Annotated in this window: 41 protein-coding genes and 1 tRNA gene; 29 read left to right on the top strand and 13 right to left on the bottom strand. The window is 41.6% G+C overall.

The window, feature by feature from the left end:
• The first annotated feature begins 104 nt into the window (after positions 1 to 104).
• From M3080_RS07980 to M3080_RS07935, 10 genes are all read left to right on the top strand, one after another.
• On the top strand, positions 105 to 515 hold the full coding sequence (locus M3080_RS07980) for an HNH endonuclease domain-containing protein (RefSeq protein ID WP_249092634.1): 411 nt from the start codon (positions 105 to 107) through the stop codon (positions 513 to 515).
• Positions 512 to 886, top strand: coding sequence for an HIT family protein (locus M3080_RS07975; protein WP_249092633.1), 375 nt, complete (start codon positions 512 to 514; stop codon positions 884 to 886). The genes M3080_RS07980 and M3080_RS07975 overlap by 4 nt, the downstream gene beginning before the upstream one ends.
• Before the next feature lie 263 nt (positions 887 to 1,149).
• Entirely contained in the window at positions 1,150 to 2,157 is a 1,008-nt protein-coding gene (locus M3080_RS07970) for a hypothetical protein (RefSeq protein WP_249092632.1), read from the top strand.
• A gap of 323 nt (positions 2,158 to 2,480) precedes the next feature.
• Positions 2,481 to 2,759 (top strand): helix-turn-helix transcriptional regulator, encoded by a 279-nt coding sequence (locus tag M3080_RS07965; protein WP_249092631.1) that lies wholly within the window; start codon positions 2,481 to 2,483, stop codon positions 2,757 to 2,759.
• The gene (locus M3080_RS07960; protein ID WP_249092630.1) at positions 2,756 to 4,480 is read left to right on the top strand and encodes a hypothetical protein; all 1,725 of its coding nucleotides are present in this window, start codon (positions 2,756 to 2,758) and stop codon (positions 4,478 to 4,480) included. The genes M3080_RS07965 and M3080_RS07960 overlap by 4 nt, the downstream gene beginning before the upstream one ends.
• The gene (locus M3080_RS07955) at positions 4,477 to 5,631 is read left to right on the top strand and encodes a hypothetical protein (protein WP_249092629.1); all 1,155 of its coding nucleotides are present in this window, start codon (positions 4,477 to 4,479) and stop codon (positions 5,629 to 5,631) included. Before M3080_RS07960 ends, M3080_RS07955 begins: the two co-directional genes overlap by 4 nt.
• The gene (locus M3080_RS07950) at positions 5,624 to 6,232 is read left to right on the top strand and encodes a hypothetical protein (protein ID WP_249092628.1); all 609 of its coding nucleotides are present in this window, start codon (positions 5,624 to 5,626) and stop codon (positions 6,230 to 6,232) included. The genes M3080_RS07955 and M3080_RS07950 overlap by 8 nt, the downstream gene beginning before the upstream one ends.
• 5 nt (positions 6,233 to 6,237) lie before the next feature.
• On the top strand, positions 6,238 to 7,950 hold the full coding sequence (gene mobH, locus M3080_RS07945; protein ID WP_283162574.1) for a MobH family relaxase: 1,713 nt from the start codon (positions 6,238 to 6,240) through the stop codon (positions 7,948 to 7,950).
• Complete coding sequence (gene traD / locus M3080_RS07940; RefSeq protein WP_249092626.1) at positions 7,934 to 9,856, top strand: conjugative transfer system coupling protein TraD; 1,923 nt, start codon at positions 7,934 to 7,936, stop codon at positions 9,854 to 9,856. Before mobH ends, traD begins: the two co-directional genes overlap by 17 nt.
• Positions 9,856 to 10,479: an IncC plasmid conjugative DNA transfer DtrJ family protein gene (locus M3080_RS07935; protein WP_249092625.1), complete on the top strand. Its 624-nt coding sequence runs from the start codon at positions 9,856 to 9,858 to the stop codon at positions 10,477 to 10,479. Before traD ends, M3080_RS07935 begins: the two co-directional genes overlap by 1 nt.
• 86 nt (positions 10,480 to 10,565) lie before the next feature.
• Here the strand turns inward: M3080_RS07935 and M3080_RS07930 are convergent, their stop codons facing one another.
• Positions 10,566 to 11,888: a hypothetical protein gene (locus M3080_RS07930; protein ID WP_249092624.1), complete on the bottom strand. Its 1,323-nt coding sequence runs from the start codon at positions 11,886 to 11,888 to the stop codon at positions 10,566 to 10,568.
• Between the two features lie 228 nt (positions 11,889 to 12,116).
• Between M3080_RS07930 and M3080_RS07925 the strand changes: the two genes are divergently transcribed.
• Both M3080_RS07925 and M3080_RS07920 read left to right on the top strand, forming a co-directional pair.
• Positions 12,117 to 12,608, top strand: coding sequence for a YgdI/YgdR family lipoprotein (locus tag M3080_RS07925; RefSeq protein WP_249092623.1), 492 nt, complete (start codon positions 12,117 to 12,119; stop codon positions 12,606 to 12,608).
• 2 nt (positions 12,609 to 12,610) lie between these two features.
• Entirely contained in the window at positions 12,611 to 12,958 is a 348-nt protein-coding gene (locus tag M3080_RS07920; protein ID WP_249092622.1) for a hypothetical protein, read from the top strand.
• A 4-nt stretch (positions 12,959 to 12,962) separates the two neighbouring features.
• Here M3080_RS07920 and M3080_RS07915 read toward each other — a convergent pair whose 3' ends face one another.
• Positions 12,963 to 13,601: a hypothetical protein gene (locus M3080_RS07915; protein WP_249092621.1), complete on the bottom strand. Its 639-nt coding sequence runs from the start codon at positions 13,599 to 13,601 to the stop codon at positions 12,963 to 12,965.
• Between the two features lie 336 nt (positions 13,602 to 13,937).
• On the opposite strand from M3080_RS07915, the gene M3080_RS07910 reads away from it, so the two are divergent.
• From M3080_RS07910 to mcrC, 10 genes are all read left to right on the top strand, one after another.
• On the top strand, positions 13,938 to 14,945 hold the full coding sequence (locus M3080_RS07910) for an AAA family ATPase (protein ID WP_249092620.1): 1,008 nt from the start codon (positions 13,938 to 13,940) through the stop codon (positions 14,943 to 14,945).
• Positions 14,946 to 15,049: 104 nt separating this feature from the next.
• Positions 15,050 to 15,961, top strand: a complete 912-nt coding sequence (locus tag M3080_RS07905) for a recombinase RecT (protein WP_249092619.1) — start codon at positions 15,050 to 15,052, stop codon at positions 15,959 to 15,961.
• A complete protein-coding gene (locus tag M3080_RS07900) occupies positions 15,948 to 16,961 on the top strand; it encodes a YqaJ viral recombinase family nuclease (protein WP_249092618.1) in 1,014 nt (337 codons plus the stop codon). Before M3080_RS07905 ends, M3080_RS07900 begins: the two co-directional genes overlap by 14 nt.
• 75 nt (positions 16,962 to 17,036) lie before the next feature.
• Positions 17,037 to 18,290 (top strand): DUF3150 domain-containing protein, encoded by a 1,254-nt coding sequence (locus M3080_RS07895; protein WP_249092617.1) that lies wholly within the window; start codon positions 17,037 to 17,039, stop codon positions 18,288 to 18,290.
• A gap of 100 nt (positions 18,291 to 18,390) precedes the next feature.
• A complete protein-coding gene (locus M3080_RS07890) occupies positions 18,391 to 19,998 on the top strand; it encodes a vWA domain-containing protein (RefSeq protein WP_249092616.1) in 1,608 nt (535 codons plus the stop codon).
• Positions 19,999 to 20,070: 72 nt separating this feature from the next.
• The gene (locus M3080_RS07885) at positions 20,071 to 21,393 is read left to right on the top strand and encodes a toprim domain-containing protein (protein ID WP_249092615.1); all 1,323 of its coding nucleotides are present in this window, start codon (positions 20,071 to 20,073) and stop codon (positions 21,391 to 21,393) included.
• Between the two features lie 88 nt (positions 21,394 to 21,481).
• On the top strand, positions 21,482 to 22,492 hold the full coding sequence (locus M3080_RS07880) for a hypothetical protein (RefSeq protein ID WP_249092614.1): 1,011 nt from the start codon (positions 21,482 to 21,484) through the stop codon (positions 22,490 to 22,492).
• A gap of 204 nt (positions 22,493 to 22,696) precedes the next feature.
• Positions 22,697 to 23,161 carry a hypothetical protein gene (locus M3080_RS07875; protein ID WP_249092613.1) on the top strand — a complete coding sequence of 155 codons (465 nt, stop codon included), beginning with the start codon at positions 22,697 to 22,699 and terminating at the stop codon, positions 23,159 to 23,161.
• A gap of 187 nt (positions 23,162 to 23,348) precedes the next feature.
• Positions 23,349 to 25,730: an AAA family ATPase gene (locus tag M3080_RS07870; protein WP_249092612.1), complete on the top strand. Its 2,382-nt coding sequence runs from the start codon at positions 23,349 to 23,351 to the stop codon at positions 25,728 to 25,730.
• The gene (gene mcrC / locus M3080_RS07865) at positions 25,727 to 26,788 is read left to right on the top strand and encodes a 5-methylcytosine-specific restriction endonuclease system specificity protein McrC (protein WP_249092611.1); all 1,062 of its coding nucleotides are present in this window, start codon (positions 25,727 to 25,729) and stop codon (positions 26,786 to 26,788) included. Before M3080_RS07870 ends, mcrC begins: the two co-directional genes overlap by 4 nt.
• Positions 26,789 to 27,016: 228 nt before the next feature.
• Here mcrC and M3080_RS07860 read toward each other — a convergent pair whose 3' ends face one another.
• The 11 genes from M3080_RS07860 to M3080_RS07810 all read right to left on the bottom strand — a co-directional run bounded on the left by M3080_RS07860 (position 27,017) and on the right by M3080_RS07810 (position 40,742).
• Positions 27,017 to 28,822, bottom strand: a complete 1,806-nt coding sequence (locus tag M3080_RS07860; protein WP_249092610.1) for a DUF4365 domain-containing protein — start codon at positions 28,820 to 28,822, stop codon at positions 27,017 to 27,019.
• Positions 28,823 to 28,947: 125 nt separating this feature from the next.
• Complete coding sequence (locus M3080_RS07855) at positions 28,948 to 30,186, bottom strand: GIY-YIG nuclease family protein (RefSeq protein ID WP_249092609.1); 1,239 nt, start codon at positions 30,184 to 30,186, stop codon at positions 28,948 to 28,950.
• Between the two features lie 12 nt (positions 30,187 to 30,198).
• Entirely contained in the window at positions 30,199 to 32,256 is a 2,058-nt protein-coding gene (locus tag M3080_RS07850; RefSeq protein WP_249092608.1) for a DEAD/DEAH box helicase, read from the bottom strand.
• 12 nt (positions 32,257 to 32,268) lie between these two features.
• Entirely contained in the window at positions 32,269 to 35,025 is a 2,757-nt protein-coding gene (locus M3080_RS07845; protein ID WP_249092607.1) for a DNA methyltransferase, read from the bottom strand.
• Between the two features lie 20 nt (positions 35,026 to 35,045).
• Complete coding sequence (locus M3080_RS07840; RefSeq protein ID WP_249092606.1) at positions 35,046 to 35,627, bottom strand: recombinase family protein; 582 nt, start codon at positions 35,625 to 35,627, stop codon at positions 35,046 to 35,048.
• A gap of 265 nt (positions 35,628 to 35,892) precedes the next feature.
• A complete protein-coding gene (locus M3080_RS07835) occupies positions 35,893 to 36,267 on the bottom strand; it encodes a hypothetical protein (RefSeq protein WP_249092605.1) in 375 nt (124 codons plus the stop codon).
• A complete protein-coding gene (locus M3080_RS07830) occupies positions 36,264 to 36,581 on the bottom strand; it encodes a hypothetical protein (protein ID WP_249092604.1) in 318 nt (105 codons plus the stop codon). The genes M3080_RS07835 and M3080_RS07830 overlap by 4 nt, the downstream gene beginning before the upstream one ends.
• Positions 36,582 to 36,638: 57 nt before the next feature.
• Positions 36,639 to 37,736 (bottom strand): hypothetical protein, encoded by a 1,098-nt coding sequence (locus M3080_RS07825; protein ID WP_249092603.1) that lies wholly within the window; start codon positions 37,734 to 37,736, stop codon positions 36,639 to 36,641.
• Positions 37,737 to 37,929: 193 nt separating this feature from the next.
• On the bottom strand, positions 37,930 to 39,228 hold the full coding sequence (locus M3080_RS07820; protein WP_249092602.1) for a tyrosine-type recombinase/integrase: 1,299 nt from the start codon (positions 39,226 to 39,228) through the stop codon (positions 37,930 to 37,932).
• A 230-nt stretch (positions 39,229 to 39,458) separates the two neighbouring features.
• Positions 39,459 to 39,535, bottom strand: a tRNA-Met gene (locus tag M3080_RS07815).
• Between the two features lie 46 nt (positions 39,536 to 39,581).
• On the bottom strand, positions 39,582 to 40,742 hold the full coding sequence (locus M3080_RS07810) for an MBL fold metallo-hydrolase (protein ID WP_249092601.1): 1,161 nt from the start codon (positions 40,740 to 40,742) through the stop codon (positions 39,582 to 39,584).
• 233 nt (positions 40,743 to 40,975) lie between these two features.
• Here M3080_RS07810 and bcsA point away from each other — a divergent pair, with 233 nt between their 5' ends.
• The 7 genes from bcsA to M3080_RS07775 all read left to right on the top strand — a co-directional run bounded on the left by bcsA (position 40,976) and on the right by M3080_RS07775 (position 52,542).
• On the top strand, positions 40,976 to 43,558 hold the full coding sequence (gene bcsA, locus M3080_RS07805; protein ID WP_249092600.1) for a UDP-forming cellulose synthase catalytic subunit: 2,583 nt from the start codon (positions 40,976 to 40,978) through the stop codon (positions 43,556 to 43,558).
• Positions 43,559 to 43,577: 19 nt separating this feature from the next.
• Complete coding sequence (locus M3080_RS07800; protein ID WP_249092599.1) at positions 43,578 to 45,797, top strand: cellulose biosynthesis cyclic di-GMP-binding regulatory protein BcsB; 2,220 nt, start codon at positions 43,578 to 43,580, stop codon at positions 45,795 to 45,797.
• On the top strand, positions 45,794 to 46,873 hold the full coding sequence (bcsZ, locus tag M3080_RS07795; protein WP_249092598.1) for a cellulose synthase complex periplasmic endoglucanase BcsZ: 1,080 nt from the start codon (positions 45,794 to 45,796) through the stop codon (positions 46,871 to 46,873). Before M3080_RS07800 ends, bcsZ begins: the two co-directional genes overlap by 4 nt.
• A gap of 13 nt (positions 46,874 to 46,886) precedes the next feature.
• On the top strand, positions 46,887 to 48,533 hold the full coding sequence (gene bcsG, locus M3080_RS07790; protein ID WP_249092597.1) for a cellulose biosynthesis protein BcsG: 1,647 nt from the start codon (positions 46,887 to 46,889) through the stop codon (positions 48,531 to 48,533).
• Positions 48,533 to 49,087, top strand: coding sequence for an NUDIX hydrolase (locus M3080_RS07785; protein ID WP_022473563.1), 555 nt, complete (start codon positions 48,533 to 48,535; stop codon positions 49,085 to 49,087). Before bcsG ends, M3080_RS07785 begins: the two co-directional genes overlap by 1 nt.
• 139 nt (positions 49,088 to 49,226) lie before the next feature.
• On the top strand, positions 49,227 to 50,300 hold the full coding sequence (locus M3080_RS07780; RefSeq protein WP_249092596.1) for a quinone-dependent dihydroorotate dehydrogenase: 1,074 nt from the start codon (positions 49,227 to 49,229) through the stop codon (positions 50,298 to 50,300).
• 145 nt (positions 50,301 to 50,445) lie between these two features.
• Positions 50,446 to 52,542, top strand: a complete 2,097-nt coding sequence (locus tag M3080_RS07775) for an AsmA family protein (protein WP_249092595.1) — start codon at positions 50,446 to 50,448, stop codon at positions 52,540 to 52,542.
• Positions 52,543 to 52,766 lie beyond the last annotated feature (224 nt).

The following is a 52,766-nucleotide window of genomic DNA, read 5'->3' as shown; positions in this document are numbered from 1 at the left end:
ATAGCCAATTGACATTGGCGTTCCTTATATCCCCGCCATTAATGACGGGGCTTTACGGAACTTGCGGCAAATTTTGGTCATATGTGATGCAGAAGCAATAAGGTGTGGAGAGTCTTTATACAGGAGAGATCCTTCATGAGATGAAAGATTGTGATCTTGATCATTTTCTTCCTTGGAGTTTTGTGGCTCATAACCAACTTTGGAATCTTATTCCTGTTGAAAAAAATATTAATCGTAGTAAAAACGATCGATTGCCTGAGTTGAGGCTATTGCCTAAGATGGCTGTAATTCAGAAACAAGCCATACACACATACGTTGATTTTGGTGGAAAGGTAAAGGCGCTTGAAGACTTTTGTGATTTGGGAATTGACACACAAACATTGCTTTCGTTAAATGATCAGGAGTTCTTAAATTTATACAACAATACCTTTGTTCCAATGTGGCAAATTGCTGTCAATATGGGTTTTGAAACTTGTCACCAAAAAGAACTAAATCTGAAGAAGGAAGTGCGATGAAAGATAGTCAATGTATTTTTTGCAACTTAGATAAAGAGCTTATTGCTGAGAATGAACTCGCTATTGCGTTTTACGATGGTTTCCCTGTGAATCCTGGACATGCGCTGATAATTCCCAAACGCCATGTTGCGAACTACTTTGATTTGAGTATGGATGAGTGCACAGCGATGCAGGCTCTATTAAAAGTGGTGCAAACCAAAGTTGAAGAACGTTTTCATCCGGATGGCTACAACATAGGTGTGAATGTTAATGCTGCTGCAGGACAATCTGTTTTTCATGTTCATATGCATCTGATTCCTCGTTTTTTGGGTGAAGTTGATAATCCAAAGGGCGGTGTGAGAGGAGTGATTCCCTCAAAGCAAAAGTACTGAATTCTTTAAAAAACTTAGTTATAAATTCTGAGTGCAATGATCTAAAAATTAAGCTTAAAAACAAAAAATCTCAGAAGCCTTTCGACTGCTGAGACATGGAATTGGTTGGGGGCTAGAGTTTAAGGAATCAATAAAATCAAGCTTTGCAGGCGATGTATTTTATTTTATCCATCATCTTATCCATCATAAATTTTTCGCTTGAATAAGATTCGTTAAAATCTTTATCACTAATTCGACTCATCGTAAATCAGTTGTGGTTAAGTATGAAAGTGTGCAAAAAGACCCTGCTGCTTGCCAGTATTGCCTTAGTCAGTCAAATTACGTTTGCCCATGGGTTGACTGAAGCGGATCTCGCCAATATTTCGCGCGCCTATGGTTATGTAACAGCCCAGGAAACAGTTCTGAAGCAGATAGATGCTAAATATCCGGCTCTGAAAAGTGAATTGTTTGATTTTGATTTGGCCTGGATATCCCGATTTCCCAATGCACAAGAATCACTGGTGACTCATTTCAAATGCTTTGGCGTAACAGAAGCGGATGTTATTAGAGAAATGAAGAGTAATGATAAAAACTCTTCTTTGTCAAAACAATTAAAGGTACAGTCCCAACCCGACGCCAAACAAAGACTGGATTACTTTAAATACCGTTTGAGTCATCCATCTAATTTTGATCGGGAAATATTTTCTACCCTTAACGACGTTTGTTTTAGTGAGCATCCAGAAAAAGAATTTTCACGAGACAAACAGACTTATTCAAGCTTAAATCATCCAAAGTCAAACGGACTTGATGTTCGTATCAGCATGCCTGCTTCATGGAAGAAATCAGAAGGTCGTCGACCACATATTGTTCAAAAGTGGACAAAAAATGATGAGTCACAGCATTTAACTACGATGCTGTTGGTAATTTCAGCTCCTGACGTTCAGCCATATTGGAACGATAAAGAATTAAAAGAAGAAATTAAAGATGGCAGGATATGGGATTTATTTGATGACTCAGGAGAATTTATACAGAAAAGAAAGCCAATTTTCAGTCGAATTGAAGGCATTCCATGTGTAATTTTAAATGCTGTAACCAAACATCAACGAGCTACTTATAGTGCGTACATGGATATGTCTTGTATGTACTTCATGTTTAAAGGAAATTTAGTGATTGTACAGTTCGCGGTTTCTGGTAAAGCAGAAAAGGAAGCGACGGCTCTTTCAGAAAAGTACATGGCATTGAGGAACTTGATTTTTAATTCGGTTTATTTACCGCAAAAATATGCTTATTGAACAAAGTCCTCTCGTTTTAAAACCGAATAGGACTATTTGCTGAAAAGCTTTCTATTGCTTTACTACGTGTTCGTGCCAATTTAAACAAAGCGGCAATAGGGCGCAGACAAATTTCTTTTTTCTAAAACAAAATCCTCTAAAACCCAAAAAAGCACAGTAATACCCATAAGCATTAAAGAGATTGGGTTGATTAAATAGCTTAATCCAAAAATATTTTTTCCAATTGGAAGAAAAATCATCCAATTGGAAAAACAAAGACTCCTCTTTTGAGATCATGAAAAGAACAAAGACGAATTAAGACTCTCGTCTTGGAATTTTTTCACATGATCAAAAGAGGCCAATTTATGTATTTTTTAAGATTGCCGACTGTTTTAAAGCATTTGGGAGTTAGCCGCAGTAGTCTCTACAAATATATTGCTGATGGTTTATTTACAAAACAAATAAAAATCGGTGGCTGCGCCGTGTGGCCAGAACATGAGGTGAAAAAGCTCTTTCGTTACTATCAGCAAGGTGAAAGTAAAGAGCAAATAAGAAAACAGGTCTCCCTACTGATGAGTTCTCGTAAGCCAAAGGCTTCGGTAAAAAAGGAGAACGCATCATGAGCAATCCTTATGAGTGGTTTTATCACAAACCAAAAATTTCTCCGGTTGTTTTAAAACTAAAAAACCTCAAGAAAATTCTTTCAGAAAAAGAGCATCAGGTGCATCTTATTTGCCCTATTTGTGGCAATGAGGATGGACGAACAACATACGAGAAGCCATCAGAATCGAATAATTGGTACGGAACTTTTCAATGTCCGAAGTGCCACAGTTCATTTGAAAAATTTTTAGCCGAACTGGGGATGAAGCGTTATCAGGCGCGTTACGCATTTCAGATTTGTATTAGTGAAGTACCGATTCATGAACTCGTGGAAGCAGCCGAGGATGTCATCTCGTCAACCAGGCGAGTTTTTTGCTGTGGGAAAACACTTTATTCGGTCGATATGAAGAGTGGAAGAATGGCCCCTCTTGAGGCTGCAGATGTGACCACCATCTTAAGTCGACAGTGTCAATGGATAAAGTACGACGCCCGTTCGAAATGCAATGTTCCGACAGATCCGCCTAAGAAAGTAGTTAGCACAATTTTAGAAAGTAGTTTTCATCCAGCTGTACCAGAGGTTTTGGCCATATGTTGTATGCCCTTTGTCCGGCAAGATGGTTCTCTGTGCATGATCCCTGGTTACGATTCAAAAACGAAAATCATTGCTTGCTTTGATCCAAAAGAATTTCAGCCATATGAATGGAGTACGAAATTAACAAAATCAGATGCCGAGCAGGCACTAAACGATTTGAAAAGACTTTTAGCCGAGTTTCCTTGCTACGAGCCTGTAGATGAATCTGCCAGTTTGGAAGGAATTTTAAAAGCTGTAAATAGAGCAGTGCTAGTGGCGGCACCAATGACCCTAGTTCAAGCCAATGCCCCTGGCTGTGGGAAAAGTACTCTATGTGGCCTTTATGCCAAATTAGTGACAAAAAATCCCGTAGCTGAAAAAACCTTGCCAACTACTGACGAAGAGATGGCCAAAACTCTTATTGCAACTCTAAGTTCATCGTCTGGCGTGATTACCTTTGACAACATCGTGGGAAACATACCTGCCTTTGCTTCACTCTGTACCTGCTTAAGTAGTTCATTCTTTGAACAAAGAAAGCTGGGAGGCTCCACGATTTTGCAAGTTTCTAGTCGAGTGTTGTTTTTGGCGAATGGCAATTTTGTACACCCTGAAGGTGATTTGTTACGAAGGGTACTTCCCTTGCAATTAGTTGCTAGAAATGCTCACCCTGAGCAGCGTTCATTTTCTAATGCCAATCTCCTGGATTTCGTTGCTGAGAACAGGGCCCGTTTAATAATGAATGCACTAAGAATTACAGCGGCATACCTTCAGTCCGGAGAAAGGATTTTATGTCCACCTCTGTCTGGGTACGAAGAATGGAGTTTAAGGTGTCGAAAACCTTTGATATGGCTTGGATTGCCGGATCCAGCAAAAAGAATATTTGAGCAACTCAATGAAGATGATCCTTTAACGGCTAATCGTTACGCTCTTTTGAAGTCATTGAGAGTTTGTTATGGCGATCAGATTTTTACTGTTAAAACAATCGTTACCGATAAGTTTGATTCAGTGCTGAATTGTTTAGGTGATCTTGGGTTTATCCAAAGAGGGGTTGTTAATAAAGGTTCTTTAGGTTGGGCTCTAAAAGACTTATCAACATTTCCAGTGAAAGATTTGAGGCTTGAAGCAGTCAAAAAGTCACATTATCGGGTATTCGAAGTGAGAGGTTGGGAATGAAAAATTCAGTGCTAACTTTGGATCAAATTAGGGAAAGTTTCACGAAGGCTTCCGATGTAGAAAAGAGATTATGGCAGTTGCTATGTAAAAGCGAACCCTACCGATCATACAAAAATGGACCGGTTGATGCCTTGATTCTGAAGATATTGAGAGAGAGGAGAGAGCTTAACTTTGAGCCTATTTTAATGGGAATTTGTCCTTTCTATATCAGAAAGGTGAATCCGCTTTCCGAATTGGCAAAGAATGCGGGAATTTTTTCGTTGTTAGGCGCGCTTTCTTGGAGTTCATCTTCAAAATCGATTGATTCTATCCCCTCAACCACAGATTCTGTTTGGTTGCAATTTTGTCGAGAATATTTAGATTTTTTGATTCTTGTATCGAAGCAATCTCCAGAAATCGCTTCCGTTTGTGCAGGAGTTGATCTTGAAACAGCCAGAAAGATCGAGAAGATAAATATCAATGAGCTAACAATAGAGATTTTTTTACGTCATTTTGAGGTGGAGTTCGGCTTTATTGGTTCTGATTACAGACAGTATGGGGACTGTAGAGATCCGGTGCAAATGGCCCTAATTGATTCCATTGATGCGATCGGATCTGGAGAGCGTAATTACAGGAAATTATTCTTGATGAAGGTATTTCAACCTAAAAAGGTTAAATATTCAGACAGAAAGATAGTTCTTAACAAAGAAGATGAATTTAACAGTTTTATTCCGCTCTGTCGTGAATCAAGAGTCAGCCCACCGGCCTTAAAGCGCTTTTTCAAATATTTGGGGTATGGAGAGCGAACAGCACTAAACCTGTCGCGCAGATTGCTTAGAAATGTCGAAAGAGCAAAAAAGCCTGGAGTTCTACCTATAAAAGAAAAACTGTGGTTATTAAATCGTGTCTGTCAGGCCGTAACAATTAGGTCTCTAGGTACTTCGTACTCTCCTAATGATCTAGTAAATGTGTTTTGTTTGGCCTGTTTAGTGGCTGTTAGAACTCTGAGTCCGAAAGACTACGAAGGTTTTGAGGGTTTTTGGTTTTCTTGGTTGGAGAAGAAAAATCAATCTTTTCTTATGACACTTGCCTCTGACAAACCTTTCACATATTGCGGAGAGAACAGTGAACTTTCCGCAAAGAATAATCTTTTGGGAGAGACACATGCCTGAACTAGACTGGGAAAAGTTAAGTGAACTTGAACAATCTGTTTCTCGTCGTCAAATTACGTTTGAAATTACGAAAGAGAAGCTCGAGAACGAAATAAAAAATTTAAATAAATCAATTGCAGCAATTCGTGAAGTGTTATTGGTTTCTGGGTTGGCTTGCACAGACGTATACCATGAAATGGCCCGGAAAAATTGTTTTTCTTCAGATGAAACTTGGTTGTTGCCACGAGTGAGAAAAGATTCCCGTTATGGGACTCCAAGTTTTTATTGGGAAAGAACGATTAGGTGTTTTAGACCTATGAATTCAAAGAAAAGGTCTAAACCAGTTCAGAGAAAGCGCACTTATGAAGCATTTGTCTGCTCTAAAAATGTTAAGAGCAAAGAAAAAATGAGGGTGATTCTTCTGTCTAAACATATTGCCATTAATAAGAGAACACTCACCGTCCCCCAAAATACCTTTGCTAAGGAGCCTGAATGGGCACGCATAGCGGCTTCATTGATAGAGCCAAAGTTGGTGTATTTACGCCGGATATCTAAAGAAGCAAGCAGTCTCAGTAAGAAGGTTTGTGCATTGTCGAAAATCGTTTCAAATAGGGGGTTTTAGTCAGTATGTTCTTTCGATTTTTGGGCAGCCTTAGACAAAAGAGAGCAAACAACATTAAGGTCACTGAAACCAATCAGTTGTTGTGTCGGAATATCCCCCAGCATTCAGATTTGTCATTGTCAAATGAAACTTATCCTCAGATATGTGGGATTCCTATTGCCCCTAGATCAGTGGATTTTTTTTGTAAGCGCTACGCAGATGAATTGCAGACATTGATACGTCAAATGCCGTTATCAGATGGTCAATTAGATGTGTTGTTAATGCCACTGATTAACCGGTTAATCTCTTACGTGAATGTGTTACCTGCTTCCGAATTCCATCACCACTCTGGCCCCGGAGGTCTTTTTCATCATTCTTTGGAATGTGCATCAAATTTGGTTTCTATGGCACAAAACCAGGTATTTGAGGGAAAAGCAAATCCAGAAAGTCGTTACCGCAGTCAACAAGCATGGATACTAGGCGCTGCTGTTTTAGGTTTGGGTCATGACATGGGGAAAATCTTTGACATGGACGTGATGTCTGGCTCTGAAAATTTATGGAATCCCTTAAAGGAGAGTTTGAATACATGGGTGAGTAGAGAAAAAATTAAGCAATTTTTTGTTATCTGGAAAAAGGATAGAGAGCACAAGAAGCATGAATTACGATCTTTGAGATTGATGTATTTAAAGCTGATTCCTCAGGCTTTTGAAAGGTATTTGGCAGAAACTAGAAAAATTGAAGTTTTTGACGCAATCGATCAGGCCATTCTATTTGGTACGGGACCATATGCAACATTGCTAAAAAAAGCAGAGGCGATATCCATCGAAGACGATTTCAAGAAAAGAAAAGCGTTAGGAGCACAGTTTACTCAGGGCTCCTCTCCTCTTCTTTTGCCATTAATCACAGCCATACAATCCTTATTGAATACAGGGCGCTGGACAGTTAATACCTCTCAGTCACCACTGTTCATGACGACTCAGGGCTTATTCTTATCCCTGAACTCTCAAACTGCTCAAGATATACATCACGCAGCTTGCCAGTTGCAAGCTTCATATGTTCCGGCCTCGATAGAGGGTTTGTGCCGAGTTTTTAATGAAGAGGGTTTGTTGGAGGTGAGTAATGGGAAAGATCTGTTTTGGACTATCCAGTTATCGAAACCATTGGGTCAATTTTGTTCACTAATCAAAATTAAAAGTTCATTTGCTGTTTTCATATTGGATTCAATTAAAGATATTAAACCTGTAGAAGTAAGTGCCTTTGGTTTTGACAAGAAAGATCCTAACGAAGATGAAACCAAACCACAAAATCTGAAAGACCGTCTTATCGCTCCTAAATCCAATTTTGATTTATCTGAGCTTAGAGCAACAAAGTCGCCAAGCAAGATTTCATTAGATACCGAAGAGGACATTGTTTTAATAAATAAACGCGAGTTCTGCGAAGTATTGGACACTCCTTTAGCAATTGATGAAGTAAAAAAGCTAATGAAAAGATGCGTGCTGACTATCCAATCACAATTAAAAGAAGGAGGCGGGTTTTTCATAGAGAACTTGAGTATTTCTGAAGGAGGATGCCGAACTTGCAGTTCATTGGAGGTAGAGCGTTTTTTAAGAAATCATCAAATTGGAGAAAAAGTACAAGAAATCATGTTTCGTCTATATCGAGACATTTCTTACGTTGAATTTGATCAAGCCCATCATCGCTTAGTTTTAAAGGCTGAAGAACATGAAAAATCAAAATGAATTAAGTTTGAATTTAGGCGCCAATTTTCAAGGTCTCCAGGCCATTTTGTGTTTTTTAGGATTTGCAGGGTATTGGATAAGCGCGCTGGTTTTAACACAAATTGCGGCTCCTTTATTAGTGATGGGGGCGGCATTGCTAACGATTGGTCTTTTTAAAACAAAAAGTGCTTTTCACAAGCTGCGATTTGAATCTAAATTGATTGGAAATTACCGACGCTGGTTCACTTTAGATGAGTTGGTTGCTTTAAAGAAGTATCAGGCATGGGGCAATTCTCGATTAATAGGCTGGGGTTTTATTTGGGATAAAGCACATTGCCAGAACGTGGCAGATTTCTTCAAGGATTCATGGAGAAAGAAGTACCGTCAAAGTCTTGCGAATGCAAAGAAAGTTTCTTTTATTCGGGATCATTTAAAAATGGTTATTACGAAACCTTCTGAAGTTTGGCAGGTATTTAAGGTAATAGATCAGCAAGTGGCCTCAGAACCGGGCTATCGTTGGATACATGCATTAGGAGACGAGAAAGTTCAATGTATTTCAGGTAAGGACTTAGAGGGCCACATGGCAGTGTTTGGAACGACAGGAGCAGGGAAGTCAAGGTTTCTAGAGTTGCAGATTGTACAAGCCATATTGGAAGGGAAAACTGTAATTGTTCTTGATCCTAAGGGGGATCAAGCATTAGTTCAATCCATGAAATCTGCCTGTGATAAAGCTAGAAGAGACAATGATTTCCTTTATTTCCATCTTGCTCATCCAGATAAGTCAATCAATATTAATTTGCTGGCTAATTATTCTCGTGAAGATGAAGTAGCTTCAAGAATTGTTGATACTTTGCCTGGTCAGGGAGGAGATGGCCAAGTCTTTATAGACATGGGTAGAGGAGCATTAAGAACTATTTGTGACGGAATAAAGATTCTGGGTAAAAAGCCAACATTTCTGCTCTTACACCATTATTTTGCAAACCGGCAGGAGTTAGCCCTGAAAGTTTTAGAAACGGTTTTGCCGCAAAGTGATAAGAAATTCCAAGAGAAATATTCTTTTTCAGAAACTAAAACAACTCTAAAAAGGCTAACGGATTTAATCAACCTCTATCGTTCTAAAGGCATTCCTTCGCCGGAGTTGGATGGAATTATTGCTTTAGCCGAAAGGGATGAAGAATCGTTTCAGAAAACGACCCAAAGCACATGGCTTTTATTGAGTACGTTGACGCGAGGAGATTTAGGTAAAAAATTATCGCCTATTGATGATGAATCTCAGGGAAATTTGATTTTCTATGACACAAGAAAAATTATTGATAAGCATTCTGTCTTGTACGTTGGATTAGATGCGCTAACAGATTCCGGCATGGCTAAAACAATAGGCTCAATGGTGTTGTCGGATCTGGCAGCTACAGCTGGTGCACGTTATGACTTTGAAACTTCATCTTCTTCAGTAGCGCTTTTTGTTGATGAAGCTGCAGAACTTAGTTGTGAACCTTTTACTCAAATGCTTAACAAATCTAGAGGAGCAAAATTTTCGATTTGTTTGGCATCACAAACAATTTCAGATTTTGTGGCCAAAGCTAAGGATAAGGCAGAGGCATCCAGAATTCTCGCCAATTTAAACAACTTTGTTGCCTTGAGATGTAACGATGTGGAGACGCAGAAGTTCCTAACGGAACGAATCCCCAAAACGAGAATTCAGATAACAACTAAGTCACATGGTGTTTCTACATCTTCCAAATTAGTGGCTCACGGTGCTTCTATCAGTGAACGAATAACAGAGGAAGAAACCGATTTGGTAGCAAGTTCTTTACTGGGGACATTACCGAATTGTGAATTTTTTGGGATTTTTGCCGGAGGGCATGTCATTAAAGGACGAGTGCCTATTTTGGTTAAAAACAAAGCGCAGTTTAGGGAGAATGCATAATGAAAAGAAATCAAAACTCGCCAACAGAAATTTCTGCGACCATCACCTTGATAACATCCCTTGGAGTGTCAATTTCGATACTTTGGGGACTCATCTTCGTGTCACCAGAATCTGCTTACCAAATAATGAAGAATGAATTGGATAGCATGCTTCTATACCCTAAGTGGCCAGCTGAATTAGCAGGACAGATTTATAGTTATTTAAATGTTGATAAGTGGGCTCAACTTTGGCTCGATAGCAGTAGCGTAAGTGGAGTAAGAAATCCAATAGAAACAATAATGATAAATTGGATGGCGCAAAGGTTTGAGGTATGGCGTTTTGTACTTTATGCCTTTTTGTCAAGGCTTAGTTATGCCTTCTACTGGCTAATTATCTTTTCTCCTGCAGCCCTGATTTCGTTGTGTTGCGGCTATTTTCAACGTGAGATGCAAAAAGGACAATTCTTTTTTACTTCTCCCTTCCGGATGGGATTATGTACGTTATCTTTTAAGTTTTGTCTTTGCACATTATTGATGGCGCTTTGTCTGCCACTTCCCGTGGATATGTGGATATTTGCGCTTTTAACCGGTCTAATGTCGCTTTCTAGTGGTTTGTTTGTTAAGCATTTACAAAAAGAACTCTAAAATTTTAGCCGGGACTGGAACTTTCTTTTGTCCTCACATAGGAGGTTAGAAAGTTCCAGATTGTTTGTGTGGAAATGATTTGACGATCAATTTTTAGGCTTAGGTGCCCAGGGATCCATCCCCATTATATCTTCAAAATATTCGACGGCTTTATCAAGATCGAATTCTTTCTCTTCTTTATCAGCCTCGCAAAATGGACTCAAGTTTGGGGTCATCATCAGTTTGTCGTTTGGGGCCATATGCTCTTTAATTCGATTTTCAATTTCACCAACACGACGCACTCGTTCACGAATTTCTTCCCGTGTCGCAATTCTCAAGGGACGGTGCTCTTCAGGGTGAAGTTTTCGATTCACTTCGAATTCTCTTTCAAAGAGCAAATGAATGTCTTGTTCTGATAACAATAGTCCTTCGATGAGGGCATATATGACCTTGATAATTTCGGCTTGTTCTTCAAGAGTTTTTTTATGCCAGTTTTTCCAAAAAGGCCTTAAAAGACTTTTCTTTTGACGGTTGAATCCATGGAAAGTTGTCCAGATGAAATCAGGAGGACAAGTGGGGATCCTCCACCTTGAATCTGGAGCTTCAAAAATATCTTTAGATGAAAGCAGTAATTTACGCCATATGTATTCACGATAGACTGCAGCCGGCCAATCTGAGCGTGTGTAGCTGAACGGTAAATGGAAATTAAGATTACTCAATGAAGGTTTGGCAGCGTAAAAGTATTGATCTAATTGTTTAAGGATATGTTTAAAAGAATAATCCTCTTGACACAACAGCCCTAATGCACGGGCAACTTCACGTGCTTTTTCAAGAAGAAACTCGTCACTATCATGAATACATACACAATAGGGTAATCTGGTTTCAGCACGCTTTAGTTCATAGTACCGTTGTTCAACGTTTTCATTCTCCCAATCATCCCAAAGATCATCAAGGTTATTTTCTCTGTTTTTTTCTATCTGAGAATTTCGTTCGTCTTCAGTGAGAATCGAAAAGTCCGGTTTGGATTGGGAAAGGTCAATTCTTTCAACTGGTCTTCCGTACTCGTCGATAAAACCCAAGGATTTAAGGAGATGTTGCTTCCAGCGATATTCCTGAGGAGAGCACGAACCATCAGGACATTCCTCAAATTCTCCTTCTTTCCTCCAAATTTCAAAAAAATTATGATGTCCACGAAAGGTTTTATTAAGTAGATCCAGATTCTCTTTAACATTCTCCGGATGGTAAATCTTCATGTTATAGCCCGTAAGAGTATCGAGAATTTTTTCATGGAAATTTTTTCTGTCTTCTTCAGTGAGCTCTTTCTCTGAAACTCGGACTTCAGCTCGTTTAATCTGAAAATAATGCTGCTCAAGGTTTTCGTAATCCCATTCAATCCACAAGTCGTCTAATACGTTTTTCGGTTTTTCCATGGTGAAATTCCTTGATTTTTAGTCAATACAAAATGACTAGTCTTTGAGAATCTGATCTATGAATTAGCAACGCTTTTATTTACAGAGAATTTTAATGGCATTGCCAAAAAGCATGTGCGTGCGGGCTATTTGGGGCCATTGTTGAGGGCGATAGTTTAAGAAATTACCGCTAAATCACAAGTAATTTAGAATACATAAAGTTATGTAACTAACTCTTCTCTTAATGCCATGAAAAAGTTCCTTCTCTCTGCAGCGCTAGCAACTTCTATTCTCTTGACTGGTTGTGCTTCTGTTGACTATATGCAGTACAGCAACTCTGACCAAGTTATGATTGGCCAGGGAGGGGCTTTTACCACAAGTGACGGAATAGAAATTTGGAAAAATGGTGCCCCTCAAAAGCCATTCAGAATTCTAGGAATTATTAACTCTTCCATCACTGAGGGAGTGGGAGCCCAGACTATGCTTGAAAGCGCTGTAGTCAGTAAAGCCAAGAAGGAGGGAGCTGATGCGGTCATTGTTATAGACGCGCAATATCAACCAGGAAGTGGAGCCTACTCTGGTCCGTCCTATTGGCAACCGTCAACTTCTAGTAATGCTGGTACAGCTTTTTGGGATGGAGCTAATTCAGGATCCGCAATGGCTTCAAGTTGGTTGTCCATGGCAAGTGCTTATGGCGAAATCAGTATTAAGTTTTACGCGATTAAGTACGTTACGGAGTAGTCATGATTAAGCGAATCAGTTTGTTGGTAGCAGTCCTTCTAGCAGGAATGGCGATGGCAGCTTCTGCTGGACATCTTCGCTCAGATGGTTTCGGAGGATATTACGATAGCGATGGAGGTCACTACCGTTCAGACGGTTTTGGAGGCTTCTATGATCCTGATGGTAATCATGTGCGCTCAGATGGTTTTGGCGGTTACTACGATCAACGTGGTAACCATACGAGAAGTGACGGCTTTGGTGGCTACTACCATCACGACGGCGGACACACGAGATCCGATGGGTTCGGTGGTTACTATACGCCTGAGAATCGTCACGTACGCCCAGATGGTTTTGGAGGTTATTTTTACTGATAACTCAGGGCGATTTAGTTACCTTCGAAAATGAATTAACTCGAATTTGGTTTATTGCTTTGCAGAATTGACGATAGCGATAGACCCATGATTTGATTGCTTCATCGCTATCATCTGGGGATAAGACGTTGTTGATCTCCAACTTTTCAGTCGCGGCAATTAATGTATCCAACATTTGGGTCAAATTGACCAATCTCATTGAAAAGCCGGTTCTGACAGGTACCTCAAATTCACGTTTGTGGTCGTAAATAATGTTTTGATTTTCTATAGGAACATCTTTTTCTAACAGTTGCTTCATTTCGTTAGCCGTTTGAGATAGTTCACTAGAAAACTTCTCGAAAAGTTCCCCTAGGACTTTCTCTGATTTTTTTGCATCTGCAATACGAAATTGATTTCGTGCGACTTTTGTTGCAACGTAAAGAGAATAGTCAACACGGATATAGTAGTGCTCAAAGACTTGTTGAACTTGGTTTGTATTGAGGATGATTTTTTTTATTAGTGCTGGCTTTGAGTAATCAGAACTATTTTTCCTAACATAGCTTTCGATATCAGGGATGGAGTCATGTGCCAAATCTTCGGAGTGTAGTCTTCCGTCTCGACGAATTGTCAAGCCTTTTGTATTCAAAGTTTCTTTTCCCGTCATTGTCCTGTCTCTCTTGTGTAGACATGACAAGCGTAGTAGTTTAACGAGAAACTCACAATCCCGAAATTAGCCAGATTTGGTTGATTTTGAGGATGACAAGCTCAGAGAGAACTGATATCTATAAAGAGAGAAATGCAGATTACTGCCGTGATTCTTTTAATCAACACGTAAAAATGATTGAACAGCCCTCTGTGATGACTGTGACACAGGCCGCACGCTGAGCGAGATACAAAAACAGCTTCTCTTTGGTGGTTGATTCTCGACTACCTAATCTTTTACCCGTCTTGGGGAGTTTCTTCCCGAGAGGGGCGAACTCCCTTTTTTATGGAGTTCGCAATGAATGAAAATGTTCTTCTTTCACCGGAATTTCAATATTTCGGTGCGGATGTGTTCACCAACGTTTATGACGGAGGTCGACACATAAAAATGCCTCAATCCATACGGATTTTGGGCTTTTCTAATGCCGAAGATCCCGCTATTCCTCAACGACATGAAACCTATATTTTTCGGCGTGAGGTTTTAAGGGATCTTTTAGGATTTCTCAGAAAGCCGAATAACGACGCTTTGTTTATTACTGGTCCAACTGGCAGTGGTAAAACGAGTTCCGTATGTGAGGTTTGTGCTCGTTTGAATTGGCCTGTTCAGCAACTGACGCTGAACAGCCGATTTGAATTTAGTCAATTAACCGGCCATTTCACTTTTTCTTCACAAAAACCAGGAGAAACGCCACAAATGAGGTTCCAATACGGACCTTTAGCAGTGGCGATGAAATTCGGTCATGTGCTCATACTCAATGAAATCGATTTGGCTGATGCAGGGGAACTTGCTGGACTAAACGATATTCTGGAGGGGCGGCCGTTGGTTTTAACTGAAAATGCAGCAGAAGTGATTACTCCACATCCGATGTTTAGAGTGATCGCAACAGCCAATTCTTCAGGAAATGGTGATGCAACCGGCCGATATGTCGGTGTTCAACTTCAGAATTTGGCTTTTTTGGATCGCTTTCGCTATTTGAGAGTGAATTATCAAGAACCAAAGATTGAAGAGGAGTTGTTGAGCTTGGTTGTGCCAACTATGAAGCCTGTTTTAGGTGCGATGGTTAAGCTTGCCAATGAAGTCAGACAACTTTTTGCAGAAGGCCGTTTATCGCTTACTCTTTCGACACGCACACTCGTGCGTTGGGCCCAAATAGCTAACGATTTTCGAAACTCTCCTAACTCTTTGGAGTATGGATTGGAACGAGCGTTATTGATTCGGGCTGAACCGGAAGAGTCAGAAGCTATTGTGAGTCTATGTAGAACTGTATTCGGTGATACATGGTCGCAAGAAAGCAGTTCGCGCTGAAATAGCGGACTACCAACTACCCGTCATAGGGACATTTATTTTCCCTATGAGGGGGAAATGTCTTTATGGCGGGTTTCTTTTTACCCTTTATGGAGACATTTATCATGGATAGTCGTAATTTTTCCAGCGCGAAAGCGCAGACAAATAGCCTTATTGCTAGGTTAGCTGATCGTTTCGGAGTCGATTCCACTAAATTACTAAAATGCCTCACGACTCAGGTTTTTAAACAATCTGATGGTGCGGCTCCCAGTAACGAGGAACTCATGGTTTTGCTGTTGGTCTGTGAGAACTTCGGACTAAACCCTTTTAATCGTGAAATCTTTGCCTTTAGGAGCAAAAGCGGAGATATTGTTCCAGTCGTTAGTTTGGATGGTTGGTGCAAGATCGTTCGATCCCAAAAGGATTTCAATGGGATGCGTTTTACATTTTCCTCATCATCAGTAAAAGTGTCGGGCTATCCCGGAGAATTACCTGAATATGTTGAATGTTCAATGCAGCTTAAAGGGGTGGATACGCCGGTAGTGATCCAAGAATTCATGCAGGAATGCTTCAATGAAAAGAGCCCTGTATGGAGAAAATGGCCTCGCAGAATGCTCCGTAGCCGAGCCTTTATTCAATGCGCCCGTTTGGCTTTTAGCCTAACAGGGTTGTATGACGAAGCTGAGGAAGTGGCAGAAGATTTCATTGATGTGGAAGCAATCGGTCAAACGAGCGCACGCATTGAATCTTCTGTTCCGGAAAAAATTTCTGTTAACCAGGAAAAGTTGGAAACCTTAGTTGTCAAACTCGTTACTTTTGCTCAAAACCAACCCAATGGATGGGAAAAAGCAAGGCAATGGATCAATGACAAATTGGATGGTGACAATAAAGCCTGGGCAGAAAACGAGCTTGTAAGGCGTTACCAGGTTTTAAAGACGTCATTACCTCAAAAAGCAGGTGATTTAACTGAAGCTCACGGTACTCAAGAAGTGCCTCAAGCCAATGCGAATGAGGAACCTCATTATGCGGACGCTTGAACTTGAGCAACGCTCTGAGGCTTGGAGGCAATGGCGTTTGCAAGGGATAACGGCTACGGAAAGTGGGGTGATTCTGGGACAGAATCCTTACATTACTCCTTGGCGACTTTGGTGCGAGAAAACTAGACGCGCGGAACCTGAAGATTTATCAGACAATCCTTTAGTTCAGTTCGGGATTCAACATGAAGAACATGTTCGGCAGCTTTTTGAGTTGAAACATTCTGAAGTGTTGTTTCCTACTTGCGCTGAATTTGATGAAGATCCGATTTTTCGAGCTTCTTTCGATGGATTGACATCAGCTTTGGAGCCGGTCGAAATCAAATGTCCGAGTGATGCGACGTTGCGGTCTGTGCGAAGCGAAGGTCTCAGCAGTGAGGCATGTGCCTTGTACAGTATTCAACTGCAGCATCAACTGATGGTTTCAGGGGCCGAACGCGGATGGCTGATCTTTTTTGATCCCGTAGCGGATGATATTTTGGAATTTCAATTGGTTAGGGACGAGTTATTAATTCAAGAACTCCGACAAAAAGGTCGAGAGTTCTGGGAAAAGTACCTTGTTGCTGACAAAGAGCCTCCAAAAGATCCTCAAAGGGATATCTTCGTACCCAAAACTGAAGATGAAATTTCTCGATGGTGCCATAACGCTGCTGATTATCGTTTGATTGATCAACAGATTGTTGAGCTGCAAAGGCAAATAGATGAGCTTAATGCAGCTAAAAAACATTATCGAGACAACCTCATTTCAATGATGGGATCGTTCAAATATGCTGATTTTGCGGGAATCGCTCTTACACAGCGTTGTTCTCGGGGCAGTGTGGACTATAAAAAGCTTCTTGCAACAAAAGGGATAGGAGAGAACGAGATAAACGCCTACCGGAATCAACCTTCAAAAAGTTGGCTGGTGCGTTTAACGGATTCACCAATGCCTTTAGGGTTCAATGATGCTGATATGAAAGCCTCTATTGATGCCGTTGATGTCGCAGAAGCCATGTGGTTTTAATTTTTGTCCCCAGAAGGGAGTTTGAATAGCTCCCGTAAGGGGTGATTTCAAACTCCTATTCTTATGGAGTTTGAAATGACAAACAAAAATGTGACTGACTTGTCTTTACTGGGAAAGATTGTGGTTGTTGTTCCTCGTTTTTCTCAATGGACTGGCACTCGAGCAATGCACGAGGGCGATTTCAGTGTTGGTTTGAATGGTAAGTTGCCTCCAAAAGAGGTGACTCGTTCATTGGGTTTGAAAGCCATCATTGATACTAGACATCTGCGGGTATTCGATCGGATTAAATATCGGGCGGAAGCTCTTCTGGAGGGCTACGGAGTTCGATATCTTTCCGGTTGGGCCATTCCTCAGGAAAAAAGTCAAGAGGTCTTCCAACGCTTGGATGAATTGATCGCTCAATATGAGGAAGAGAAACGTCAGTTTCTGACTCAATATGACTCGTTTGTTCAACAATGGGCTAATCAGCATCAGGAGTTTTCCCATGAAATTCTTGAAGGTAAGCTTGATGAAAATGCCGTTGCCGAGCGCATTAACGCGGGTTACGAAAGTTTTCGCATGCAACCGATTAGCTCTGAGAGAGCGCTGGCTTTGGTGCGAAATCTTTCCGGCGGTCTTTCTTCTGAACTGATTGCAAGCGTTTCAAAGATGGCGAGGATCTTTTTCAAGGAATCATTTCTTGGGAAGACGCGAGCCAACCGAAAAACGGTTAATGCTGTTTGGAAGATTCGAGAACGTTTGCAGGGGCTTTCTTTTCTCAACGCCAGACTTCAACCTTTGATTGCAAAGATTGACGAAGTGTTGGTTCAAATGCCAGATGAAGGTTACTTTTCCGGTGAACCTTTCTGGAAATTGGCCACACTTGTGAAAACGTTGGGCGATGAGGCTCTATTAGAGGAAATCGTCTGTGGTGAACAGGTTGTTTTTTCTGATTCGGAGAATCAATCCTCATCCGATTTAGAACAAAAGCTTCTTGATTTAGCGTCAGGAGAAAATCTTTTGCCAAAACAGGATGATCATTTTGATTTATCGGTTACGGAATTGCAATCTAGTCCTTCAGAAGATGCCCAGGAAGCCTTGAAATTCGGGGATTCGGAGCAACCCTCTCATACAGATTCTGTTTTGACTGATTTGGACGAGTTTTTACAACAAAATCAGGATGAACGGAACTTTGTCTTACCGTTAAGTCAAGAGCCAACGCTTAATCCTGCAGCCCAAGACTTAAAACAAGACGATAAATCACTAGTGGCTCAATCGGAAGGGATTCCCTCTTCACAAAAGAGAATTGAAATTCCTGAAATTGACATTGGTGACGGTCTTTATTTTTAATCTGCCACGTTTGTGGTTTGTTTTTCTACCTCCCGTCAAGGGCACCATTGAGCCCTTGTGGGGAGGTGGCGTTTTTGCGGGATCTCCAAAGGAGTGATTTATGCGAAAACATCGAAAAAAACTTCACGTTTTTGAGAAAAGCTTACCCATTGTGGCAGCTGCTTTAGGCCGACTATGTGGCGTGCACATCGAGTTTGGCTCAAAAGTCCCGGCAACGGACGGTAAAACAATCTTTATGCCTCTTCCTTCTGATATTGATGAAGAAGCGAAAGAGCGGATGTTGGGCGTCCTATGTCATGAATGTGGGCATATTCGATTCACGGACATGACCGTAGGGGCTCATGCCACAGTTCTTGAACATGCTATTGACAACGCCTTAGAGGACGTTCGAATAGAAGCCTCAATGAACGGGATATATCCAGGAGCAGAACGCTTTTTCAAAAAGGCTCACGAACCTTTGATACGGAAACTTTGTTCTCAAAAGCAATTTGAAATAAGGAGTTTATTGACTTTATTTATTTTGACTTGTGCTGAAGAACGAATTCTTCGTAGAGAGTGGCTGAAAGCGTTGAGTGAAAAACTGCACGAGCTAATGCAAAAACACTTTGGTCAGAAACTGACTAACTCGATTATGCAGTTGGCTCTGTCTGTTAGGGAAGCTCAAAGCACTGCAGGTGTGATTGCTATCCGTCAGAAGTTGATGTCTTTACTTGAGCAAGAAAAGGCTCAGGTAGAAACACAATTTCAAGAGAAGCAATGTCTTCAAGCAAAGGGGCAAGAACAAGATGAAACATCTGGTTCTGCACATCGAGAGCAAGAAACATCTCAGAATCTCAGTGAGCTATTTGCTGAAAATAATTCAGCGGTTTCGAACCCGTTAGACATTTCTCAGTCAATACGCAAGGTCCCTGAAAAGCAACCTCGTCTTCAATTGCTTGTTGATGTTTCCGGGCGGATTCGACCGATTGGTGGTCGAGAACGCCTTGGAGCGGAGCGGTTGAAACGGGCTAAGGTTGATTCAGTTGCCTTACGTTTGGCCTTGCAAGGTCTGGTGCTGGCTAAAAGAAGAAGTGGAATCGCCTACCAAGGTTGGGGGCGACGACTTTCTTTCAATCGTTTAGCCAGGTTAGCCGTAGGAAGTCAATCGGTCTTTGAAAAACACACCGAAAATCCGGCCCCTAATGCTGCTATTCACGTGCTTTTGGACATGAGCGGCAGCATGGGAAAAGAGGGCGGAGATTTGGCCATTCGGTCTGCTTTAGGTCTCTTAATTGGGCTTGAGGCTATTCGAGGGGTCAATCTGGCTATGACGGTTTTTCCTGGAGCGGCCTGTGGTCAAAGTGATTACGCGGTCTGTTCGGTTTTGCAACACGGTAAAACAGTCCGACAAATCAAACCTGCCGAAATAGGAGCCATTAACAGTAAAGGAGGAACTCCTATTGAAAAGGCTCTTGGTGCAGCAGGAATGGCTTTGGCCACATGCAAAGAAAACAAGAAAATCGTCTTGCTGATTACGGACGGCGCTATTTATGGCGGCACTTGTTTGGAGTTGGTTAATGATCTCCAAGAGAGCGGCGTTTCGGTGGCGGGAATACAAATCGGAGAAGCCAATGATCTAAAGAAGATTGTGGCAAATTCCGAACATATTTCTGATGTCCAAGAGCTCAAGGCTGCCTTGTTTGCGTTGGCGGCGAGATTTCTTTCTTAATTTTTGTTAGCCATCCCGAAGGGATTGTGTCCCTTCGGGGACGCAATCCTCGGAAATGGCAAGGAGATTTGAATGGCTTATCGAATCGACATTTCCGTTGTACGGCAAGTCGCCAAGGGTCAATGGGATAGGATTTTTTCCCGTTTGGCGCCTGCCTTGAAGCAGGCTCAGGAACATGCCGGCAAACATGTTCCTTGCCCAGTTCATGGTGGAAAGGATGCGTTTCGTTTATTTCCTGACTATTCAGTAAATGGCGCGTGTGTCTGCAACACCTGCGGATCTTTTCGTGATGGTTTTGCTACTTTGTCATGGATTAATGGTTGGACATTTTGGAAGTCACTGGAAGCTGTCGCTAGCGAATTAGGCTTGATAGCTAAAGGGGTTTCTCAACAAGTTCCCAAGCAATTAACAAGCGACATTTGGCGAGGAGTTATCCTTTATGTCGGTCGTCATGATATTGCGTCTGGGAGTTCTTCTGATTTTGTTTTGCGACTTTATGACGAGATCTCCACCTCTCAAGTGACTTTGAAAGGAGCAGATCTTGAAAAAGTCTGCAAGCAAAAGAGCGTGAAGATTTCTCAGCGCATTGAAATTCGTCGAGTGACGAATGAAAACTTTAGAAGATCCGATGAATACCCGTTTGGACGTTGTACTTGGCAAGTCTCAATCGTTAAGGATAAAAGGAATTGGCAAAAGGATAAGGCTGACGAACGATATCACCAATATATCGAACGCTTATGGCAGTCAGCCTGTCCGGTGAGGCTTCATTCTGCAACACAGGAACCCCTGATGCTTTATTTAAAACATCGTGGACTTGCGTTGATTGATGAAGAAAGATTGGTCAATATTCGATTTAATCGTTTTTGCCGAATTCTGGACTCTGAGCACACATTTCCTGGAATGATTGCCGCGGTTAGGGATATTGCGGGGCGTTTAGTCAATGTTCACAGCACATTGCTGACTGAGGATGGATTTAAGGCGGCTGTAGAAGTCCCTAAACGACTTTGTAAGCAGCCGAGTGATTCGACAATAAGCGGTTGTGCTATCCATTTTGGGGAGCCTAAAAAGGTTTTGGCTTTAGCAGAAGGAATTGAAACGGCCTTATCTGTTGTGGTTGGTACGGGGCTGCCCTGTTGGTCATGCATAAGTGCGAATGGGTTGATTTCGGTGCAAATACCGCCAGAAGTCGAACACGTTTACATCTATGCGGACAAGGATAGAAGCGGTGTCGGGCAAGAAGCTGCGGAAAAATTGCGACAGCGATTGCTTTCTGATGGCATTCATGCTGATATCGTTTCAGTTCCTTACGCCATTCCGACGAATACTAAAGGAATAGATTGGAATGACGTTTTAGTCAATTATGGACAGCTAGGATTCTCGAAATCTTTTGGCTAAATTTGGAGGCTCTGAGAGTATTCTTGGGGCCTATTTTTTTTGATCATGATAAAGTACAAAGCGCATATGTTGTATAGGTGCGAATTCGATGAAGGAACATTTTGTGTGTATTTCGACAATGGATCCATTGTTAGTTGAAAGGATTCCATCCTTCTTTTTCTTATCTTTGGCTAAAGGGTTGGAGAGCAGTCTGGCTACGCTAGTTGATAAAAAAACATCTAAAAAAATAACCAAACAAAATATGCACTGGAGAAGGTTGGTTGAACACTATTATCAATTTGCAAGAAGACGTATCTCTATGGAAAAGAGAGAGGTATTCGAATCACAATTTCTTAAAAACCAAGATCTTTACGGAACGCCTGAATACCGCTTGTTTATCAAAAAAATTGAAGAGGGCGAAGATTTAACTCCTTATCTATCCAAACAAATCAAACAAGCAATCCAAGATAAGCTTCTAGATCACTATGGTATCGTTCATTTTCATATTGGAAAGGAAGATTCTCAATCACAGTTTGTGAAAAGACAAGGAAAAATTTTATTTGCGTATATTCTGGACAAGACAGCCTATTTAATAGGATTTTTTCCTCATGGTAAGTGGTCCGATATAAAACCAGTAGAAATACTCTACGAAGAGTGGCCATTTTTATTTCAAAAAATACAGAATATTGAACCTGAAGAATTGACCGATCAGCAGAGAGAGGTCCTTTGGAGGAAAAATTACAATACCATTTTGAGCATTAATGGGGAAAGCTTGATGTTAGGTCGCCCTTTGGGTGTTTCTGTTAACGGGGCGTCCATGTTGGAAATTGGTCGTTCTATTTGGTGTTCCCGGCGAATAGAAGGCATCTATGCCTATGTTTATGAAAGTATTTTTAGTTCTTTGGCATTAAGGAACTTCAATAATCTTCAAATTGATGGTGAGTTGACCCCAGACGGAAAAGTTCTTTTGGTTTTAAAAAATAATCGAAATCAAGTTCTATTTGTTGTAGATCTTTGGACTTGTTTGGATGCCAATCGACCTAAAGAAATTAGTGTTGGAATTTGGAGAATCTACAATTCGCTATTTGTGTTTAGAAGATTCGCTTTCAATATCGGTTAGTTTTTTTATTTTCAAGGGTTCATTACGCATCAGGAATTAGATGATAAAATACGGGGCAGGTGTTAGCGAAGCGCCTGCTCACCAGTGTAAAAGCCATGCTATTCGCTGTTTTCTTATGCAACTCTTTTGTAGAAGTTGGGAACGCCCTGTGATTACTGGTGCGGAAGTTGTGGCGGCCCCGTTTTTTATGAAGGAAGTGTGCATATGTCAATGCATCCGATCGATTATTTTAAATTTCAATCAAAACGTCTTTTAAAGGACTTAAAGACCTATGTCCCTGACGATGAAGTAGGTTATCGCTATTCACCCAAATATTTTGATGTTGATGCGATGCTCTTGTCTGTCGATTATAGGGTAGGACCTAATCCAACGCTTATGAAAGCACAGCATCTTATGGCTCTGATAAATGACTTTGAGTCTTGGGATGAATTAATTCATGCAAGTCCAGACCGTTTAGAGATGGCAAAAAAGATGTTTGAAACACAAGATAAAACACCTTTAGACAGTTGGTATGAATGGCTTCATTTTGTTGTGAATCATTCAGAAGGGGGAGGTTTGATTGGAAACTATGAATTACAAAGGGCGTTGGTGGAACTTTGTATTGAGACAAACGATTTTCCCGATGCCGATATTGGTTTTAATTATTTTTTACGTAGAGAGGATGATTAGTATTATTTAATTAAAAGAGGCATCTTTAATGGCGCCTCTTTTTGTTACCCATAATAAGGCTGAGCATAGAAATTAAGATGGATTCCGATCGGCCTAATCTCCAGGGGTGTAGTTTAATATTCTGTTGTATTATCTGTTACATCTTCTTTGGTTTTGGTGCTATTCAGGTAAGTAGGGGAAGTTTCTAATGTTTAATACTGCAAAATTTAAAGAAGCGTGTGTACGTTACAAAAACGATTTCCAAACTCATTGGGAGAAAAATAAGCGGACATGGCAAGCTGTTCAGTATTTTCAAAATCATTGGGATTTAGAGGCATCTGATCTCCCTGCTATGTTGGATAACATTATTAACAATATGTGGTGGATATTTTCCACGAATAGAGCCTATAACCGACAAATATTGGTCGAAATGGCCAAAATGGATAACGATCAAACACGTAGCTTATTCAATGATTTATTTAATGAAAAAGAAGATCTGATAACACGTATTGAAGAGTTTGACAGAAAATACAACGCCCTGAAAAGTCGTTTAGGGTCACGATGGCATCAAGAATGGCAGTACTCCAGCACAATAAGCGCACTATTGACGCTTCGATATCCAAATAAATATTTCTTTTATAAATACGAAAATTGCAAAGCCGTACATTCGTTTTTTAATTTGACTTCATCACTTCCAGTAAAGAAAAGTAGAGGAATTGACGATGGTTTCAAATGTTATAAGGAAATTAAACAATATCTAACTAGTCAGACAGAACTGATTAATCTAGTGAGAGATTCTTTAGACTCGGATTGTTATTTAGACCCTAAATTGAACGTCTTAACTTCGGATTTTGTTGATTTTGTCGCCGAACAAATTAAGGAAGATAAAAAAGAAGAGTGGTTTCCAAATTTGGAGCAATATAATCCCAAATTAACTAAAGAAGATTGGCTTGCCTTACTAAAAGATCCTGAAGTTTTCACAAAACAGAGTCTCGAAGTTATCAAACGAATGTTAGATTACGGTGGTCAAGCCACATGTAAGCAACTCTCTCTTAAATATGGGAATGATCCGTTTTTTTATAACCGAGAATCATGGCAGCTTGCTCAGAGAGTGGCGAAGAAAACCAGCTGTCCAATCATTGAAGAAAATAATGAAAATTCAAAGTGGTGGCCAATTCTTTATCTAGGGAAATACGCAGATAAAAAAACAGAAGGGAATTACATTTGGAAGCTTCGCTCGGAATTGGCCGAAGCACTCAAAGAGGTTGACCTCTCAAAAGTGCAACTTTATACAGGTGATATCAAACATACGCGTCGCTATTGGTGGATGAATGCAAATCCCAAGATTTGGTCCTTTTCCCAAATTAACATTGGAGAAGAAATCAGTTACACCCTAGTGAATGAAAACGGTAATAAACGACGCATCTACCAGAATTTCCTTGATGCCCAAGCTGGAGATATTGTGATTGGCTACGAGTCTCAGCCTCACAAACAAATTGTTGCCTTGGCAGAAATTTCCCGTGCCAATGACGGCGAAAAACTATATTTTAGGAAGCTAGAAACTCTTACTAATCCCATTGACTATGCTGATTTTAAAGATGTTGACGAGCTTTCTAATATGGAATTTCTTGTCAACCCTAATGGCAGTCTCTTCAAAGTTTCTGAAGATGAATTTAATGTTCTCATGGATATCATTCGTGATGAAAACCCCAAATCTTCTGTTCAGAATAATGACACGTACAACAAGGAATCATTTTTAAACGAGGTTTTCATTCCTGAGGAACAATACGATACTTTAGTGGCTTTATTAAAACGAAAGAAAAATCTTATCTTGCAAGGTGCTCCCGGAGTGGGTAAGACTTTCATTGCCAAGCGTCTTGCTTACTCGATGATGGGAGAAAAAGACGAAAATCGAATCGCTTTTATCCAATTTCATCAAAACTATTCATATGAAGATTTCATCATGGGCTATAAGCCAGATGAACAGGGTTTTAAGCTGCAAAATGGTATTTTCTATAAATTTTGTCTTGCAGCATCAAACGATCCGAAGCGTGAGTACTTCTTCATTATTGATGAAATTAACCGTGGCAATTTAAGCAAGATTTTTGGTGAACTTTTGGTGTTGCTCGAAAGCGATTATAGAGGCAGTAAAGGGAAGGCCATTCTCGCTTACAATCAGCAGCCCTTTAGTATTCCCGATAACCTATACATCATTGGGATGATGAATACCGCCGACCGTAGCTTGGCAATGATTGACTATGCGTTGCGCCGCCGGTTCAGTTTCTCTGATATTCGACCGGGTTTTGATTCGGAAGGTTTTAAACGCTATCAATTATCATTGAATAACGGTAATTTCGATAACGTCATTGAAGTAGTTAAGCAACTCAATAATGAAATTGCAGCAGATGACTCACTCGGCGACGGCTATTGTATCGGTCATAGTTATTTCTATAGTAAAGACGCTTACACAGACGCTTGGTTGAAACAAATTATCAACTACGAAATTGTGCCGATGCTTCAAGAGTATTGGTTTGACGAGAAGGAAAAATGGGAAACCTGGAAAGCTAAGCTCAATGGTGCTATTAAATGACCGAAGACAAAGGCATTTTCATTAAAAATATTTACTACATGCTGAGCTATGCCTTTCAGGTACTCAAAAGTAGTAATGCCTATGAGAATATTGCTGGTGAAGACTTCGATAATATCGAAAACCTTTTCGCCGCCATCCTCTCTAAAGGAATTTCCCAACAAATTAAGCAGGGACTTTATCGTGTCTATACGGAAGAAAAAGATCAACTGCCCTTATTGCGGGGTAAGCTGAACCTTCAAGGTACTCTAAAGAATTGCGTTCAGCAAAAGCGAGTTCTTACCTGTGAGTTTGATTCTTTGTCGGAAGATAATCTGTTTAACCAAATTTTGAAAACAGCTTCCTTTCTACTGCTCAGTAGCAGCCGAGTTACCCCTGAGTACCGTCTTGCTTTGAGGAAAAATCTAGAGCGTCTTTATCGAGTGTCAGAGATTAATCCCAAACTTATTCGCTGGGATCAGTTGAAATATCAGAGAAATAACCAAAGTTATCGAATGCTCATGAATCTTTGTTATTTCGTACTGAATGGACAGATTACTACAACTGAAAAGGGCAAATTTAAACTACTGAGCTTTAGCGATGAACATATGAATCGTCTTTATGAACGGTTTATTCTGGAATATTTTAAAGCTGAATATCCTGAACTTAAGCCCGAAGCTCCTTACATTAATTGGTGCCTGGATGATTCTGGTAATAACTTAGGAATTGAGTTCTTGCCAACAATGAAGTCCGATATTGTGCTTCACTATGGTGACAGAACATTGATTATCGACGCCAAGTACTACAGTTCGGTTTTTAGAACTCACTATGAAAAGCAACAACTTCATTCCAGCAATCTGTACCAAATATTTACTTACGTAAAAAATTTAGATCCTCAAGCTACTGGGAAAGTATCAGGAATGCTTCTTTATGCAAAAACGGGAGAAGCTTTATCTCCAGACTTCTCCTATGTAATGCACAAAAATAATATCTGTGTTAAATCATTAAACCTAGGTACAGAATTCCGCCATATCAGACGTCAATTAAATGAAATTGCCGAATATATTAAAAATTTGTCCTAAAACCTTTAATAGGAAAAATTAGCGAAGTTTTTTACAATCATTCCAAACTAGCTCTTCTCCGTAAGTTATGTCGGTTCCAGATAATTTTTCATCATGAAATATCAAATGGTGTTGTGCTTGGCAAGTCTCAATTGCTAAGGATAAAAGGAATTGGCAAAAGGATAAGGCTGACGAACGATATTACCAATATATCGACCGCTTGTGGCAGTCAGCCTGTCCGGTTAGAACTCATGGGACCGCCATTTTGGTAGTGTTATTTCTGTTAAAGAAATGACTAATAGGCCAAGTCATAAATTCCTTTTTTTCTTTTTTTGATAAAGTTTTCCAGAGATCTTTTGCTTGATGTATTTCATCAAGCAATAAATAAGCGGCAACTTTAAATCTAGATTCTATTGAACTCGTTGTAATCTCGTTCAATCGTGCTTTTTCTTTGTCAGATAATTGACGTTGTCTGGCATAAGTTTGCATAAGATTGATATCCATAATCTCGTCGGATAATTGATTTTTGTTGAAGTTATGCTTAATCCATAGTGCTAACTCAGTAGCCGACTCCAAAAGGCACCTCTGTTCACTTTTGTCGTAAGCACTCAAAAGATTTAAGAGTGTCTGATTGGCAAGACCACATAAATGGGGATTTTGATTCTTAAATTGATCAAATGAAATAACTATGTCCCGAAGGTTTAAATTGTCTATCGTTGCAAGTTGATCAACGGACATTACTGAGAAGATCGATGTAGGATACTCTTTAGACTTTAATTTATACCGACCCTCAACTTTGTGTTGATCTGAAAAAATATTAAATAAATTAACTTGTTGAGGGTTGTCTTTGTTCTGTACTTGAAGAATAACAAGCAGCAGATTTCCCGTTTTTTCGACACAAATTTTAGTATTAGGATCTTTAACAGGTATGGTTTCTCCTAAAACTATACCTCTATGCAATATCTCAAGTTTTTCAACTTCTTTAGTTTCAAGTTGGCTTAAATCAAGATCTTTTTCTACATGAAGCTTTTCTAATAATTCAGAAAATCTTGTCAATTGATTGATTTCAGAGGTTAACAGCTTCTCATCGGTCATTTCATCGGGTATGTCAATAAAATCTTCAAAAGGGATTTTTAGAGACAAATCGTTATGCTCAAGAGAATTAATCAGTATTTGCTTGTCTTTTACACCGACAAGCCAGATTTTTAGTTGCCTAATTTTTTCTCTTAATAAAGTAGAAAATGTGAGACTAAGTTTGTTTTTTCTTAAATCAAATTTCATGAAATTCGAAATGACTGCTGAATCAGTATCTCGAGTTCTTATTATTGACACTGGATATTGAAACTCTGGCGTATTGATGAAACAAAGAACTGAGCTTTTGACCTCTGTAATTTTTAACTCATCCATAACTGGAATATCTAGATTTCCTTCTTTTACGTAAGCGAAAACCTCGTTGTTTAACAGCGATCTAACTGGATCTTTCCGAGCAAGAGTTGATACTTGAAATCTCAACTGTGAATGTGGTTCTAACTCACTGAGTTTACGCATCTGAGAAATATCAAAGCTGTATTGCTTGTTTTTATGGAGATGAAAATTTGAAAATATCTCAGTGATATCACTAACATCAGAGGGTAGCTTTTCAAAAGTTATAGACTTAGTTTTCTCCTTCTTTGAACAGGTAGCAAGTATCTTTTCGATCGTTAATTTAGTCAGAGTCTTGTAATAAACAGTAGCATCTTCCAAAGTTTCCGAAACTTGAACTACGAAATAAACGACTCCGCCGTCGGCTTTATAATTTTTCAGGTCTGATACATTTACTCGATAAGAGAATTTCTCTCTTTTTTTGCTATTGGTAATACCCTTCACTTGCACGGGAACTCTTCCACCAAGATTTTCTTTTTTATGATCATCTTTGCGATAAAAATAAACAAATCCGTCCCATGAGGGGCTTTTATCGTTTGTATTAATCTCACATTTCAGCAATGGAGCTAAGTCTAGAGCTCTTGTGACTGCTAATACTGCGTATGACTCAATTTTTGTGGAAGGTGCATTCATTTTTTAAGCAAGGTAGTTAACCGATTATTTTCATAAATGAGGTGCGTGTCCTCAAGGTGAACCAGAAGTGCCCTAGCACTGTTGGATATTCATCAAATTGTTTCTTGACACTTCATTGTTAAATCCTATCGAACACGCTTGATCCTACCTGTAGTATTGTCCATTCTGTAATTCATGATGTCTCCAGCTACAATGTGTTCGGCCACAGCAATCGCCGTATCCCGGTCAACCATGAACCACTCCGTAGGTTTGTAAGCGACGCCCTTGGAACTAATCAAGGTCATGTTTAAACGCTGTTTAGCTAAGAATGCATGTATCAAATGCTCCACCTTTTGAGGATTTAGGTTGTAGCAGTCTAAGGAGGCCAATATTTTTACCGGTGCCTCCAAATAAGTTGGATCATTCTCAGCATTCTTAATGCGCTCTTCTACCGCTTGACTGGAATATCCGATCTTGACCAATCGACCTTGAAGCTTCAGGTTGACGAGGGCTGGAGCTTTGGTTTCACTAGCCAAAATGTAAATACAGCCAGTTGCCTTGTCTTTATGGGAAAGCCCTTGCAATTTACGTGTCACTGCTTCAGCGTCAGGCACGATTCTTCGGCCATTTGGATCTTTATACAAGGCTCTGGCTAATGAACGTTTGAGGATGTTGGTTTCAATGCCATTTTCAAAAATAACTCGAAGACGAGGATTCTCTCGTGCCGAAGTCTCTTTAGTGTCTTCAATAATTGAATCCACAAAACAGATAAGACCACTCAGAATGAAGAAGTCACCAACCTCAACTTGCTTTTCACTCTTAAATCGGGTCACCTCTATTTTGCGATTGATAATGTCTCGTTGAGTGTCTTGGAACAACTTCTCAAAATTGTAGAAATCCTCACAGGGTTTCCTGGAAGCAATTTCATCTGGCCAAACACGATCTTCAGCCGATTGCTTGGAGACGTGCTGAATTTTCAGAATAGAAGGGTCAACATCGTCAAGCAAAGGATTGGAACTATTGAGGATGTCATCCAATGAACCTACGCTTGATGTAGCATCCGTCGTCTCTGTAACCTTTACCCTCTCAACATTAAGAAGGCCATAACAATCCAAATCCTTAACCTGTGCAGCATTAACCGGATTATTTCTATAAGACATTAATCTGGCTGCCAGCATTTTCTCTGATAGATTGGAGGCTTTTAATTCCGGAGCTCTGCCATTTTTAGTTCGGAAATCAACAATTTCTTGGAAGGCGCTGCGAACCTTTGACTGAGCAGGCGCAGTCTTTGGCTTAGCCGGCTGAACATCAGCCAACAAACCTAATGAATCAAATGCACCGCCATTTAAGATGTCGTCCAAACAAGTTGGTGCTTTACGTTCCATAACTCTGTCTTCCTATTGCTGTTGAGCAGCTAAACGTTCTGCTTTCTTCTTCTGGATAAATGCCAAAGCTTCAGCGAGACGTTTTTCGTAAGGATCGTTAGACATAATGGACGGACGAGCCCCAAACTCTTTAACAAACTCTTCAATGTTCGGCCACAAAAGAACAGCTTCTTCTTCCGTCATACCGGATCGATTGGAGACCACAATATCCTGAATGGTTTTCAGCATCGGAGCATTAACCGATTTAGACAAGATCTCATAGGCTCCTTGGAAAGGATTAATTTGGGCAATCAGGTCGATATCCAACTTCTCAATGTTGACGAACTTTTCTCCAACTTTTAAGAATTGAGAGGCACCTTTCTGAGGATCACGTTCTCGTTCATCTGATCTTTCAGTGTCTTCTGACCCTTCTTCCGTTGTTTCTTCGCCACCCTTTGGATCATGAATCACTACACCGGGAGGCAAATCCTTTCCATCAATAAGACCACCATTGGAGTGAATGACCATTTCTGTTTGGGCAGCAGAGGCTACGTGCTTTGCCTCTTCAGGCGTTAAGTCCGGATAAAGTCGAGTGACGATCTTAGGAATATCGACTTCTGTGAAAAGTTTCGGTTGTTGTTCTTCGACAATCATTGGACCAACAGTCTTCGTATCCTGAATAACTGCCGTGATGACGTCTTGCACGCCACCTTCCTGAAGAATCTTTGCCACTCGAGGAGACACGGGATTATCTGTATCTTCGATGATGACTGTTCCCGGTGGAATGACTTCCTCCACTCCGATTAGTGAGCGAGGCTTAAAGGTAATGTTGGGTGCTAAGACCTGCTCCATCAAAAGCGATACGGTAATGGCCTTCAGCATATTATTGACTGACGTTTTCACGTCTTCGTCTTCAGCATCTGGCTGAGCAATCAAATTCGTGAACTGTGCATGAGTCTTACCTACACAATCACGAGTTGCACGACCGATAATCTGGATGATTTCCGTCAAGGATGAACGATAGCCCACTGTTAACACGTGCTCGCACCACGGCCAGTCGAAACCTTCTTTGGCCATGCCCAAAGCGATGATGATGTCCATTTCGTCCTTCTCTTTGATGTTACGAAGGTATTGAAGGACATTGACTCGGATAGGAGAGTCATTCACAAGGTCAGCAACCTTAAGAAGCTTCCCAGTCTTAGTGCGCACAGTGTAAATGCCGGTATTTGGATCCTGGCTAACAACTTTCCCGATCACATCCATGATCCGTTCAACCTCATCAAGCTTGAGGCCGGTGGACTCCATGGCGTTAACATTCGGAATATGAACAATCGTCTTCTTGTCGAGATTCAAGACTTCTTTAATTGCGTCAAAATAACGTCCTTGGTAGAAGTGATAACCGATCCCTAAAGACTTAAGGTACTTGTAGCCATTTAACTGTTCGTAGTAGGTATAGGTGACCTGAGTAAATTTGGCTTCATCTTCCGGACGAAGAATAGGTACGGCATCACCTCGGAAATAGGAGCCGGTCATAGCCACAATGTGGGCGGCTGATCGATCCATCAAATCATCAATAATTCCGCCGAGAATATTGCCTTCTTCTGCAGAAGTGTGATGGAACTCATCGATGGCAATCAGAGTCTTATTGAATAACTTGGGATCGCCAATTTTTTCATAGGCAAAGCGGAACGTGGCATGGGTACAGATCAAATAATGTGCATCCTTGTCCTTCATAAAGGCTTTGACCTGATCAACTTTGCCGTCACTACCTGGGGTACAAAGGTTGTATTTTGGATCAACATGCCAATCGGCAAAGAAACCGAATTTCATCAATTCGGTGTCTTTAAAGGAACCGCCAATAGACATTTCTGGCACGGCAATGATGACCTTTTCTAAGCCTTGCTTCATTACCTTATCCAAGGCAATAAACATCAAAGCACGAGACTTACCTGAGGCCGGAGGCGCTTTGATCAGAAGGTACTGAGCATCTCGCTTGTCGTAAGCACGAGCCTGCATCTCACGCATACCCATCGCGTTTTGAGCTGTACTTTTACCAGTTTGTGCATATCTAACAGTCAGAATGTCGGGCATGTCATCGTGCTCCTAATCTTCAATTAAAGCGATGTCTTTACCATTAACAAGCGCTTCATAGCGTTTAAATAAGTGTTGGAGGCGATCTTCATCGCTTTCAAAACCTTTTTTACGGTACAAATGATCCACCGCAAGGTCTAATTCTTGATGAGCCTTTTTCAGATCTTCAGGCATCTTATCCGGATCATATAACTCTGCCAACGTCATTTCAGGATACATCTCACGAGCGATCAAGACATTTGTCGCTAAGTTTTCGATCTGTTCTTTTTGTTTTTGATTCACTTGGGGCCAAGGGAAAGTGTTGTAACATAGGTCTCTTGAATACCGGTATCGAGACTCTAAACGTCCGCAAACCGTTCGCATCCAGGTCATGTGCATACGGGATTCGAGGATGCCGAAGTCGAAAGGCGAAGAGCTTAATACAAGTTGGCAAAGGTCTGTGGTGATAACATCGCTAGTCATTATTTGACAAGGGATGTAGTCTCTTCTCTCAGACGTAACTCTAGGCACCGCAATGTAATCTTGATTATCTGGTTGCGTTATTTGACAAAACAGGTGACTTTTATCGGCGAATTTTCTTGTGGATGAAGCCTTACTTCCCAGTCTAACCTTACGAACTCTATCAATACGATCCTTAACTATTGGTATGTCAAGCACTGTTTGCGGAGCATTTTTAAGCCAGAGACAATATCGTTTCTTACTGTAAAGAAGCTCTGTCGCTCCGATTAATTGATGGATATAAGGTAAAACCTCGGGAACAGATTTAAATTTTTCTAGATCTTCCTCTTCAATAATTAAATGACCTCCATCTCTCGGCATATTCCCGTAGCACATTGGACGTTGGTTGCAAAGTTCTTTTTCAGAAGCTTTGACGAATATATCTGGATTTGCATTTAGTAGATAGGCGTTAATGCTGTCAACTTTTTTCATTGAAAAATCTGACTGAACTGTCTGATATGTAAAGAGTTTTTTTTCTGTTTTATTTTTTTTACTGAACCCCACGATGACACAGTACACACCCGCATTAAGTTTTGCTTCATTTTTCCACTGAAATGTTTGATGTGCAAAATTTATATGAATTCCATGAGAAAACAACTGTCCCCATAATGGAGCAACTTGCTCACCTTGACAAATTGAATTTGTGGAAACAAAAGCAGCTTCTGAACTTTGATGTTCCATAAACTGTGCAGCTTTAAAATACCACGCGCAAACATAATCAAGGAGCTTGTTGTTTTTTACGTTTCCGACGACTTCAATTAAATCGGCTTTTTGAGCCTCAGTCATCGATCGAGCTCCTGAAAACGGAGGATTAGATATCAAATAGACTGTTTTATCAGTTTGAACAAATTGATTCCAGTCCATTTTTAAGGCATTTTGACAAACAATGTGAGCTGAAGATCTTAGTGGAATTGATGGAATAACAGTTCCAAGCCGTTCGCCAAACCGCCTGTTCATGACGTGTTCCATTAACCACATAGAAACTCGTGCAATATCAACAGGAAATTCTTCAATTTCAATTCCATAAAACTGATCAATGCTAACTTTTGAATATTTTTCGGCCCAATCCGCCATAAATAAAGACTGGTCTTTTACTTTCTCAAAGCTAAGCATTGCCTCAACAGTCTGTAATTCCAGTTGCTTTAATTCTCTATAAGCAACAATCAAGAAATTACCACAGCCGGCAGCAGGGTCCAAACAAACGATAGAGGTTAGTTTATTCTGAAAATCTTGCAGTTTCTTGAGCTTAGATTTACCTTGCTTGAGTTCAAGAATGCCTTCTAGCTCCGCTTTAAGGTCATCTAAGAACAGCGGTCCAATAACCTTAAAGATGTTCTTTTCGCTGGTATAGTGAGCACCCAATTCATGGCGGAGTTCCGGATCCATGACAGACTGGAACATAGAGCCGAAGATAACCGGTGAAATATCTGCCCAAGTCAAACGGCCACAATCAAGTAAGATATTTCTTGCTTTAGCATTCATTTTTGGGATAGCACACTTTTCTTTGAAAAGCCCTCCGTTGACATAGGGAAAGGCTTGTAAAGTGGCCGGATAATCTTTTCTAAACTTGGAATTCTCAGGCAAATCCAAGATTGCAAACAAATCTGTAAAGAACTCCTGTAAATCTTTCCCATCCTTTTGAGTCATGGACTCTATGGCTGTTGTCATTTGCCCTTCAACGGGAAAGATCCCTGTATCTTCTGCAAAGAAACAGAAAAGCAGTCTGGTCAGAAATACGTTAAGTGTATGAAGATTAGACTCATCGTAATGATTTAATTGACGAATGATGTCATAGAGCCTTCCCATCTTTTCGCAGGCTTTCGTATCAGCTGGATGGGTTGAATAGGCCAGCGGCTTTTCGTATTTACCCGTCAAAGGCAGGAAGAAATCGTAGTTGCTTCTGAGGTCCTCAATATCAATTTCAATGCTGTCTTCTACTCGAGCATCAAAAGCCACCAAAGTTTTAAAGTTAGTGACAATAACGAAACGAACCTTCTGAGTTTTAATAACGGATTCCTTCAGCAACTTATCCAGTTCAGCTCTGGCATTTTGATTGTGTTTAATTGAGCGAAAGTAAATTTGCTTTGTTAAACCATAGTCGCCGTCTTGGATACCAATATTTCGACTGCGGTCATCTTTGACTAATTTTTGGATAGTTGGTTGAGAGAAACCAAAGATCTTCAAAAAATCGAAGAAGAATAAGTTTTGATTAAGGTTATTGGTTAAATTTTCTAGGCCTTTGATGATTTTTGCCTGGTTAAGTGCTGCCATTGGACAAACCTCAGAATGAATTATTTTGATGAAGTGGTTTTCAGGTACTTATACAAAGTCGTTCGACCGATTCCCAATTTACGTGCCGCAACAGACTTCGATACACCTTCATTAATTAGAAATTGGGCTTTTTTGATTTTTTCGGGATCAATTGGGACTCTACCCTTATAGGCATTTCTTAATTTGGCTTGTTCAATGCCTTCTCTCTGTCTTTCCAAAATTAATGAGCGTTCAAATTCAGCAACGGCTCCCATCATAGCCATTAGAAGTTTTGTCATTGCTGAACTCTCCCCCTTAGGAACCAAGGAGATATTTTCTTTTAGGAAATGAATTGAAACGCCTTTTTTCTGTAGTGATTCCGTAATTGAAAGCAAATCCTTTAGGTTTCTAGCCATGCGATCCATGCTGCAGACATAGAGCTCATCCCCATCACGGACATACTCAATCATTTGTTGAAATCCCGGACGATCCGTATTTTTCCCCGAAACTTTGTCAGAAAAAACTTTTTCAATTCCGATTTTTTTGAATTGAGCTAATTGACGATCCAGATGTTGGTCAGTACTACTGACTCGGGCATAGCCTACACGAGCGGATAAAGCCATTTTCGTTTGATTCTGTTCAAAAAGAATTGATAGTGAACAAAATTGTTCATTTAATCCACTATTTTACTCTAAACGAACAAATTGTGAGTCGAATTCAAGTGTTCGTTTGAAGTACAGCCTAATGAAACAGCTAGAGACTCTTACAAATATAGGTATCGTAGGTAAGGATATAGGAGTGCTAAACTCGTCGATAATAGTCGACTTTATCAACACCTCCTAATTTTCTGCGAACTCAGTTATTTAAGAAGTGGGTATCAATTGGCTTTTAAATAACTTGCTTTTTACCAATTAGGTAGTCTTCTTTATTTTCTAAAAAGGCTGACCATCGAGCAGATTCACGAAAACCTAATTTCCCTTCTTTTATCAGCTCTTCGGCTCTTGTTTCGTTGATGTGATAACAAGGCCAAGAGTAGTAGCTATAGATGAATGGGGTACCTTGACGGTCTGTTAGCTTTGCTTTGATAACAAATGTTGTACCTATTGGATAGTTCACTCTGTCAGAGACAGAGCATTCAACAAAACAAGGCGAACTAACCCCTTGTCCATCTAGAGCGATTTTTCTAATATGGTTGTGCGAGCCGCCTGTGCTGTAAACAGTTTTGACGGCGATTGCACAATTTTCTCGTTTTAAAACTTTCACTTTTTGTCTACCATAACCGGAATAGTTTTTTGAGAATTTTGGTTAGTTATGTAAGTAAATCGGTCAACTACGGTTGGGTTCTGCATAAAAATGATTTTTTCATCATACATAGCAGGATCTACAGAGTTGGGAATAAAAACAGTTATACCAAGACACGTGGTTCCGCTTCCTTCGTCACATCGAAAAGCCAAAGCGCCTTCGTCAATAACTTGGAATACTTTAAAGTACCTTGAACCATCAAATGCTATGAGGTCGGCCGTAGTGCAACCAGTCAAAGTCAAAGCGATTCCAAACAAAAGAGAAAGCAATTTCATAAGATTCCTCTCTAAATTGTGTTGTACTGAAAAATCTTTTATTTACATATTAAACGATTAATGTTTTGGGCTTATTGACCTTATTAAATTGTATTGATTAGGTTTTTCTTCTATTAGAGCTCTAACATGAGAAGAGAAATGGTCATCATAAACTTCATCCTCGAGGTTATATCCATTTTCTTTTTTGACAGAATCTCTTGCAATAGAAATAAGATTGTTAAGGTTACTTTTGCCCGATGTGCCCCATACAGAGGTTTCATATTTGACGTTAAGATTATTCATGAGCGTCTCTATGTCCTTCGTTAGTACACTTATTCCATATTCAGATTTGCCGGTTTTCTGTTTGTGCGCGTAATGCATTGCTTCTGAAAAATATATCGTTGTTACGTACAGAAATCGTTTCAAATTTTTTTCTTCATTTTTGTTTTTTTTACAGTTGGTAGAGATGTTGGTATTAATAAGTTCAAAAATTTTTTCATTGTGGTCTTCTACTGAGTCTTCTTTCAAAGTAGCCAGTTCTTTGGAGATTGCACTTCGCCAGGTTCTAATGTTGCCTTCCAATTTAAAAAGCTTAGGGGTCCTGATACTTCTTAACTTAAATAACAACAAGTAAAGAATTGGGAAACATAAAAGCGTTGAAAATGAAGAAAAGGCAAAGAGAGTGAGAAAATTGAAAGAGCTTAGTATTTGGCTACCGTTCAAGATGGCACTGATTATGTAAATCAAGCAATAAACACCAGTTGTGGCCAAAAATACATCACGCAGATCTTTAATAAGCCATTCTTTTTCATAAGGTAATAACTTATTAAGAAATTGTTTATACGCAGAGGTGTCTTCATCCAGCTGTAATCCAATACTTGCCTTGAGTAAGGTTGGAATAGTAAAAGTTGCGGTTTCCTTTGTTACCTTGTTTGTGTCAGATTTAAAGGATTCATTTAAGAGTTTCGCTTCTACCGGACGGAACCATTCATAACGTAAATGAATTGCTTTGAAAAGTTTTCTTTGTAACTCTTTTGCCAGAGATTCTAGGGCAATGCGATTGAACCCGTTAAGATGTAACCTGGACTCATGGAGCTTAAAAATTAAGACGATAAATTGATCGACGGTTAAGCGAATCTCTGTTGTATCGTGGCAACAATTATTTATATTTGACATGATCATTCCTCCATTGAAGGGGATTTTGGGTTTTATGGCCTTATTTGTGACCCTTAAGAAAAGTGTCACTAACAGATCCCTTTTCACTAGAGTATGAAGAGAAATACAGGGACCTGAAGAAGTTATAGCGAATAATTTTTTGCCATGACGCGTCAATTTTTGAAGAGAGGTTTCCCAAGGTTGAATGGCGCTTTTATTTTTTGTTTTCAACGGTTGAAACTTTTGACCAACAATATTCTCCCCATGCCTGCATAATTTTTTGACGCTCTTTAGTTAAAGGGGCTCTGTCATAGGCTCCGTTGTAAGCGTCGTTTTTGCTGTGTAATAAACATAATTCGACAGCTTCTTGATCAAACTTTCTGTTATTGCCGGTTTCGTCGTCTTTAGCCCAGGTTCTGAACGTAGCCCGAGCTGTTCCGTGAAGAGTAATAACACAGGGTTTGCCGAGTTTTTTTGTTTTTACGGGGTCAATCCAACCTATACCATCCAAAGCTTTGCGCTCATCATGAAGTCCTCTTAAAAACATGGTTAGAGCGTTATCAGACAAGCAGCCTCCCTGGCGACTGGGAAAAATGAAGGGGCTATCTGAGAATTTTTCGATGTTTCTCAGGAGTGAAAGCGCCCGAGAGGACAAGAATATAGTACGGTCCCTGTTAGGGGACTTAACCTTGTCATGTTCCTGGGGAATAAGCCAAATTTTCTTTTTGAAGTCGATTTCATCCCATTTGGCAAGACGTACTGCTTGTGAGCGAGCGCATGTCAGAATGGCGAACAGGCATGCGTAGGCTGACATTGAGTCATTGCGGCTTATTTCAACAAATAATCTTGGAATTTCAGAAACAGCGCAGGCTGCATGATTCTGGGTTGGTTTTAAGTTATTTTGGAAGGGCTCCATTAAGACCCCTAGAGATCCTTCCCAATCAGCCGGATTAACAGTTGATTTTCTCTTATGTAAAGCAATGGCCCATTGAAAAATTTTTCTTATGTAGGTTTTTGCCTTTTTTGCGGTTGCCGGGATTGACTGCCAAATAGGGGCTAAACATTCTCGAATTTGTTCAGCCGAAATTGATTCTATGTCAAGGTTCCCTAATGTGGGGAAAACGTGCTTTTCAAGGATAGCTCTTGTGGTTTTTTCTCCTCGAGAATTCTTTGCCCAATAATTTGATGCTAGTCTGTCTGCGATCCATTCCTCAGCCACATTTCTAAACGTCAATTTTTTAGGAATGGGTTTGATGAGTTGTTTTTCTTGTTGCCTTTTTAAAATAGGGCTTTCTCCCTGCATCACCAAAGCTAGTGCGGCGCGGGCTGCCTCTCTTGCTTGAGCGACGCTCATAGTAGGATAGTTGCCTAAAGAAAAATCATGGCGACCAAATTTATCTGTATATCTAAAAATGAAAAGAGACTGAGAGTGTGTCTTACGGATATATAGGCCCTTTACCCCTCCAATATTGAAGGTTCCCATGCCTAAATGTTTGACCTCTAATGCGGTCATTTCCCTTGGTTTGATCGGCATTGTGAAATTTTATGATGGATAAAAATGGATGTCTTATGATGGATAAAACGCCGTTTTTATTAATTATAACCCCGTTATCCATCATAGTATCCATCATAAAAACTGAGATGTATTCGGATAAATTGGGACGAATTAGGACAGGGAAAGGTTTTAAGTGCTTGATAAAAAAGAAAATCTCAGACATCCTAGGACGTACTGAGACATGGAATTGGTTGCGGGGGCTGGATTTGAACCAACGACCTTCGGGTTATGAGCCCGACGAGCTACCAGACTGCTCCACCCCGCGATCATCTAACGAAGGACTGCATTGTATTCCTTTCAGGATAAATATGTCAAGTTTTTGAGTGAAAATTTTCACTTTGTTCGTTTTTTTGTTTTTGCATTGCCACTGTCCACCATTGAGTTTGTGCAGGAATGCGTTTAGAAAGTTGAAGCGGTTGACCGATTTCAGGTGTGATTAAACGAACATTTGCCTGAGTTGCTTTTTGAGTCAGCCAAACAAAAGGTTCGTACCAAGGATGCATGGATAGTGAAAACTTTCCGATATGAGCCGGCAAAAAGTTTAGTGCTTTTAAATCTTGGGCCGCTTGCAAAGCTTCATCAGGATTCATATGAATATACCGCCAGCGATCGTTGTATTGTCCGCTATCAAGCAGTACCAAGTCAATCGGCGCAAACCGATTGCCGATTTCTTTAAAGTGCGGACTGTAGCCTGAGTCACCGCTAAAGAATATTTTGTAATTCTTTGACTGTAATAAATATGAAGCCCAAAAACTTTTATTTTGATTGAGATTGCGACCGGAATAATGACGCGCTTCCAGTGCATGTATAGCCAGATTATTCGATAGTTTTAAAGTTTCATTCCAATCAAGAGCATGAAGAGTTTCTTTTTTAAAGCCCCATCGTAAGAAGTGTGAGTCGGTGCCAAGCGGACAGACAATATGATGGATTTTCCCTTTGAGTGCCATAACCGTTGGGTAATCCAAATGATCCCAGTGGTCGTGAGAAATAACCAATAGATCGATGGTGGGAAAATCTGCCGGACGGTAAGGAGTGGTGCCTTCAAACGCTTTTGTGCTAAACGAAACAGGCGATGCGTAGGGACTCAAAACAGGATCAATCAGAATGCGTTTTCCGGCTAGTTGTATGTAAAAAGATGAGTGGCCTAACCAAATGATTGTGTCGATATCCAGACGCAATTGTTTTAAATCTACTTTCGCAGAGGGTAACGTCGTAGACGGAACCGGATCAATTTTGTCCGTCACCATGGAGCGTGCAAAAGCTTTAATAAAAGTACTGTTATCTGTCAAAACGGGTGTTGGCAGAGTATTGTGAAAAATGCCGTCATAAAAATGAGAGCAGTTTTTAAAACTCTCAAGCGAAGTGGGAAGTGCTCCAAATTTAGGTTGCCGCAAAAAACGATAAACACCTGTAAAGCCGGCTGCGACAGCTAAACCGATACCTGATAAAACGAAAGCCGTGCGACGCTTCATGGTTACTCTTTGCTTTAATGAAACTGTTTTAATCTTAGTGACAGGTCTGATGAAATTTTCTCCTGATTCAAGAATTTTTTTGCCTAATTTTGTTTGAGTTACAAATAAAGAAATAACAATTTGTTAAGGCTTTATTTAACGAGTTGTCTATAATTTTTCATTTCACATAAAGCAATTACCGATACGGTTTAAGTGGTGGCTTCCCAATAAACGGGGAGCCCTGAATATAAAACATGCCTTCGGCAACAATACTGAATTATCTCGTCAATAAAGCTCGTCTTTGGCGCGCAAATGGATCCACCAAAGTAAGCGTGGCTGTCAATATTTTTTGGCTGGCCCTTGCATGGTTGTTTCTTCCATTGGAATCAAAACCATTTACTGCCTATCGCGCAGCATTTCAAGAGTTTTATCCCCAGATTAATCCTCATGCACCAAAAACTTTGGATTGTGTGCGCTGGCTTTCCCAAACTTTGTTTCTAATTTGTTTCCGGACTTCGGTACGCAAAGGATGGCTTCGCTTATCTATCTCCTGGGCTGTTAATAAAATAGCGGCAGCTTTGACTCGCCTGGGTGATTGGGTGGGGCATTATGGTGCTTTAGCTTTGGATGGTAATCACAAAAGTTTTGAAACGATTGACAAAAAGGGTGAAGAGTTATCTCGTCCGATTAAGTTGACGCTTTTATGGATTTTAGGTGGCTTGGCTGCTGCACTGGCGGTTTTATGTATCACTCAGCCTTTTAATATTCAGGGACAGGTTGTATTTCTTTCGGTGATGCTTTTGTCGGCATTGGCCCTTCGAAAAATTAAAGCCCGACTAACGCTGATGCTTCTTTTTGTGATTTCAATGGTTGTGTCCGGGCGCTATCTTTGGTGGCGTTGTACCTCAACCTTGAACACTGATTCCGCCATGGGCATCTTTTTAAGTTGTCTATTGCTTGCCGCTGAACTTTACGCATTTGTGGTGATGGTTCTCGGCTACTTTCAGGTCTGTTGGGTGCTTGATCGCAAACCCTATCCGATGCCTAATGATCAAGCGCTTTGGCCACATGTTGATATTTTTATTCCGACATACAACGAATCGCTTGACGTGGTAAAGCCCACGGTTTTTGCTGCCTTAAATTTGCAGTGGCCTGCCGATAAACTCCATGTCTATATTCTCGATGACGGCAGCCGTCCGCTTTTTGAGGAGTTCGCCAAACAAGTCGGTGCCGGTTACATCAAGCGTGAAGAGCACAATCATGCCAAGGCGGGAAACATTAATCACGCCATGACTGTCACAAACGGAGAGTTTGTGACCATTTTTGACTGTGACCACGTGCCCTCTTCGGATTTTTTGGTCAAAACAATGGGGTGGTTGATCAAGGATCCTAATATTGCCCTTGTTCAAACACCGCATCATTTTTACTCTCCGGATCCATTTGAAAAGAACCTTCATTTGGATCGGACAATGCCGATTGAGAATTCGCTTTTCCACGATTTCATCCAGAAAGGTAACGATACGTGGAATGCAACGATGTTTTGCGGATCCAGCGCTGTGATGAGACGAAAGGCCTTGGAAGAAGTCGGCGGTATTGCTGTTGAAACGGTGACCGAAGATGCGCACACATCATTAAAACTTAATCGTAAGGGGTGGTCATCAGCCTTTATCGATTTGCCGCTTGCTTCCGGTCTGTCAACGGAAACATTGGCCGCGCACATTGGTCAGCGTATTCGTTGGGCAAGAGGTATGATCCAAATTTTCCGCCTGGATAATCCGTTTTTGGGTAAAGGTCTTTCGCTTCCCCAACGGCTGTGCTTTTTTAATGCCATGTTCCATTTCTTCCATGGCTTGCCCCGTTTGATCTTTTTAGTGGCGCCGCTTCCCTACATGTTTGCTAATGTCTATGTCATTTATGCGACCGCTGCGGCTATTTTTGCCTATGTGCTTCCGCACATGATTCACTCGGCTCTGACCAATCAGATTCTTCAGCGTGGGTATCGATATCCCTTCTTAAGCGGAGTCTATGAAACCGTATTGTCTTGGTACATTTTGCTGCCGACGACCGTGGCACTAATTTTCCCTCATAAAGGCAAATTCAATGTGACCGCCAAAGGGGGAACCATTGGTGAAAAATATTTGGATTGGCCCGTCTCAAGACCGTATCTGATTTTGATCGGTTTAAACATGATCGGTCTGCTCATCGGTTTTTATAAGGCATTTTTTGATCCCAATCCGGAATATTTAACGTTGGCTATTAATATGGGATGGATTGCCTACAACTTGATGATTTTGGGAGCCTCAATGGCAGTGGCTGTAGAAGAAGTCCAAAAACATCAATTCCCTCGGATTCATTGCAAGATTGATGTAAATATTTGTGATGAAGAGGATGCCAACTACAAAGCGACGATGACACAATACTCACAAAGTGAAGTGAGACTGAGTTTGTCAGGATGTGAGAAGGTGTGGAAGAAGGGTGAGTCCATTCGCCTTTTGATGATTTACAAAGAAAAGTATTACTGCTTTAAGACGACGGTTTTATCCGCGGAGCCGGGCAATGTCTTGGAATTAAGCCTGTGTTTTGATGATTACGAAACGGAAAAAGCCTTTAATCGGTGCACATTTTCTCGTGAGGGAATGTGGGTTCCTGAGAAAGTCAATGTGGATGATCGCATGTTGACCGGTTTCTTAAAGCTTGGATCTTTATCTTGGTACGGCTACAAATCGATGATCGAATTTTTGCCCGGCAAGTTACAAATTGTTCCTAAAGTGTTGAGCTGGTGCTTAACGTTTGCACCGAGAAAACCGGCTCGTGCGCTAAACTCAAATACGTTATAAAGTTGAAAGAGAGTTTAAAGTGAAATTGTCCAAACTGTCAGCCTTGGTGATGAGCACGGCATTGGTGGCGTTTGCCTCAGTCTCATCATTTGCCCAGGAGACTCCGAACGATGCTTCAAGTGTCGCACCTGTCTGGCGCACTGATGTGACGGGTTCTTTTACCCAACAAAGTTCATTATTAAAGTTAGTCCCCGGCGGACAAGCCAAAAATATTCGTCTTACGGGTATCAATAACACTCAGTATTTAGACTTTGGTGTGCGTGCCGATGAAATCGTATCCTCAGCAACCATGGATTTGGCTTTTACAGCTTCGCCTGCGCTGATTCCGGTTCGCTCTCAAATCAATGTCTACCTGAACAGTCAGTTGCAACAATCGGTTCCGGTGACGCCGGAAGCTTTAGGTAAGCTTTACCGCACAAAAGTTACCTTGGATCCGAAACAAATCAAATCGAATAATCAGATCACTCTTGAATTTGTCGGTCATTATCAGAACATTTGTGAAAGACCTTCAAGTGAAACGTTATGGCTAGATCTTGATGCCAAGAGCTTGTTGTCTTTAGTTAAGCAAAAAGTCAAGATCGCTAATGACCTAGCTCGTTGGCCGGCACCCTTTATTGACACATTTACTAACAACGCGTCGGTGATTCCTTTTGTGTTTGCCAAGGCGCCGGATAATGAGACGAAAAAAGCAGCCGCTATTTTGTCTTCCTTGGTGGGTAAATACACGCAATGGCGCGGAGCGGATTTTCCTGTTTACTACGATCGGCTTCCGACAAATGGACATTTTTTTGTTTTTGCTACTAATTCCAGCAGACCGAGTTTTTTAAGTGATTTGCCTCTGGCAGACGGTCCTCAAATTTATATGATGGACGCTCCTGAAAGCCGAAGCGACAAAATGCTGGTCATTTCAGGTCGTGACGAGTTGGATTTGGTTGTGGCGGTTAAAGCGCTCGCTTCAGGTGATCATGTTTTAATCGGTGACAAGCTTCCGATTAAGGACTTTAAGGAAGCACCGGATCGTCGGGCCTACGATGCGCCTAATTGGGTGCCGATTGACGAGACGATTGCATTCTCGCAGATCATGCAGTATCCCGGACAGTTAACATCAAGAGGGTACGCGCCGCCTGCCGTTCATATGCCAATGAGCATTGCTCCCGACTTGTATATGGTCGGTACGGGCGGATTGGATGTCAATCTGAAGTATCGTTATACGAAACCCGAAGGCGGGGATCAGGCCCAGTTGCGTATGCGGATCAACAATTATTTGGTTGATTCGGTAAATCTGTCCCAACAATCCAGTAGCGGTGAGCGTGAAATGCGCTTACCTTCCTTCAACGGACCTCTGGCGACCAGTCCCTCTGAAGCATTGGCCTTGGCGGCTCAAAATGATTTAAGTTTTGAGGTGGTGTATCGTCGAGAGCTTTCCGAAGGTTCGCCCGATAACTGTAAATCCGTTGTTTTGCTGCCTCATCAGATGGAAATTGATCCGGCCTCCACATTGACGCTCAATGGACTGTTCCACTACGCTGAGATGCCGAATTTGACGCTTTTCACACAAAGCGCTTACCCGTATTCGATTTTTGCAGACTTATCACGAACTGTCGCCGTGATTCCTAAGGAAGCTTCAGCTGAGAAGGTGACTACGCTGTTGAATACAACGGCTCGTATTGCCGCGGTAACCGGTGCCGTTGCCACAAAACTCTCTGTAGTTGATCAAGCCACTGAAGCCCAGCTTGACGGTAAAGATGTTCTTTTGATCGGTGAGATGCCGATTACGTTGCCGGACTTTAAGAAAGATAATGCCGAACAGCTTCAGCAGGCCATCGCCGATACCCTGCAGGGTGAAGAAGTTCTTCAACCCGAAGAAATTCTCTTTAGTCCGGATGGTGGCGTCGGAGCCATTGTTTCGCTTCAATCGCCCTTTGATTCGGATCGTACAGTGGTGGCCCTGTTGAGTGAAGGACAGGCCGGCAGCTACTTACTCAATGAGCAATTAAAGAGTCCATCGTCCATGGCAACGGTGAGTGGATCGGTCGTCATCATCAACGAGCAATCCATGTCCGATTTTAAAGTGGGAGACTCTTACACCATTGGTGACTTACCTTGGTATCACAAGATTTGGCAAACCATGAGTAATTATCCGTTGCTTCTGGTTTTATGCGCTTTGGTTTGTGCCGTCTTAGTAGGCACGGGCATTTTCTACTTTATGCGCCTGTGGGTGAGGGGACGTGCAAGATGAGAAAACTGATTTTAGCGTTGACTTTAGCGATGACAATGAGTTCATCGGTTTTAGCCGCTTGGCCGATGTGGGATCAATTTAAGACCGTTGGCATGGAAGGGGCTCGAGTGGTCGATTACAGCGATGCTCGGGCGGTTACGACATCCGAAGGTCAATCCTATGCCATGTTCTTTGCATTGGTGGACAACGACCGGGAAACCTTTGAAGAGATGTTGCAGTGGACAGAAAATAATTTGTCCGCCGGCGATATCACTAAAAATTTCGCAGCTTGGCTTTGGGGCAAAGACGGTTCACAATGGACGATTTTGGACACCAACAATGCGGTTGACTCGGATATGTGGATCGCCTACTGCTTATTGGAAGCCGGCCGCCTTTGGGATCGTCCGGACTACACAGAAAAAGCTCGGGCGATGTTGGAATTGTTAAAGACTCAGGTTCGTGACATCGATAATTTGGGCAAAGTTCTTTTACCCGGCCGTATTGGCTTTGAACACGATGGTCAGGTTAAGTTGAATCCAAGCTACTACCCGCTTTTCCTTTTAAAACGTTTCGCCCTGGAGGATCAATATTGGCAGGATGTTTTCGAAGGTTCTGCGCGTGTGTTGATCCGCAGTGCGCCAGCGGGCATTTCCCCGGATTGGGCAACTTTCTCCAGTCGTGGAGAACTTGTCCCCGTGGATTCTGTGGATAACACGATCGGTAGTTACAATTCCATTCGCGTTTATTTATGGGCGGGCATGATGTCGCCGAAGGATCCTGTCTACAGGGAATTGAAAGCTCATTTTGAGCCCATGATTAAAATTACGCGCGAACTCAATATGCCGCCGGAAAAAATTGATGTGAATACGCTTCAGATCAACCAGCCCGGATGGGACGGTTTTGGCGCTTGCCTTTTGGAATTGCTTGGTCAGGATAAATCGGCTGACTTGATTCGTACGGTATTGTCGAGCGCTCCTATCGAAAAGGAAAATTACTACAGAAATGTATTAACTCTTTTCGGTTTAGGTTTTGATCAAGGTTATTTTGCATTTGATGAGGATGGTCGGGTCTATTTCCCTAACCAACGCAAACAATAAAAACGGATAAACCATGGATAATGTTAACCAGGGCTCGGTCGGGAAATTCTTTTTTAAAGGACTCGGCCTATGGAACGTGTACTTCATACTGAAGTTTGCGCTCGCCCATTACGAATACCTGACACTCAACCTTTTATATAACGGCTTGCTTTTATTGTTCATCTTGTTGCCGTTTAGAAATCGGGTGTTGAGTCTGCTTCAAACCGGTGTCGCTATCGTGGCAGCCTTTGCTTTGGTTTATTCGGAAAGCTGGCTTCCCGGACCAGACAGCATCATCAGTAATGCACAAAACATTGCCGGCTTCTCGGCCGCTTATATTGCTCAGTTGGCCGTTGATTTTGTCAACATCAAGATGTTGGCCTGGGGTGCTGCCGTTGTCTTGCTGTACTGTTTGGTTAAAGATTGGGTAAGAATCTCAGTTTTCACCCTGGTTTATTTTTTGTGTTTGGTTTTTCAACCCTACTATGTGGCTTGGAGGACCCAGCCTGTTGCACCGGCGGCTGTTCAGGTTGCCGATAATAGTCAGGCCGCTGCACCTCAACAGGTCGCTCCTGCGGATCCATCCGCCATTACTTCGGAGACGATTGATCGCTGGTACACCGCCTTTTTGGACTATGAAAAAGATCGTCGGGCGGAGTTTCCCCAAGGGCTTTCAGCTAACGACACGCCGTTTGAAATTATTCTCATGAATATCTGCTCGCTTTCTAATGATGATTTGATTGCGTCAGATTTGATGAATCATCCGGTTTTGTCGGAATTCAACATCCGATTTGACCACTTTAATTCGGCAACATCGTACTCAGGCCCAGCTACATTGCGGTTGCTTAACGCCGTTTGCGGACAAGTCAATCATGACGCCCTTTATGATGGCCGCCGTCCAGAGTGCGAAATCATGAATCGTCTCGATCAATTGGGATACCGTCAGCACTTGTACCTGGACCACAAGGGACAATATGACAACTACCTGCAAACGCTTCGAGATAAGGCCGGTTTAATGGCTCCGCTTGAAAGTACGGCAAAATATCCCGTTCGCTACATGGCTTTTGACGATGAAGAAATTGCAGATGATTTAGCGGTGTTGCGTGATTGGCAACGCAAGACAGCTAAAGATAAAACGTCCGAAAGACACGTCACGCTTTTTAACTTTATCGCTTTGCATGACGGCAACCGTTTGCCCCGTCACAGCCGTTGGGAAGAATTTAAGCCCCGTGCGATTCGCTTCCTCGATGATCTGCAAACCTTTATGCATGAGCTGGAACGCTCTGGGCGTAAAGTGATGCTGATCGTTGTTCCAGAGCACGGTGCCGCTGTACGTGGTGATCGAATTCAAGCTCCGCGTTTGCGTGATATTCCAAGCATGCGAATCACAGAAGTGCCGCTTATGGTGAAGTTTTTTGGCATCAAGGATCTGCCGGCTGAACCTATTCATGTAACGGGACATACGAGTTACATGGCGATGAGTACTTTGATTGGCCGCGCTTTGGCATTGAACTATTTTGGTGCCGATGGTGGCAGCGTACCTCTGGAAGAATTGGTGCGGGATCTGCCGGAAACCAACCCGGTTTCGGAAAATGGTCAGTCCGTGGTTTTGACGTATCGTGATAATGATTACATTCGTCAAAAAGGTGGCGAATGGCGTCCATATCCGAAGGAACGATAATGAAACCATTAGACGCTCCTCGCTATAAGTTCTGCCCGATGTGCGGTCATCCTCTTGTGACTAAGCGTCCTTTAGATGATGTTCGAGTACGAGAGGTATGCGAGGCGTGCGGTTTTGTTCATTATGTAAACCCGACACCGGTGGTTGGAACACTGCCAGTTTTCGGTGGTCGTGTTTTACTGTGTCGGCGTGCCATTGAACCTCGTAAAGGAAAATGGACACTGCCGGCCGGCTTTATGGAAGCCCACGAGACACTGCAGCAAGGAGCCTTGAGAGAGACTTGGGAAGAGACGGGGGCGCATGCACGGGCCGGTATGCTTTTAACTGTGATTGATGTTCCCTACGCAAGTCAGGTGCACTTTTTCTTTTTGTCCGAATTAGATGCTCTTCCATTGGCTCCCGGGCCGGAAACCATGGAACAGCGTCTATTTTCAGAAAGTGAAATTCCTTGGGACGATATCAGTTTTACAACCGTCAAAACCACTCTTGAACATTATTTCAATGACAGGCGAAAAGGAGAGTTTCGCCTTCACATGTATCGATTGGACGAGTAGTCCTATAACGATCCTTTTCTGCTATCCATTCGCTATATCTGAAAAGCGATTTGCGCCTTAATCGGGTACAATAATCAATTCGATGATCAAGCCGAATTTCGGCTCTCCGAACTGATTTTTCGATAATAAGAGACTCAATATGCTTTACTCCATTGCTCGTAAGATTCTGTTTTCCATGGATCCTGAAACGGCTCACTCCGTGATTATGTCTAATTTGGACTGGGCGGTGAATTTGGGATTGACGAAACTGGTAACCCGTGATCCGGTGGAAGATCCGATTGAAGTGATGGGGTTACGTTTTCCCAATGTGGTCGGTTTAGCGGCCGGTATGGACAAAAATGGCGAGCGAGTGAGCGCCTTCGGTGGTCTGGGATTTGGTCACGTTGAAGTGGGCACGATTACACCGAAAGCTCAGCCCGGCAACCCGAAACCGCGTCTTTTCCGTGTGATTCCCGCTGAAGGGGTCATTAATCGTATGGGATTTAATAACCACGGTGTTGATGAAGTTTTGGAACATTTGCGCAGCGCTGCTGCTTTCAGAAGCCGTGGCGGTATTCTTGGGATCAATATCGGTAAAAATGCAGTCACACCGATTGAACGAGCTGTGGATGACTATTTGATTTGTTTGCGCAAGGTCTACAACCATGCCGATTACATCGCGATCAATATTTCCTCGCCCAATACGAAAAATCTGCGCAGTCTCCAAGCCGATGATGAACTCAATAAGTTGCTGACGGCGATCACAACTGAGCGCAAGCGCTTAGTCGATGAAAACGAAGGCAAGTATGTTCCTATCGCACTCAAGATTGCGCCGGATTTGGAAAACGAAGACATTTTGAGAATTTCTGATCAGTTGGTCAGCTTCGGTATTGATGCCATCATTGCTACCAACACAACAATTTCTCGTGATGCTATTCCCGGCATGCCCAACTGCAATGAAACGGGAGGTCTTTCCGGCAAGCCCTTGCGCGCTCGTTCTACCGAGGTTGTTCACCTTTTGTATCAACACTTGCAGGAAACGATGCCGATTATTGCCAGCGGCGGCGTGATGACGGGAGAAGATGCTGTCGAGAAGATGCAGGCTGGTGCTAAGTTGGTGCAATTGTTTACGGGCTTCATCTATAACGGTCCGGTGTTGGTCCCTGACTGTGTGGACGCTGTGGCTAAGTGGCGCAAAACGCAAACAGGTCCGGTTGCCTCCCTTCGCCCCTAATTGTTCACTCTTACTTTAACGCACAAAAGGAAGTTGCTTCGGTGGCTTCCTTTTTTGTTTGCAATTCTCAACAATTTGCCCATCCTGTCACAGAGAAGTTGTACTACACTGAACTTATCCGATGGTAGCTGACGGAGGAAGCGTCATGTTGCGAAAAATTGTGATAGGTGTTGTTGGTGTCGGCGTTGTTGTTACCGGTGCAATGTGGGCGGCTGCAACGTATTTTCTAGATAATGCAACTATTGCAGAGCAATTGAAAAAAGAGACGGCTCAACGGTTTAACCGCACACTCGTTTTTCAGGGAGAGCTGCAAACAAAGTTTTTCCCAAAAATTCAGATTGTTTTACCACCGACAACCCTGTCTTTTGAGGGAAGCGATAAGCCGCAGTTCACATTAAATGGGGCAGAGGTCGGTGTTGCCGTTTTACCCTTGCTTAAGGGGGACGTGCAATTTGATGCCGTGGTTATTGATGGTTTGAAGGGTCAAGTCAATGTATCTCGGTTTTTGAAGAAAATTCACGAACGCCCCACACAAGAGGCGGACTCTCAGACTGTGACTATTAATGAGTTAGAAAAGAATAATGCTAATCAAGACTCGTCATTTATCAAAAATCTTGAAGTAGCCAGTTTAGAAATCAGAAATGCGGCTCTGACGGCCTATGGATTGCAAAGTCAAAAGGTATACGCCGTTGATTCATTAAACCTCTCAACAGGTAAGCTTGGACTCAGCGGAACAACACCGGTTAAATTCAGTACCCGTTTTGCAGAGAAAACACAGGGATTAAGTGGTCAGGTTGCTTTTAATTCAACGGTGGCATACGACATAAAAACGATGTCAGTGAGTATGGAAAAGCCGTCCATTACTGTGTCGGCCAATCAAAAGGAACAATCAATATCGGCGGAAGTTAAAGCGAATCTTCTGAAATATGCTTCTAAAGATGTGCTTGCCCAAGGAGCCAATATCACCGCTAAAGTAAATGATGTCAGCGTGATGGGAATATTTAATTCCGCCGAAACAAAACAAATGCAGACGTGGAGCTTAGAGGGATTAAATGTAAACGTTTCCCAGGCAGACACAGTTAAAGCGAACATCAACGGTGATTTTGCCGGTGAAATTGAAGCCTTTAGTTTGCAGAGTAAAAAGCTGGGAGGAAATGTTCAGGCCAATCTTGGGCATGCGGTTTTACAGGTTCCCTTTAATGGTCAAGTTTCAATGACTCCTGGAGAGAAAGTTGATTTGAAGCTAAAAGGGAAACTTGATAACTCTCCTTGGGAAAGCGAAGTTGAATTAGTCGGATTCAATGTCCCGACAATCAACGGGTATTTCACACTGGATTCTTTTGTGGCAGACAAGTGGCTTAAGGTTTCTGGACAAGAGACGAAAAAAGTCTCCAGTAGTACGGTCTCGGTTATTTCGCAAGCTTATGCTGCATCAACATCAAACCTGGACGTACTGAATCGAGCAAACGGACGCTTTGGTATTCACGTCAATACGTTGAAGTATCAAGGGTTGACCGTGTCTAACTTTGATACGACCCTGAGTTTGTCAAAAGGGGTGTTGAGCTTTAATAACCTTTTGGCTAATGCTTGCTCAGGCACCTTTAGCGGTAAGGGTCAAATAAACACTGCGGAAAAATGGTCATTTGATCTCAATGCTAAAGGGGTTGATACACAAGCTTTAATGCAAGCTTTGGGTAGTGAAGCAAAGCTTTATGGCAAAGCAAATGCTACGGTGAAATTGGCTGGTCTAGGTTTGGAAAAGACCGCTCTTTTAAAGAGTGCCAATGGTCAGATATCGGTATCAGCCAACAACGCAGTTCTCAAAGGACTATCGCTAGAGAAAGTGGGTAATGCGGTGAAAGCCAAGAAGGTCACCGGTTTAATCATGAAAGATGAAGATCAGACTCGATTCAGTATTTTGAGTGCATCGGCCAACATATCGAATGGAGTTCTGAATATTCATTCGTTAGACGGAAAGACTTCAGTGGCTGAAGTCAAAGGCAATGTTACAGTGGGATTAATAGACGAATCATTGTCTGGACTCATAACGGCGAAGTTGGCCACAAGTGTTGATGGTCGCAGAATCAGCGTGCCTATTAAGCTGGGCGGAACAATTCAAGCTCCCAGTTATGGGATTGATTTAGAAGCTGCACTGAAAGCCGGGGTCAAGGATGTCATTAAGGAAGCCACCAAAGATCCTAAGAAAATCATTCAAGGATTAGAAAAGCTTTTTAGGCATTAACGATTCAGGCAAAATCTTGGGGGCTCAGGCCCCCAAATTTTTTTCGAGTGGTGGTCTTGACAAAGCCGATTTTGGGGTTAAAATACGCAATCCGTTGCTCAGCGAGCAGCGAAAGTCCAGATCTTGTGGAGTTAAAAATTTTTTCTACAAGGCTCTTGACGGTGGAAAATTCTTCGAGTAAGATTCCACTCCCTGTTTGAGCGAGAGCTCAAGCAAGTCAAGTG

The sequence above is a fragment of the Parasutterella secunda genome, assembly GCF_023336895.1.
GTDB lineage: Bacteria > Pseudomonadota > Gammaproteobacteria > Burkholderiales > Burkholderiaceae_F > Aphodousia > Aphodousia faecalis.
Note: the sequence above shows the minus strand (reverse complement) of the source record. Positions and strands in the feature narration are given on the sequence as shown.

Coding starts and splice junctions, on each gene's coding strand:
- M3080_RS07935 (WP_249092625.1), top strand. CDS start 9,856: ATGAAAAGAAATCAAAACTCGCCAACAGAAATTTCTGCGACCATCACC.
- M3080_RS07785 (WP_022473563.1), top strand. CDS start 48,533: ATGAAACCATTAGACGCTCCTCGCTATAAGTTCTGCCCGATGTGCGGT.
- M3080_RS07930 (WP_249092624.1), bottom strand. CDS start 11,888: ATGGAAAAACCGAAAAACGTATTAGACGACTTGTGGATTGAATGGGAT.
- M3080_RS07890 (WP_249092616.1), top strand. CDS start 18,391: ATGCGAAAACATCGAAAAAAACTTCACGTTTTTGAGAAAAGCTTACCC.
- M3080_RS07895 (WP_249092617.1), top strand. CDS start 17,037: ATGACAAACAAAAATGTGACTGACTTGTCTTTACTGGGAAAGATTGTG.
- M3080_RS07920 (WP_249092622.1), top strand. CDS start 12,611: ATGATTAAGCGAATCAGTTTGTTGGTAGCAGTCCTTCTAGCAGGAATG.
- M3080_RS07810 (WP_249092601.1), bottom strand. CDS start 40,742: ATGAAGCGTCGCACGGCTTTCGTTTTATCAGGTATCGGTTTAGCTGTC.
- M3080_RS07840 (WP_249092606.1), bottom strand. CDS start 35,627: ATGGCTTTATCCGCTCGTGTAGGCTATGCCCGAGTCAGTAGTACTGAC.
- M3080_RS07960 (WP_249092630.1), top strand. CDS start 2,756: ATGAGCAATCCTTATGAGTGGTTTTATCACAAACCAAAAATTTCTCCG.
- M3080_RS07825 (WP_249092603.1), bottom strand. CDS start 37,736: ATGTCAAATATAAATAATTGTTGCCACGATACAACAGAGATTCGCTTA.
- M3080_RS07970 (WP_249092632.1), top strand. CDS start 1,150: ATGAAAGTGTGCAAAAAGACCCTGCTGCTTGCCAGTATTGCCTTAGTC.
- M3080_RS07950 (WP_249092628.1), top strand. CDS start 5,624: ATGCCTGAACTAGACTGGGAAAAGTTAAGTGAACTTGAACAATCTGTT.
- traD (WP_249092626.1), top strand. CDS start 7,934: ATGAAAAATCAAAATGAATTAAGTTTGAATTTAGGCGCCAATTTTCAA.
- bcsG (WP_249092597.1), top strand. CDS start 46,887: ATGGATAATGTTAACCAGGGCTCGGTCGGGAAATTCTTTTTTAAAGGA.
- bcsA (WP_249092600.1), top strand. CDS start 40,976: ATGCCTTCGGCAACAATACTGAATTATCTCGTCAATAAAGCTCGTCTT.
- M3080_RS07905 (WP_249092619.1), top strand. CDS start 15,050: ATGGATAGTCGTAATTTTTCCAGCGCGAAAGCGCAGACAAATAGCCTT.
- M3080_RS07900 (WP_249092618.1), top strand. CDS start 15,948: ATGCGGACGCTTGAACTTGAGCAACGCTCTGAGGCTTGGAGGCAATGG.
- M3080_RS07830 (WP_249092604.1), bottom strand. CDS start 36,581: ATGAAATTGCTTTCTCTTTTGTTTGGAATCGCTTTGACTTTGACTGGT.
- bcsZ (WP_249092598.1), top strand. CDS start 45,794: ATGAGAAAACTGATTTTAGCGTTGACTTTAGCGATGACAATGAGTTCA.
- M3080_RS07875 (WP_249092613.1), top strand. CDS start 22,697: ATGTCAATGCATCCGATCGATTATTTTAAATTTCAATCAAAACGTCTT.
- M3080_RS07910 (WP_249092620.1), top strand. CDS start 13,938: ATGAATGAAAATGTTCTTCTTTCACCGGAATTTCAATATTTCGGTGCG.
- M3080_RS07915 (WP_249092621.1), bottom strand. CDS start 13,601: ATGACGGGAAAAGAAACTTTGAATACAAAAGGCTTGACAATTCGTCGA.
- M3080_RS07850 (WP_249092608.1), bottom strand. CDS start 32,256: ATGCCCGACATTCTGACTGTTAGATATGCACAAACTGGTAAAAGTACA.
- M3080_RS07955 (WP_249092629.1), top strand. CDS start 4,477: ATGAAAAATTCAGTGCTAACTTTGGATCAAATTAGGGAAAGTTTCACG.
- M3080_RS07975 (WP_249092633.1), top strand. CDS start 512: ATGAAAGATAGTCAATGTATTTTTTGCAACTTAGATAAAGAGCTTATT.
- M3080_RS07870 (WP_249092612.1), top strand. CDS start 23,349: ATGTTTAATACTGCAAAATTTAAAGAAGCGTGTGTACGTTACAAAAAC.
- M3080_RS07845 (WP_249092607.1), bottom strand. CDS start 35,025: ATGGCAGCACTTAACCAGGCAAAAATCATCAAAGGCCTAGAAAATTTA.
- M3080_RS07780 (WP_249092596.1), top strand. CDS start 49,227: ATGCTTTACTCCATTGCTCGTAAGATTCTGTTTTCCATGGATCCTGAA.
- M3080_RS07925 (WP_249092623.1), top strand. CDS start 12,117: ATGAAAAAGTTCCTTCTCTCTGCAGCGCTAGCAACTTCTATTCTCTTG.
- mobH (WP_283162574.1), top strand. CDS start 6,238: ATGTTCTTTCGATTTTTGGGCAGCCTTAGACAAAAGAGAGCAAACAAC.
- M3080_RS07775 (WP_249092595.1), top strand. CDS start 50,446: ATGTTGCGAAAAATTGTGATAGGTGTTGTTGGTGTCGGCGTTGTTGTT.
- M3080_RS07885 (WP_249092615.1), top strand. CDS start 20,071: ATGGCTTATCGAATCGACATTTCCGTTGTACGGCAAGTCGCCAAGGGT.
- M3080_RS07880 (WP_249092614.1), top strand. CDS start 21,482: ATGAAGGAACATTTTGTGTGTATTTCGACAATGGATCCATTGTTAGTT.
- M3080_RS07820 (WP_249092602.1), bottom strand. CDS start 39,228: ATGACCGCATTAGAGGTCAAACATTTAGGCATGGGAACCTTCAATATT.
- M3080_RS07855 (WP_249092609.1), bottom strand. CDS start 30,186: ATGGAACGTAAAGCACCAACTTGTTTGGACGACATCTTAAATGGCGGT.
- M3080_RS07860 (WP_249092610.1), bottom strand. CDS start 28,822: ATGAATGCACCTTCCACAAAAATTGAGTCATACGCAGTATTAGCAGTC.
- mcrC (WP_249092611.1), top strand. CDS start 25,727: ATGACCGAAGACAAAGGCATTTTCATTAAAAATATTTACTACATGCTG.
- M3080_RS07965 (WP_249092631.1), top strand. CDS start 2,481: ATGATCAAAAGAGGCCAATTTATGTATTTTTTAAGATTGCCGACTGTT.